We start from the raw sequence: 57,671 nt of genomic DNA, 5'->3' as shown, positions 1-57,671 counted from the left end.
GGGCGTGAGCCGGTTGAACGGGCGCAGCCGCGCGTCCCACCGCTGGGCCTCGTGGTCGGACAGCTCCAGGGTGGTGGCGATCGGCTGGACGCCGTTCTTCAGGCCGAACAGGATCTGCCCGAACGGCAGCACGTCGTGCATCTGCGTGGTCATCTGCCCACCAGTCCGGCGTCGGGCCCGACCGGCAGCCCGGCCATGGCGAACAGGGCGAGCAGCGGCGCCAGCACGCGCATCGGCCGCATGCCTGCCGGGAACGTGTTCTCCGAGACGGCGCCGCCGGTGGCGGACACGAAGTGCATGGTGCAGCGGCGGAAGTGGTGGTAGAGCTCCATCATGTCCGCCGCCCGGTTGCCGTGGAACAACGCGTACACGTCCCTGGTCTCGCTGAGCAGGTCGGTGGCCGACAGGCCGCCGCCGGGGTCGTGGCGCAGCCAGCGGTCGGCCGGGCTGACGTAGCGCAGGCGGTCCGACTTGGTCACCGCCACCGCGCACGGCAGGTCGACGCCGCCGCCGCGCAGCCGGTTCTTGGCCTCCTGCACGTACTCGTTGGTGGCGTTGGCGCCCAACGGGTTGGCCAGCGAGCCGTCGAACGCCAGGTCCTGCTGCTCGGCCGCCGAGTGCAGCACGTGCGCGGCGTCCTCGACGAACAGCACCGCGCCCGCGTTGACCAGGAACCGGGTGCTGCGGCTGTTGTACACCTGGTTGCGGTAGTCCTCGCCCGCGATGTCGAAGAACACCAGCGGCCGTTTCACCCCACCGCACTCCAGCACCAGCCACTGCAGGTACGTGCCGAGGTCGTTGCGGGTACCGGCGAGCCGGGTGCCGTGCTCGAACGGGTCGAGGAAGTCGCGCCGGAAGGTGTTGTTCTGGTGGACGTCCAGGGCCTTCGCGCGCAGTCCGCTCCCGGCGGAGCCGTTGAGCAGCTCCCGGATCATCGCCACCACGAGGTGGGTCTTGCCCGAGCGCGGTCTGCCGATCAGCGCGATCACCAGCGGGTCGGGGTAGTCGGCGTAGCCCACCGGCAGGTAGTGGTTGGGCGAGTCCGGGTCGGAGGTGTTGGGGCAGCGGATGTACCAGAGCCTGCGCACGTCCGCGAGCACGTCCGGGTTGCTGAACTCGGTCTGCTCCACCGGCTTGTACCGGCCCTCGCGGGAGTCGTACTCCAGCGGCTCGGTCTCGTCCCACGGGAACCGGTCGAGGCAGATCGGACAGGTGACCACGCGGGCGGCGGTCTCGGGGGGCGCGGCCATCACTTGCCTCCGATGAGGATCAGCAGGACCGCCACCGCGATCGCGAACACCGCCAGGGAGACGGCGATGACGACCCGGGCGGTCCGGTTGTCGGGCGGTGCGGGCGGCTCCGGCGGGGGCGGCGGCTGCTCGACCGGCTGCTTGCGCGCGTGGGCCAGGTCGAACGCGGCCCGACCGTCCAGAATGGACTGCGGCACCGCCGGACGCCGCGCCGACTGGCCCAACCGCTCCACCACGTCGCGCGGGTCCGGCCGCTCGCCCTCCCGGTGGAACACGTCGGCCAACGGGCGCAGCGCGGACAGGCCCGCGAGGTCGGGCCGGTCGGACTGGGCGCGGGTGCCGGTGTACACCTCGTAGAGCACCTTGCCCGCGTCGAGCACGTCCTGCTGGCCGCTGACGAACCCGCGCCGGTCCGGCCGCGGCTCGTCGAACAACGCCGAGTGCTCGAACACCACCACCTGGACCGCGGTGCCCTCCACGTACAGGGCGTCCAGGTCCAGCCGTTCCAGGCTCACACCCACCGCGGTGGCGTGCGCGACCGCGTCGAACAGGCCCGCGGTGAAGGCGGTGCGGTCGAGCAGGCCGCCGACCACGGCGCGGGCGGGCTTGCCCCGGTACTCGGCCACCAGCGCCCACGGATCGGCGCTGTCCATGTCGTAGCCGACCAGGCGCGGGAACGGGACCGGGTCGTCCGGGAAGGCGTGGGTGAGCCGGGCCAGCGCGCGGATCTCGTTGTCCAGCAGGGCGCGGGCCCGGTCGGTGGTCGCGCCGCGCGGGGTGCGCTGCACGTAGACGAGCCCGTCCGCGGTGCGCACCCGGTGGCTGCGCAGGCCGGAGCCGGGGTGCTCCAGCGCGGTGTCGACCTTCACCTCCCAGGTGAGGGTGTGGCCGGTCGGGGCCCGGCCGACCAGCTTGATCAGTCCCGACATGCCGGTCACGGGGCGCTCCCTCCTGTGGCGCCCTCGGCGCCTGCCTCGGTGTGCGTGGGGTGCCGGTGCGTGACGCGCCCGGGGACCAGCGGCATCAGCCGGAGCACGCCGGTCAGGTCGGCCCCGGTGGTGATCACGTCGACGCCGCTGCCCGGACCCAGCACGATGTCCTGCACCAGGCGCGGCGCGAACCGCAGCACCCGGGTTCGGGACCAGTCGAGGTTGATCGAGCGGGTGTCGCCGGTGCGGCACAGCTGCACCAGCTCCTCGCGGCCGTCGCCGCGCAGCACCCGGCGGCCCGCCTCGGAGCGCTGCCACAGCGAGCGGCTGAGCCGCTCCCGGCCGCCTTCGTCGTCGACCATCGGTGGCCGCGCGTGCACGCCGTGCGTGTCCAGGAAGCCGTGGTACGCGGTCAGGTCCCGGCTGGCGTTGGCGACCAGGTTGTCGGTGTCGGTGTCGAGCAGCGTGTCGCCGCCGATGTCGGTCAGGTAGTCCCGCAACGCGTGCCGGACCAGCGACACCAGGTCCGCGCGCAGCACCGCGGACAGTTCGGTGGCCGAGCCGTGCCTGCGCGGGGCGTCGCCCGCCCGGTCGTGGTAGAGGTCGGCCAGGTCGGCGGTGCCGGAGGCGAGCAGCAGGCAGGCGGCGGACAGCCGCCGGGTGTGGTGCAGGCCGCGCACGTGGCCGAGCACCCGGACGTCCACTATGGACTCGGCGCGGGTCACCGCCTGCCGGACCGCCGCCGGGCGCAGCTCGCTCACCCAGCGGGCCAGCACCGTCCGCCAGGCCAGCGGCACCGCGCCGAGCGCGAGCACCAGGCACACGGCCGCGAGCACGGCGGCGGCCGCGGGCGGCAGCGGGGACGCGGGCAGCAGCGTCGCCACGATCGTCCCGGCCGCCGCTGTCGCCGCCGCGGCGCCCAACGCCGACGCCGCCTCCGGTCTGCGTCCGGCCTTGTCCGGCAGGCGCACGGCCATCAACGCCAGCATCGCCAGCCACACGCCGGTCAGCACGCTGCTCGCGATCACGCTGCCGGTCAGCCAGCCCACCGCCGTCGTGGTCAGCGCCGCCGCCACGATCAACGGTATGGCGGGCAGGTCCCACAGCCGGGGCGGCGTGGGCGAGCGCAGCGACCGCAACCCCTGGCGGAGCCCGGAAAGCTCGGCGCGGGCCGTCTCACCGCTCTCGGGCACGCTCTCGTTGGACATCTGGCGCAGCCGCACCGACAGGTCACGCAGCGACCGCCCCGCGCGCAGCTCGTCGCCCAGCAGGTTGTCCAGGCCGGTGGCGATCGCGTGGTGCGCGGGCGGGTCGGCGGGTGGCACGCCCAACGCGACCAGCTGCGCCGACACGTCCCCGCCCCCGGCCTGCCGGTCGATCAACGCGAGCGCGTCGTCGGCCTGCGCGGCGTGCTCCTCGAACGCCCGCAGCGCCGGTCCCGGGTCGACGCGGGGGCCGCGCAGCAGCCCGAGCAGACCGGGGGCCATCATCGCCGCGGTCATCAACGACTCGGCCGCGTACCGGGCCCGTTGAGCGCTCATCGCCAGCGGGGAACCCGACACGACCGTGTCCCTGCCCGTCTCCGGGGCGGTGTTCCCGCGCGCGGACGCGGGCGGCGCGGGCCACGCGCGGTCGGTCAGGCTGTGGTCGACCAGCTCGGACAACGCCGTCGCGCGCAACGCCCGTAACTCCTCGGAACCCACCGACGGATGCACCACCTCCACCCCCGGGCTCACCGTCTGGTGCGGCACTTCCCGCACCGCCGCGCAGACCGCGTCGAACACCTCCGCCGCGCGCAACGCGGCCAGCAGGTCGTCCAGGCCGGGCGGCCCGTCGGTGACCGGACGCGGCCGGTCCGACCCGCCCGCCCAGCGGCTGCCCCACTCGTCGCCCACCCACACCGTCACCGCGTCCTGGCCCAGCGCCGCGGACTGCTCCAGCCGGGTGCCGCCGTCCGCGGCCAGCGGGCCGACCGCCACGCACACCACCGCGCCGACGTGGCCGAGCGACACCAGCCGCTGGTAGCGCTCGTGGTTGGCCAGCAGCGTGGCGGTGTTGTCCACCACCACGACTCGGCCCGCCAGGCCCGCCCGGTGCGCGGTGTCCCGGTTCAACCGGTCCAGGAAGGACAGGTCCTGGCCCGGCTCGCGGATGTCCAGCACCCGCACCGTGCCCGCCCCGCCCGATCCGCCGTACCGGTTCATCGCAGCGCCCACTCGTAGAGCTCCTCCAGGTTCTCCTGGTGGGCGTCCTCGGCGCCGCGGAAGCGCAGCTGCAGCGCGTCCCGGAAGGTCACCGTCCAGAACTCGTGCACCGCCTCCAGCTTGCGGCGGCCGGACGCCTTGTTCTCGGCCAGCAGCTTCGAGGTCTCCTCCACCTGGTGCGCGGCGAGATCCATCAGCGCGCGGAACACCGGCGCGGGCGGCGTCAGGTCGCCGCTGAGCCCGTTGGGCCGGGTGTCCATCAGCCGGTCGCCGAAGTCCTGCCGGATCTGCTCGCTGTCGGCCAGCACCCACCGCTCGTACTCGGAGATCAGGCTGGCCCAGCTGGACAGCCTGCCGTAGGCGACCAGGTCCAGCCGCATGCTGATCTCGGAGTCGCCGAGATAGACGTTGACCGCCTTGGGCGCGACCAGGTCGCCGGAGCACTCCAGGTAGCCGTTCCAGGCCGCGCACAGGATGTGGTGCAGGATCCGGGTCCGGTCCTCCTGGCTGGTGGCCAGGTAGCCGAACCGGTAGCCGGTGCGCTGCCGCCACTGTAGGAAGTCGTTCTTGCGGTTGTCGGCCACCGCGTCCGCCCAGTGCGCCAGGATCCGCCGCACCTCCGGCACCTCGGTGATGCCCATCGAGGACCGGAACAGCACCACCGCGATCGACTCGGCGTCGATCGGCCGGAACTCCGGGATGGTGTCCACGTCGCGCGGCAGGTTCACCTCCTGCCGCAGGAACTTCTCCAGTTCCGCGTCCCGCTTGCCCGCGGGCGACGGGTAGGACAGCAGGATCTTCAACCGGCCCCGGCCCGCGGGCGCGAACCCGCCGGGCACCAGGCCAGCCAGCTTCTCCCGGAACTGGGCCAGGTCGTCGTCGTTGACCGAGCCCCGGGTGCCGGTGCGGCCCGCGGCCGCGGCCAGCAGATCGTGCAGGCTCGCCAGCAGCGGCTGGTTCATGTCGTCGGTGTACCGGAACAGCCGCATGACCTCGGTCTTGACCAGCCCGCGCACCACGGCCACCGCGCGGCCGGGGCCCTCCACCACGCCGTGCTCCTGGAACTCGGCGAACGCGGCGTTCCAGCCGTTCACGCCGATGATCGCGTCGACCACCTGGGCGGGGGTCGCGGTGGCGTGCAACCGGTTCTGGTCGGCGTAGACCGACACCAGCCTGCGGAACACCGCGCTGTAGAAGGAGGGCAGCTGACCCTGCCGCGGCAGCAGGTAGGACACACCGACGCGGGGCTCGTAGAGCGCCTTGGAACGGCGGGTGAACCGGGCGTCCTCGGTGCGCGCGTGCTCCCGGAACCCCTCCAGCAGCGCCACGATCTCCTTCTCCACCGTGCGCAGCTTGCGGTCCCAGCGCGGCGCCTGTTCGTTCCACGCCGCGTGCCAGGCCCGCTGCGCGCGCCACGCGTACCACTCGTCCTGGCGGCGTACCGACGCGCGCACCACCGGGTCGGAGAAGCGGATCTTCTTGTACCACTTGGTCTTCCGCACGTCCGGCGCCGGACCGCCCACGGTCACGCCGGGCGGCGCGGCGGGCTCGCCGCGCCTGCTCTCCACCAGCTTCACGAACCCGGTGTTGCTGACCGGGTCGCTCAGGCCCGACTCGCCCATGAACACCCGGCCCAGCCGGAACACGCCGAGCTCGCCGATCATCATGGCGATCGCGCGCATCGGGTTGAACTGACCGGCCAGGTCCGGCACCGACCGGGCCAGCTCCTGCTCCTGGGTGGCCAGGCTGGCCTCCATGGTGCGCTTGCGGGTGTTGAGCATCGCCAGGATCGCGTCGCCGCCGTCCACCGCGTTCGGCGAGTTGATCGGCAGCGGCGCGCGCTGCAGCAGCGGGTCGATGTTGGCGTCCTGGAACGCGCGGAACACCAGCTCGCGGTTGTTCTCCCCGGCCATGCCGGTCGGGTTGGCCATCTCGGTGACCGCGTCCGCGAGCAGCCGGGAGCTGACGATGTCGGCCAGGTCCTCCACCGGCACGGTCATGGACGCGACCGCGCTGGTGGACACGCCGCGCTTGCCGATGCCGGTCGCCGCGGGCACGCCGCGGGTGCTGGCGCTGTTGATGAAACTGTCGGCGAACGACTGGAAGTTGCGGTCCAGGTAGACCCCGGACTCGGTCTCCGCGGGCATGTCCGTGCCGATCAGCGACAGCAGCAGCGACACCACCGAGCGGTGCAGGTCGTCGCGGTGCATGCCCGCGGACAGGCTGAACAGGAACGCCGTCTGCACGGTGGACGCGCGCAGCCGGATCTCCGCGCCGCTCGGGTAGCGCACCGACAGCGCGCCGTCGATGCCGCGCCGGTCCAGCGCCGTACCGGCCACCTGCGAGTTCTGGTCGTCCACCAGCCGGAACAGGTCCAGCAGCGCGCGCGCCGCGTTCAGCTCCGCGGCCCGTCCGCCGCCGAGCCCGTCCTGGAACGCCGAGGGCATCAGCACCAGCGGGAAGATCCGCGCCTTGTAGCCCTGGTCGTTGAGCACGTCGCCGACCAGGTGCAGGTAGTCGAAGAACAGGCCCGCGCCGGTGCCGCCCGCCACCGAGAACGCCACGAACACGTCCACCGAGTCGCGCAGCCGCCCGCCGAGCTGGGCCAGCTGGCCGCCCGAGTTGCTGATGCTGCCGACCGCCTTGAACAGCGAGTCCCGCGCCGGGGCCAGCCCGCCGCGGAAGGTCTCGAACAGCGCCGCCCGGCCCACCGTGGGCAGCTGCCCCGCGCCCTTGGCCAGCGGGCCCACCCGCGGCTCGTCCTGCGCGGGCGGGATCCACTCCTCCACCACCGGCGCCGCGCTCAGCCGCAGGCTGCGCGCCACCTCCGGGTAGGTGTCGTAGGGCGGGACCAGCTCGCGCACCATCGTGTAGGTGCGCTCGGCCGCGGGGAGGTACGCCCGGTCCGGCACGACCCGGCTCTCCACGTGGCCGAACTCGTCCTCGGCGAGGTCGGCGTACACGAACTGCAGGCAGCCAGGCAGCTGGTAGGGCAGCATCGACTCGCCCGGCATGCGGTCGCGCAGCGCGGCACCGTCCGGCCCGCACAGCTCCTCGCGGAGCCTGCGCTCCAGCTCGGCGCCGATGCGGCACCCGGTGCCGCCGAGACCGACGAAGAGCATCGGCTGATAGATCTGCATGGTCATCCTCCTGCCGGCGAACGCCCCACCGGCGGTGTCCGGGGTTTACAGGTACGGGTCGGACCGGCGCGGTCTCGGCGGCGGCGGACCGGCCGCCTCGTCCCACGACCCGTGGTCGCGCTGGTTGGGGAAGTGCGCGGTGGGCTCCCCGGCGGGCGGGGTGTCGAACTGGTCCGGCCGGTCGTAACCGGCGTACGGGTCGTCCGGCGGCGGCTCGGCCGGGGCGTAGTCCGGGTCCATGGTGACCACCACGGACAGCCCCTCGCCCACCTCCACCGGCTCGTCGAGCTGGGTGCTCACCGTCTCGCCGAAGGGCGTGCGCAGCCGCAGCCCGGCCCGCGAGCGGGTGAGCACGTACGCGGCCGGGTCGCCCGCGGTGGCCAGGTCCAGCCGCGGCACCGGGCCGTGACCGTCCACCGTGAACCGGAACTCCTTGGCCTGGCGCTCCTCGGTGGGCAGGTACACCCGGTGCTCGCCGCGCACCACGTGCACCCGCAGCCCGCGCACCTCCTGCGAACGCCTGCGCAGCACCAGCCACAGCGCCGCGGTGATGCCCGCGATGCCGAGCAGGGTCACCAGGATCGTGGTCAGCCACGGGAACGGCGGCGGCGGGTAGGCCACCTGGATGGTGAACGGCTTCTCGTGCACCACCGTGCTCGGGTTCGCGTCGTTCACGATCCGCACCACGCCGGTGAGGTAGCCCTCAGGGGTGTTCGCGCCGATGACCAGCGGGACGGTGAAGGTGCTCTGCCCCGGGTCGACGTCGTGCACCGCGTCCGCCGCCGGGATGGTCACCTGGGCGCCGCCTGCCGCGTTCACCTCCACCCGCAGACGCTTCCGCTGCCCGGTGTTGTTCGACACCGACACCGTGGCGTCCTGCGACCGTCCCGGCGCGACTGCCTCGCCCAGCCGCGGCAGCGTGGCCGTGGCCAGCAGCTTCGGCAGCTCCGGGGAGACCTCGACGGTCGCCACCGCGTCCGCCGCGCTGATCCCCAGGCCGGTCACCCGGCCGCGGAAGGTCATCACGCCGGTCACGTCGTCGGGCAGCGTCATCCGGCCGGTGTAGGTGCCGTCCGGGGCCGCGTCCGGGTCCTGGCCGTCGTCACGCAGCGGGATCTCCTGCGCGGGCAGGGACTTCCCGCTCGCCTCCGCGGTGAAGCTCAGGCCGCGCAACAGGTCCGGCTGGGCGATCGGCTTGCCGCCGCGCAGCAGCGCCTGCACCGACACCGTCACCGGCTGCCCCTTCGCGGGCGCGCGCGGGTCCACCAGGATGGTCGCCTGCGCGGCGCCCAGCCAGGTCACCGTGGTCAGCACCTCCTGCTGCGGCACCTCCGGCGGCGAGGTCGCGCGCACCGTCCAGGTGCCCGGCGTCGGATCGGTGATGCGCAGCACCTCGACGCCGCCGTTCTCGCCGCTCACCTCGAACCTGCCGCTGGGCAGCGAACCCGTCTTCGGCACCGGGGCACCGGTCGGGTCCAGGTAGTCCACGCGGACACGGCCATCCTGCTTCACGACGGTGATCGCGCCATCGGTCGCTATGGCCGGGATGCTGACCTGGGTCTCCACCGTCGACCCAGGCGACAGCGGCTGCACCACGATCGGCCCCTGGCCCGCGCACCGGGCGTTGGCGTAGGACTCCAGCATCGCCCGGCCCACGTCCGCCGAACCGGCCACGATCTTCGCGCTCGGCTTGGGCACGGTCGGCCCGCACGAGCCCTGGTAGCCGCCCTCGGCGAAGGCGCGCAACGCCGCCTCGTCGACCTTGCCGAACCCGAGCGGCCACACCTGCACCCCGCGCTGCCGGGCGGTGGCCAGCGAGGTCCGGATCACCTCCTGCGCGGCGGCGGTGATCTGCGCGGTGGTCTTGCCGGTGCCGTACTGCTGGCTGCCGGTGACGTCCAGCACGCCGTCGGTCAGCAGGAACACCAGCTTCGGCCCGTCGTCCGGCGAGCCCTGCCCGAGGTAGCCGAGCGCGGCGGCGAGCGCCTGCGCGTGGTCGGTGCCGTTGCCCTCGCCGTCGCTCCGCTTGCGCAGCCCGCCGACGCACTCGGCGAGGTGCTCGCGCTCGGCCGGACCGGTCACCACCACCTGCGGGCACACCGCGTCCACCGGCGACCGGGTGCCGTTGTCGCTGGCGAAGCCGACCACCGAGACGGTCGACCTGGTGGAGAACTCGCCTTGGGCGATGAGCCGCGCGGCGTTCTGCTCCCGGACCATGTCGTCCGCGCCGATACTGCCGGACTCGTCGACCAGAATGACGATCTGAGCAGGCTTCACTTCTATGTCCTGATTTTGTCCAGCGGCGGCGGAAGCTGTCGAGAAATCCGCGCGCGCGGGTTCGCCCGAATGGACCAGTAACGCCCCGACCATTGTGGACGCGGCCAGCGCCGCGGCTACCATCCGTGTACCGATCACTCGTTTGGCCTTGTGTTCCAAGGCGTCCTCCACCCACGCACGCGCATCCGGCTCGACCGGTCTAAACGCCTAGTCGGACGCTCCCCGACAGTCGTTACTCGTTTTCGCACCGACTCGGCAACCACCCGCATGGGTGGTCGGATTACCGCGAGCGGTATCCGGCGCCGATGCCGGATCGTGACACTGTGTACCGCCTGGCCGATGCAACACCATATATATAAGCGTCGATAGGAACCCCATGGCAACCTTTTCGTCGCGGCTGCCGACAGATATCCGAGCCATTCTCGCGACCGCGGCAGGTGACCAATTCGTGGTCGGTGGCGCCGACGGGACGCTGCGGCTGTACGAGACAAATTCCGGACAGCCCAAGGACTCCACGGACGCGCACCAGGGCGGGACGCTCGCACTGGCCGGTTCGGGTGAGACGGTCGTCAGCGCGGGCGCGGATGGTCGGGTCCGATCGTGGACCGTCCGCGCGGGCCTGCTCAGCCCCGTCACGCAGCTGTCGTTCCTGCCCTCCGGCCGCGCCGTCCGCGGTATCGCGTTGACCCAGGGGTGGGTCGCGAGCATCGGCGACGACGGGCGGCTGCGCGTGATGAGCCAGGAGTGGCAGCGGGTGGCCGACATCGACGCCGAGCTGCACGCGGTGGTCGCGGTGGACGGGCGTTCGCTGGCGCGGGCGTGCTCGGCGACGCGGCGACCGCCGCGCTCCGGTCGGTCCGGTCGGTCCACAGGGGACTGCGGTGGCGCTGGTGGCGGCGCGCCCTGGTCGGCCTGGTCACGGCCGGGGTCGGGGTGCTCGGGTTCCGGTTCCTCCGGGCCCAGCTGGGCGACGTGCTGCCGTGGGTGGTCACCGCGGTGTCGGCGGCCGCGTCCGTGGTGGTGACCGCGGTGACCTGAACCACCAGGCGACGGTCGCGGCGATGAAGCCGGTGGCCAGGTCGAGCAGGGGCGGGGCGGCGTCGTAGGCGGTGAGTTGGTCGCCGTGCGGGAGGCGGTGCAGGTGGGCGCGTCGTAGTCGGGTGGCTATCTCCTGGGAGGCGTGCGGGTGGGCGGTGGTGTCGTCGTGGCTGGTGACCACGAGGGTGGGTTGCCTTACCGAGGACAGGAGCGGCGCGCAGTCGGTGGTCATGACCGCGCCGTGGAGCCTGCCGTAGCGGTGGAGCAGTTCGGGCGTGGCGTACGGGTAGTAGAGGTGGTGTGCGATGTCCGGGCGGAGAGTGTCCACGGTCGTGACGAAGTCCCGTTGAACCGCCACCGCCCGTTCGCGGTTCTGCCCCGCCATCGACAACAACGCCACCAGCTCCCGCTGACGCTCGGTCCGCGGTGTCGCATAGCCCAGGTGGTAATCGCCGTGCCACAGGCTCAACGAACCGACCCGCGTCGACGCCGCCGCCCCGGCCAACGCGATCGCCGCCCCGCCGCACAGCCCGAGGACATGCGCGTCCCGCAGGTCGAACCAGTCCAGCACCGCCACCAGGTCGGCCGCCTGCGCGCCCAGGTCGTGCTCGAAATCCAGGCGCAGCCCGGACCCGAACATCCCCCGGCTCTCCCAGGTGACCACCCGGTACCGCCGCGCCAACTGCCGCACCCAGCGCGATACCAGCCCCACCGGCATCCCGCACGCGTTCACCAACGCCACCGCGGGCGCGCCCACGGGACCTTCGACGTAGCAACGCAACGGTGCTCCGTCCACGGCCTGCACGGTTATCGGTCTCGGCAGCAGCGTCAGCACGGCGTCGAACGCCCCCAACGGCAGCGGCGCGGTCAAGGGTGCCCGAGCCAGCCGCCGGGTGATCACCGTCTCGGCGACCCCCAGCTCCGCCGCGGGCACGACATGCACGCTCGGCACCCCCAGCAGCGCGGTCATCTCGTCCAGCACCGGCTGTGCCCGCTCGTCCAGCACCACCCGCACCGAGTCGCCCAACGCTCCCAACAACGGCGCCACATCGGCCACCGCCGTCGCGATCCGCGCGGCCACCTCACTCACCTCGGCCATCACCACGACAGCGAAACTACCGACCCCGCGGCACTCCTCGAACCCGCCGAACCGGCACATCCACGTCCTGGCGCACCTCCGGTGGCCCGCCCGGGGCATCGGCCGCGCAGCAGACGCGTCGATACCCCGGGACGAGCCACCGGCCGACCCGCCGCACCGTGGCCACCCGGGCGTGGGTGGCCACGGTCAGGGGCGGCGGGCGGGGACCGGGGTGGTCGGGTCGTGCCGGTCGAGCTTTCCGTTGCGGGTCAGCGGGAGTGCCTCGATCGGGACGTACTCGGCCGGGTGCAGGTGGCGGGGGAGCGCGGCCTCGACCCGCTCGGCGATCTCCCGGCGTAATCGGTGCCACCGCACCGCGTCGGTCGGGGTCTCCGGGAACGGGACCAGGTAGGCGATCAGGCGGATGTCGCCGTCGCCGTGGTCGCGGGTGGTCACCAGGCCTGCCATGACGCCGGGATGGGCGGCCAGGATCGACTCGACCTCGGCGGGCTCGACGCGGAAGCCGCGCACGGTCAGCTGGTCGTCGAGGCGGCCAAGGTAGGCGTACTCGCGGTCGGGCAGGCGGCGGACGCGGTCGCCGGTGCGGTAGGCGCGTTCGCCGGTGGGCAGGCGGATGAAGCGTTGCGCGGTAAGGGCCTGCCGGTTGTGGTAGTCGCGGGCGAGGCACGGCCCGCTGATGTACAGCTCGCCCTCGTCGGCGGGGTCGCCGTTGTCGTCCAGGACGTGGAACCGGGCGACCGGCAGCGGGACGCCGATCGGGCTCAGAGTCGGGGTGGCCAGGTCGGCCCGGGTGATGCGGCGGGCCGAGGCGTGCACGGTGACCTCGGTGATGCCGAACATGTTGACCACGAAGGGATCGGCGTCGCCGAAGCGCTCGAACCACGGCGCCAGCATGCCGACGTCCAGGCGCTCGCCGCCCAGCACCACGAGCCGCAGGGCGGGCAGCGGGACCGCGGCCGCGGTGGCGAACCGCCGGAACGCGGACGGGGTCTGGTTCAGCACGGTCACCCGCTCCTCGGCGACCAGCGCCGCGAACAGGGCCGGGGCGCGGGAAACCTCCTCGGGAACCACGACCAAGCGGCCGCCGTGCAGCAACGCGCCGAATATCTCCCACACCGAGAAATCGAACGTCGCCGAATGGAAGAGCGTCCACACATCGCGCTCGCTGAACCGGAACGGCCCGGCGGTCCGGTCGAACAGGCCGGTCACACTGCGGTGTTCGACCCGGACTCCGTTCGGCTGACCCGTTGACCCGGACGTGTGGATGACATAGGCGAGGTCACCGCCGCGCGCCTGCCTGGCCGGGACTTCCGGCCCTTGCCCCGGATCGTCGATGAGCACCCGCACCTGGTCGGCGTCCAACCGGCCCGCCGTCGCGCAGGTGGCCAGGACCACCGGCGCGCCGGAATCCTTGATGAGCCAACGCATTCGCTCGATCGGGGTGGTCGGCTCGACCGGCAGGTAGGCGGCGCCGGACTTGAGCACCCCGATGATGCCCACGACCAGGTCGATCCCGGCCTCGGCGAGCAGCGGCACGGCGGTGTCCCGGCCGACCCCGGTGCGGCGCAACGCGGCGGCGACCGCGTCCGCGCGCGCGTCGAGCTCCCGGTAGGTCACCTCGCCGCCGGGGTCGGTGACCGCGATCCGGTCCGGGTGGGCCGCGACCGCGGCGGCGAACCGGGCGGTCAGCGTCCCTCCGGGTGAACTCGCCTGTCCCGCAACGGTTCTCGGCGGGGGCACCGGCACCTCCAGCGGTGATCGGGACGCGGGGTGGGGCTGGCGGACCGGGTCCGCGCGGCGCGGGACCCGGCCATGGATCGACAGGAAGGCAGTCGTCAGGAACTCAGTCCTCGGGAAGGCAGTCCTCGATAGGCCTCCTGGGCCTCGGGTGTGCGGGATGCCGAGCCGTCCGACCGGTTTCCCCGGTGCCGGAACGACGTCGAGCGGCGTTCTGCCATGGTGCAATGGGTGTCGCTCTCCGTCAACCGCTGATCGCACTACGCTTTCGGGCGCGCTCGCGGGCCGCCGTGCGAAAGGAGCCGTGGACCCATGCTTAACCAGGTGCAGGAATTCGAGAGTTTCCGTTCCACCCAGCGCAGGCTGCCGGACCCGTTCCGCCGTACCGGGACCCCGCGCACGGTCGTGGTGATCCCCAGCATCACCCTCGACGACGCGGGCCTGGTGAAGATCCCCGGGGTGAGCCACTACGAGGAGCGGCTGCTGTTCACCCTGCAGTGGCTGCGCCACCCCGGTACCGAGATCGTCTACGTCACCAGCGAGGCCATCGCCCCCGAGGTGGTCGACTACGCGCTGGACCTGGTGCCCACCCTGCCGCGCGCGCACGCACGCAGGCGGCTGACCATGCTCGACTGCGCCAGCCGCGAGCCGGTCCCGCTCAGCGCCAAGATCCTGCGCAGGCCGGACCTGCTCGACCGGCTGCGCGCGGCCGTGCACGACCGCGACGACGCGGTGCTGGTGGCGTTCAACGGTTCGCCACTGGAGCGCACCCTCGCCGTCGAGCTCGGCATCCCGCTCTACGCCCCCGACCCGGACCAGTCCGTGCTCGGTTCCAAGACCGGCTCCCGACGGCTGTTCGCCGCCGCCGGGGTGCCGGTGGTGGAGGGCCTGGACGGCCTGCGCGACACCGACGACGTCGTCGCCGCGCTGGCCGAGCTGCGCGGCCGCGATCCCGCGCTGCGCGGCGCGATCGTCAAGCTCAACGAGAGTTTCGGCGCGGGCGGCAACGTGCTGTTCGAGTACGCGGGCGCCCCCGCCACCGGCCTGGTCGACTGGGTGCGCCGGGAGCTGCCCGGCCGCGCGGTGTTCGCGTCGCCACCGGACACCTGGGACAACTACCGAGGCCAGCTCGACACCATGGGCGGCGTGGTGGAACGGCATGTCGAGGCCGACGAGATCACCTCGCCGTCGGCGCAGATCCTGATGTCCCCGGACGGCACCGCCACCGTCTTCTCCACCCACGACCAGCTCCTGGAGGGCGAGCCAAGGCAGATCTTCGCGGGCTGCGCCTTCCCGGCCAGCGCCGCCTACCGCCTGGAGATCCAGGACCTGGCAGCCCAGGCCGGACAGGCCCTCGCCGCCCGCGGCATCGTCGGCATCTGCAGTGTCGACTTCGTCTCGGCCCGCACCGGCGACGACTGGCGCCACTACGCCCTGGAGATCAACCTCCGGATGGGCGGCGGCACGGCCCCGTTCTACCTGCTGCACGGCCTGGTGGAAGGCGGCTACGACCCCACGACCGGCCGGTACCTCGACCCGACCGGGGCTCCGCGCGGCTACGTCGCCACGGATCGCCTGTACCGCCCCGAATACCGCGCGCTGTCCCCCTCGGACGTCATCGACATCCTGATGGACTGCGGCCTGCACTACCGCCCCGGCCCACGCGCGGGCGCGGTCGCCTACATGCTGGGCGCCCTGGAGATCGGCCGCTTCGGCGTGGTGATGATCGACGCAGGCACCGCGGTCGCCGAGGCCAGGTACCGCACCTTCGTGGCGGCCCTGGACAACCGCGTCCGCGCCCTGCGCTGACCTGATCGAGATCCGGCTTTCCCGGCGTACCAACATGATCGACATGACTGCCTCCTGAGGCTCGACTGCTTCCGTTGTCAGTCTGGAGGGATCCGTCGATCCACGTCGAGCCGCTTCGACGAGCCTGTGGACAACTTCGGCGATTGTGGACAACTCGGCTGTGGACAACCGCCGACCCGAACGCGAAGGACCGGCTTGCCTTGTCGAGACAAGGCAAGCCGGTCCTGCACACGGGCACTGTCCTAGGGGAAGAGCGGACCGTTCGCGGCGCAGGTCGCGCGGGGCAACTTGCGGTCGAGCAGGTAGCCCTCGTACGCCGAGACGGCGCACTTCTGGTCCAACGCGGTGTGGCCGTAGGTGTCCACGGTCAGCAGACGCGAGTTGGGCATCAGACGGTGCAGGGCCTTGGCGCCGCTGATGGGCGTGTTCGGGTCGTGCGTGTTGCCGACGATCAGCATCGGGGACGCGGTCCAGGTCCACCACAGCCCGCGGAAGGCATTGGGCGCGGTGACCGGCCAACGCACGCAAGCCGAGCCGTCCCAGCTCCACAGTGGCCCGAACTCGCGCCCGGTGCGGCTGGCCCAGTCCACCGAGCGGGTGACCGCGTCCCGGTCGCCCGGGTTGACGCTGTCCGCGCAGGCGATGGCCGCGTTGGCCGGGGTCGCGCCGAACGTGTCCGGTTCGGGCGCCCCCGGGGCCGGGGTGTTCGGGGCCACATCCACGTCACCTGCGGAGATGGCCTGGTAGAGCTGCTCGATGCTGGCCATCATCTCCGGGTACTTGGCCGCGGTGGTCGACAGCTGCTGGAGCAGCGAGACCGCGAGCTGGTAGGTGAGCTGCCTGCCCTCGACCTCGATCGGCCCCTGCCGCAGCCGCGCCAGCACCGCGTCGTACTTCTGCCGGGCCGACCCGGCCGCCGCACACCGCGCGGGACCGACCCGGTCGCACTCGGCCAGCGCGCTGGTGATGGCCTCGCGGGTCGACTCGGCGCTGCCGACCCGCGCGCTGTACAGGTACTGCCGCTCGCGGCCGCCGGTCGTCCACGCCACCGGGTCGGCCACCCCGTCCACGATCATCGCGCGCACCCGGTTCGGGAACATGGCCGCGTAGGTGGCACCGAGCACGGACCCGTACGACGCGCCGTAGTAGTTCAGCCGGGCGTCCCCGACGGCCTGCCGCACCAGGTCCATGTCCTGCGCGACGTCCGCGGTGGACATGTACCTGAGCAGGTCGCCGCCATTGCGCGCGCACCGGTCGCGCAGGGACTGGTTGAACTCCTGCCACACCCGCGTCTCCTCGGCGGAGATCGGGAACGGCTGCTCAGGCCGCGGGGCCGCCGCGGGCTGCCCCGGTTTCGGATCGCAGTCGAGCGGCGTGCTGCCGCCGATGCCACGCGGGTCCATCGCGACGATGTCGTACCTGGCCCGGATGCGCTCGCCCAGCGCGGTGGCGAAGCTCCCGAGGTTCTCGGTCGCCGACAAGCCGGGCCCGCCCGGGTTGATGAACAGCGACCCGATCCGGTGCCGCTGGTCGCTCGCGGGTATCCGCGCCACCGCCAGGGTGATCTCGCGGCCGCGCGGGTCGCGGTGGTTCAACGGCACCTGGACCTGGGCGCACTGCTGTCCGCCGTCGGCCGGGCACGGTCTCCAGTCGAGCCCGCGCGCCTGGGCCTGCGCCGCGGCGACGCCGGGCAGCGCCCCCGCCGCGAACGTGGCCACGGCGAGCGCGGCCACGGTCCTCTTCCACATGTCTTCCCCTCTTCCTCGGGTGCGCCTCCGTTTCTAAGGGGTCGGGACCTCGCCGGGACTCCCACCAAGGTCTGGACCATTTGTCATCCCGTGGTCGCATGCGCGCCCACCCGGGGGTCCACAGTGGCCGATGGGGATACTGGTCGGGTGCCCGAGCGCTGCCCCTGTGGAACCGGCCTGCCCTACGACGACTGCTGCGGCCGCGCGCACGCGGGCACCCCGGCGCCCACCGCCGAGGCCCTGATGCGCTCCCGTTACAGCGCGTTCGCCCTCGGCGACGTCGACTACCTGCTGCGCAGCTGGCACCCGGACACCCGACCGGGGGAACTCGTGCTCGACCCCGACCAGCGCTGGGTCCGGCTGGAGATCGTCGAGACCACCGGCGGCGGCCTCCTGCACGCGAACGGCACGGTGGAGTTCAACGCCCACTACCGCCACAGTGCCCACGACGGCCACCGCGGGCACCCCGGCGTACTGCACGAACGCAGCCGGTTCACCCGCGATGGCGGTCGGTGGGTGTACCTGGACGGCCAGGTCGACTAGGAACTCGTCACGCTGTGTGACCGTTTCGCCCTTGACCCGCGCGGCACGAATGTTGTCCCTTGGTGAAGGAATCGCCCGCCAGGGGAGGCCGACCGCCCGGAGTCGGGTCAAGCTGTGGCCAAGCACACGGGAAGGCAGGCGCAATGGACGTCATCGTGGTCGGAGCAGGCACGGCGGGATCGGTCCTGACCAGGCGGCTGGTGGACGCCGGGGCCCGGGTCACGCTCCTGGAGGCCGGTGGCGAGGACACCAACCCGGCCATCCACGACCCGTCCCGGGCGGGCGAGCTGTGGCACGGCCCGGAGGACTGGGACCACTACACCGTCCCCCAGCCGCACGCCGCCGACCGCCGCCTGCACCTGCCCCGCGGCAAGGTCCTCGGCGGCTCGCACTCGCTCAACGCGATGATCTGGGTCCGCGGCGCCGCCTACGACTACGACGGCTGGGGCGTGCCCGGCTGGTCCTGGGCGGACGTGCTGCCGGTGTACGAGCGCATCGAGAAGGACCTGCTGCCGGTCGAGGCCAACGAGCCGCTGCACCCGATCCAGCAGTCCATCCTGGACGCGGCCCAGCAGATCGGCATCGAGCTCAACCCGAACTACAACGGCGACACGCTCGACGGCGTGTCGATCGAGCAGATCACTGCCCGTGATGGGCGTCGGGTGAACACGTGGATCGCGTACGTGAAGCCGGTGCTGGGCTCGCCCAACCTGACCGTGCACACGGGCGCGCTGGTCCACCGACTGCTGTTCGAGGGCACTCGCGTGGTCGGTGTGGCGGTGGAACGTGATGGCGTGGTGGAGAACCTGTACGCCGATCAGGTGGTCCTTGCCGCGGGTGCGCTGGCCTCGCCCGCGATCCTGCTGCGGAGCGGGGTCGGGCCCGCTGCCGATCTGGCCGCCGCGGGGATTGACGTTGTGCTGGACATGCCCGGGGTCGGGCAGAACCTGCACGACCACCTGCTGTCCCCGGTGATCTTCGCGACGGACCGGCGGGAGGTGGAGCCGCCTCGGTCCGGGCGGTCGGTGACGCAGACGCATCTGTTCTGGCGGAGTAAGCCGGGGTTGCCGGTGCCGGACACTCAGCCGATCCACTTCAGTGTGCCGATGTACGAACCGTGGATGACCGGGCCTGCCACTGGGTTCACGTTGATGGCGGGGATGATCTCGCCGCGTAGTCGTGGGTCGCTTCGGGTCGTCAGCGGGGATCCGCGCGATGAGCCGTTGATTGATCTGGCCGCTTTGGCTGACCCCGCCGACTTCGAGAGCCTGGTGGCCTCGGTGGAGCAGTGTCGGCGGTTGGGGGCGGCGCCTGCGTTGGCTGAGGAGTGGGGGGCTCGGGAGTTGTACCCGGAGCCTGGTGCATCGGTTGAGGATTATGTCCGGCGGACGGCTATTACCTATCACCACCAGGTGGGGACTTGTAAGATGGGGGATGATTCCCTGTCGGTGGTGGGGGCTGACCTGGTGGCGCATGGGTTGAGTGGGTTGCGGGTTGCTGATGCTTCGGTGATGCCGGTGGTTATTTCGGGGAATACCAATGCGCCTGCTGCGTTGATCGGGGAGCAGGCTGCTTCGTTCATGACGTCTTGATGGCTTGAGGGGCCCGGCTGTGCCGGGCCCCTCTTTGCTTTCCCGTCAGTCCGCCCGAGGGGATCGCACAAAGTCTTTCCGGAAGCCGCTACTTGGCCTTCTGTCGCGAAGACCGAGCAGCCTTGGCGGGCGCGCCGACATAATCGGCGAGATGCTGCCCGGTAAGCGTCGCGCGCGAGGCGACAAGGTCGGACGGAGTTCCCTCGAACACCACCCGCCCACCATCATGCCCAGCCCCGGGCCCCAGGTCGATGATCCAGTCCGCATGTGCCATGACCGCCTGGTGATGCTCGATGACGATCACCGACTTCCCGGCGTCCACCAGCCGATCCAGCAACCCGAGCAGATGGTCCACATCGGCCAGGTGCAGCCCGGTCGTTGGCTCGTCCAGCACATAGACCCCGCCCTTGTCGGCCATATGCGTGGCCAGCTTCAACCGCTGCCGCTCACCCCCGGACAACGTCGTCAGCGGCTGCCCGATCGTCAGATACCCCAGCCCCACATCGGCCAGCCGCCTCAGGATGGCGTGCGCGGCCGGAGTGTGTGCCTCACCGGCAGCGAAGAACTCCTCGGCCTCGCTCACCGGCATGGCAAGGACCTCGCTGATGTCGCGACCGCCCAGGTGATAGTCCAGCACCGAGGCATCGAACCGACGCCCCTCGCAGACATCGCAGGTGGTGGCCACACCGGCCATCATGGCGAGGTCGGTGTAGATGACGCCCGCGCCGTTGCACGCCGGGCAGGCGCCCTCGGAGTTGGCGCTGAAGAGGGCGGGTTTCACGTCGTTGGTCTTCGCGAAGGCCTTGCGGATGGGTTCCAGCAGGCCCGTGTAGGTGGCGGGGTTGCTGCGGCGCGAGCCTCGGATCGGGGTCTGGTCGACCGAGACGACACCGTCGCGGGTGGCGACCGAGCCGTGGATCAGGGAACTCTTGCCGGAGCCCGCGACGCCGGTGACCACGACCAGGATGCCCAGGGGGATGTCCACGCTGACGTTCTGCAGGTTGTGGGTCTTGGCGCCGCGCACCTCCATGGCCCCGGACGACGTCCGCACGGACGGCTTCAGGGAAGCGCGGTCGTCCAGGTGACGGCCGGTGAGGGTGCCCGCCGCGCGCAGGCCGTCGAGGGTGCCTTCGTACATCACCTCGCCGCCCTCGCTGCCCGCGCGGGGCCCCAGGTCGACGATGTGGTCGGCGATGGCGATGGTCTCCGGCTTGTGTTCGACCACCAGGACCGTGTTGCCCTTGTCGCGCAGGCGCAGCAGTAGTTCGTTCATGCGCTGGATGTCGTGCGGGTGCAGGCCGATCGTGGGCTCGTCGAACACATACGTGACGTCGGTGAGCGCCGAACCGAGGTGGCGGATCATCTTGGTGCGCTGTGCCTCGCCGCCGGACAGGGTGCCGGTGGCTCGGTCCAGGCTGAGGTAGCCGAGGCCGATCTCCACGAACGAGTCGAGCGCGTGGCCCAGCGCGGCCAGCAGCGGGGCCACCGACGGCTCGTTCAGGCCGCGCACCCACTCCGCCAGGTCGCTGATCTGCATCGCGCACGCCTCGGCGATGTTGATGCGCTTGATCTTGGACGAGCGGGCCAGCTCGGACAGCCGGGTACCGGCGCACTCCGGGCAGGTGGTGAACGTGACCGCGCGTTCCACGAAGGCGCGGATGTGCGGCTGCAGCGAGTCGACATCCTTGGACAGCATGGACTTCTGGATCTTGGGGACGAGCCCCTCGTAGGTCAGGTTGATGCCCTCGACCTTGATCTTCGTCGGTTCCTTGTACAGCAGGTCGTTGAGCTCCCGCTTGGTGAACCGGCGGATCGGCTTGTCCGCGTCGAAGAAGCCGCAGCCGTTGAAGATGCGGCCGAACCAACCGTCCATGCTGTACCCGGGGATGGTGATCGCACCCTCGTTCAGCGACTTGTTCTCGTCGTACAGCCGGGTCAGGTCGATGTCGTTCACCGCGCCCCGGCCCTCGCAGCGCGGGCACATGCCGCCGGTGATGCTGAAGCTGCGGCGCTCCTTGGTGGTGCGGCCCGCGCGCTCCACGGTGACCGCGCCCGCGCCGCTGATCGACGCCACATTGAACGAGAACGCCTGCGGGGAGCCGATCTGCGGCTTGCCCAGCCTGCTGAACAGGATCCGCAGCATCGCGCCGGTGTCGGTGGCGGTGCCCACGGTGGACCGCGGGTCGGAGCCGATCCGCTGCTGGTCGACGATGATCGCCGTGGTCAGGCCCGCCAGCACGTCCACATCGGGCCGCGCCAGCGTCGGCATGAAGCCCTGTACGAACGCGCTGTACGTCTCGTTGATCAACCGCTGCGACTCGGCCGCGATGGTGTCGAAGACCAGCGAGCTCTTGCCCGAGCCGGACACCCCGGTGAACACGGTCAGCTGGTGCTTCGGGATCTCGACGCTGACGTCCTTGAGGTTGTTCTCCCGCGCGCCCAGCACGCGGATGACCCGGTGCACGTCCACGTCCTGCGCGGCCTGTCGCGACTTGGCCCTGCTCATCCTGATCTCCATTTGCCCGCCGATCACCCGACCGGCTTCGAGGGTACTTCCGGTCCGCTCCGCCCCGCCCGGACTTGTCCACAGGCGGTCCGACGATCCACTCGCCACCCGATCCGGTTGTCCACCCGATCGAGCGACCGCCCCGCTCCCGTGCCCGCGGGAGCGGGGGCGCGGCCGGATCAAGCCTGGTCTTGGATGAGGCCCAGCACGTTGCCGTCGGGGTCGGTCACGGTGGCGACCAGGCGGCCGTTGCCGACGTCGCGGGGCTCGTCCTTGACGGTGCCGCCCGCCGCGGTGACCTCGGCGAGCCTGGCCTTGATGTCCGTGACGTGCCAGTGCGCGACGGGGGAGGTCATGCCGCTGTTGGGGACGAGGCCGATCTGCTGGCCCGCGACCTCGTAGCCGACGTAGTAGGGGCTGTCGGCCGTGGGCTCCACGCCGAGCAGCGCGGTGTAGACGGGCTTGGCCTTCTCGATGTCGGTGACGGGGTGCAGCACGGTCTGGATGCCCTGGTTGGTCATTGTCGCTCCCGGGTTGTCGTTCCTGTGCCCATGACAGTAGGAGCCGGGTACGGAACCGCGCTTCTCCAATCCTGATCGGTCCGCACCGGGGCGCCCGGGTGGCGAAAACGAGACCGGCCCCCTCGCCCGTGGTGGGCGAGAGGGCCGGGGTGCGGGGCTCGGTCAGAGCGCCGGGTCGTACTCCTCGGGGTGGACGGTGTTGCTGAGGAGACGGCCGTGCGCGCCGAAGGTGAAGTGGGTGGAGCCGTCGCCGGACTCGTTCAGGCCGAAGAGGACGCCGTGCGAGCGGAGGCGGTGGATGTCGCGGTGGTCGGCGACGGTCACCGAGGCGCAGTGGATGACCTTCTCGCGCCAGGTGAACACGTAGATGCCGGGGCGCAGCTGCCACACCGAGTTCTCGTCGGTGTCGGCCAGGCCCTTCTCCGGGCCCGCCAGGCACTGCCAGGTGTACCAGTGCGGGCTCAGGTACACGTGCTCGTAGGCGTGCTGCTCGCTGTACACCCACATCGCCCGGCGGCCGATGAGGGCGCGGGACGGGGCCGGGGCGTCGCCGAACACGTCCGCGTCGCGGAGGGTGGCGGGCTCGAAGCGCTGGGTGACACGCGGGGTGCCGTCCTCGCCGATGATGGTGGTGACCAGGAGGGCGCGGCCGTTGCGCAGGTCGAGGAACAGCGACAGCGCCTGGTTCGGACGCGACTCCGGGTGGAACTGGGTGTAGTAGAGGTCGTCGTCCACCAGGAAGGTCTCGCAGGCGTCGGAGCCGCCGTCCCACTCGACCCGGTTGCCCGCGAAGCGGGCGGTGAGCAGCGGGCCGTCCGGGCCCTCCAGCACCACCTCGCGCCCGTGCAGGTCGCCGACCGTGGGGGCCTTGTTCGCGTCGAAACCGGGGGCCAGGCCGTCCAGCGGCAGCCAGGTCGAGGTGTCCGACAGGGTCAACGCGGTCTCGGTCATGAGGCATTCCTTTCTGGGCGTGCCGGCAGTCTCGCGGGACGACGGTGCGCGGTGGAACGGGCGGCCCGGCGCCGTGCGGTTCCGGACAAGGACGGTGCGTTGGCTGCCAACACGGCGGCGCGCGCGCCAGCGCAGGATGACCTCATGCAGCTGTCGCTCACAGGCAAGAACGTGCTGGTCACCGGTGGTGCCTCGGGTATCGGGCTGGCGTGCGCGCGGGCGTTCGCGGCGGAGGGTGCCCGGGTGGTGGCACTGGACCGTTCGGTCGGCTCGACAGACATCCACGCCCTCCCCGCCATCCCCGCCATCCACACCGTGCGCGCGGACGTGACCGACGAGGCCGACCTTGGTGCCGCCGTGGCCGAGGCGGTGTCGCACCTCGGCGGTCTCGACGTGGTCGTGGGCTGCGCGGGCATCTCCGGCCCGGTCGGCACGCCGCTGGTGGAGACGTCGGCGGCGGACATCGCGGCGGTGCTCGCGGTGAACGTGACCGGGCAGCTGCTGCTGGCCAAGCTCACCTACCCGCACCTGTCCGACGGCGGCGCGATCGTCCTGCTGGCCAGCGACTCCGCGTTCGTGTCCGCGCCCGGCATGGTCCCGTACTGCGCGTCCAAGGGGGCGGTCGTGGCGCTGACCCGGGCGCTGGCGGTGGAGTTCGACCGCGTTCGGGTGAACTGCGTCTGTCCTTCCATTGTGGACACCCCGATGGCCCGCGGCGATCTCGGCGACGCCGCGCTCGACCAGGCGGACTTCCCGGTGCAGACGGCCGACGAGGTGGCCGGGCACGTGCTCTACCTGGCCTCGCCGCCGGCCCGCGCGGTCAACGGCCAGGCCCTGCTCACCGACTTCGGCTACTCGGCGCGATCGGGTTTCCCCGCCTGAGGTCACCATGTCAGGGGGTCGGCCCACCTGCCCGGCCACAGCAGCGCGGCGGTGAACGGCAACACCGCCACTGCCGCGCTCACCAGCCAGAACCGCGGCCCGCGCAGCCCGGACGAGTAGCGCACATACCGGTTCACCAGGGTGAACGCCGCGATCACCGCGCACGCCATGACCAGTCCCACGGTCACGTTGCCGCCCGCCGAACTGTCCGCCCCGGCGTCCGGCCGGACCCGGCCCGGGTCCGCGAACACCGTTCCGCGCAAGGTCAGCACGACGATGCCCAGCGGCAGGATCGCCAGGTAGCCGAGAATGGCGTTGATCAGCACCACCCTGCGCCACCTGCGCCGTTCCGGCTCCATCCGGACCCACCTCCGTCCCGTTGGCACAGTTACCACATCGTGACCGAACGGGCGAGTTGACCCCGAGCGACCACCTGTTGCCTGCCAGCGCCCGGCCCGAACGGCCCGGCTGGCCGACCCGGCGGCAGGCTCGCACGATGGGCCCATGTCGACTCCTCCCGAGGACGAGTGGCGCACCTACGACGAGTTCGCCGCGGGTATCGCCACCTACCGCCTGCCCCAAGCCGACCTGACCGGCCGTGAGCTCGTCGTCGCCCTCGACGACGGGCCGGTGCTCGATCTGCGGTTCGTGGACGCCACCCATGTCACCTGCAACGGCGTCCGGGACCCCTACGACGCCATCGCCGTGCGGGACGACGTCTTCTTCGTCAACCTGCCGCTGACCAGCGTCGAGGGCGAGGCGCTCACCCTGGTCTTCTCCACCACCACGCACCGCGCGCTCGGTGTGCTGTCGGTGATCGGCAAGGAGGCGGTGGAGGGCACCCCGCAGGTGCAGCAGACCTTCTGGACCGGCACCACCAACGGCGGCGAGCCCACCGGCGAGGCCCCCGGCCCGTCCCGCGACCTCATCGGCCGCCGCAACCTCTACCGCTACAGCCCCGACCACCTCTACGAGCACGTGTACGTGTCCTCGCAGCGGTACGCGTGGCAGTGCCTGGAGGGCGTGCAGCGCGGGCACGGCGACATGGACCTGTCGACGGTGTGGAAGTTCGCCGACGGTCTCTACCTGTTCTGCTTCCGCGAGTTCCGCATCGCCGTGGCCAGCGTCTGGCTGCACGACCTCGGGATCGCGCTGCGCACCACCGGTATCTTCCTCGGCCTCAACGGCGAGGGACAGTCCGAGCACTCCACCGCGGGCGGCCACGTGTACCCGCTCGGCTCGGTCACCTACCCCGACGTCCAGCCGGTCTAGCCGACCGGTCCGGCACAACCAAACCAGGAGACAACTTTGTCCAGTGTGGACATCGTGGCCGCGCACTACGCGGCCAGCGACCGCGGCGACCTTGCAGGCATGCTCGCCCCGATCACCGCGAACACGACCTGGACCGAGGCCGCGGGCTTCCCCTACGCCGGTACCTACACCGGTCCGGACGAGGTGCGCGCCAACGTGTTCGAGGCGATCGGCCGGGACTGGGACGGCTACACCTTCACCCTCGCCGAGCTGGTCGACGGCGGCCAGACCGTCGTCGGCCTCGGCGAGTACGCGGCCACCAACAAGAAGTCCGGCCGTGCGTTCACCGCGCGCGTCGCGCACGTGTGGAAGTTCGACGGCGACACCTGCGTGAGCTTCGAGCAGATCGTCGACTCCGCACCGGTCGTCGCCGCGATCGACTAGTCGATCCACCGGTGCCGTCGAAGTAGTTATCGAATCGGCATCGTTTCGCTCTTCCGAAACTGCTGTGGTTTCGGGAAAGTACCGGCCCGTCGGGGCCGAAGTCCGAAAAAAGCGAGTCGGAGCACCACGTGACGCGATATAGCTGATCACGTGAGGGTTTCCGACGAACGCGGCACGCGGCCGCTCCCGGGCATGCCCCTGTCCGGGAGCGGCCGCGCGTGTTTGCCGGGTGAGTCGCCCTCACCTGTGGGAGGCTGCACAGGTGACGCAGGTCGCACCCTGTGCGGGGCGAGACAACACGCGTGCCCGCAAAGTCAAGGCCGCTCGCCATACCCGCTCGTAGGGTTCCGTTCCACCTCACAGATCCCGTGCACTGCGCGCGAAAGCGACCGCAGCCGAGAAACCAGGACAGGGACCGCTATGAGAAAGATCATGCGTGGCGTGGCCGTGGCCGCCGCGGTCACACTCGCCGCCGCCGGGTGTGCGAAGGACGGCGACGGCGGCAGCGGCGGTGGCTCCACCGGCCCGATCGTCGTCGGCTCGGTCAACGCGCTCAGCGGCGCGGCGACCTTCCCCGAGTCGTCCGCCGCGGCCAAGGCGGTCTTCGACGCCGCCAACGCCGCGGGCGGCGTCAACGGGCGCCAGATCTCCTACAAGGCGCTCGACGACAAGGGCGACCCGGCGGCCGCGTCCGCCGCGGCCCGCGAGATCGTCGGCTCGGACAACGCCGTCGCGCTGGTCGGCTCGTCGAGCCTGATCGAGTGCGAGATCAACAACAAGTACTACGCGCAGGAGAAGATCCTGTCGATGTCCGGCATCGGCGTCGACCCGGCCTGCTTCAACAGCCCGAACATCTCCCCGGCCAACGTCGGTCCGTACCACGACATGACGCTGACCCTGCTCTACGGCTCCGAGGTCCTGCACCAGGACAACATCTGCGCGCTGCTGGAGATCGCGGGCAACACGCTGCCCTCCTACCAGGCCGCGATCGACGAGTGGACCAAGATCACCGGCAAGAAGCTCACCTACATGGACGCGACCGTCCCCTACGGCGGCTCGGACTACACGTCCTACATCGTCAAGGCGCGTGCCGCGGGCTGCAAGGCCATCACGGTCAACCCGGTCGAGCCGGACTCCATCGGCCAGTTGAAGGCCGCCGCCGCGCAGGGCTGGAACGACGTCACCTGGCTGCTGCTGACCTCGGTCTACAGCGAGAACTACGCCAAGGCCGTGAGCAACGCGGGCGCGGGCATCTACGTCCCGGCCGAGTTCTACCCGTTCACCGACGCCGACGCCGCGCAGAACAAGGAGTGGCGGGAGCTGATGACCAAGAACAACATCCCGCTGACCTCGTTCAGCCAGGGCGGCTACCTGGCCGCCAAGTACTTCCTGCAGGTCATCAAGGGCATCAAGGGTGACATCACGCGCGAGTCGGTGACCAAGGCGCTGCAGGAGATGCAGCCCATCTCCGACCCGATGGTGGGTACCCCGTACGTGTTCGGCAAGGCCGACAAGCACCACGACAACACCGCGGGCTGGCCGATCAAGCTGATGTCCGGCACGAACAAGTGGGAGCTGTCCGCGCAGGACTGGCTGCGCATCCCGAAGAACTAGTCCCACCAGGCAAGGCAAGGGGAACTCTCGATGCTGCAAGGAGCGTTGGCAGGTCTGGCCGCGGGCGGTTTGTTCGCGGTGCTGGCCGTCTGCCTGACTCTCATGTCGCGGCTGGTGCGGGTGGTCAACTTCGCACAGTCGGCGACCGGGATGTTCGGCTGCTACGTCGCGGTCTACCTGTCGATCCACATGGGACTCCCCACGTGGGCGGCGACGGTGGTGGGCATCGTGCTCGGCTCCGCGCTGAGCGCGCTGCTCGGGTGGATCATCTCCACCTGGCTGGCGGAGGCCGACATCGGCACCCGCTCGGCCGTCACCGTCGCCGTGCTCCTGCTGCTGATCTCCCTGTCGTTCATCCTGTTCGGCAACAAGCCGCAGCCGTTCCACGCGCTGCTGGACGGTCCGGCGTTCACGGTGAGCGGCGTGACGGTCAGCCAGGTGACCGTGGTGACGGTGGTGCTGTCCATCGTCATCGCGATCGGCTGTCGCGCGGTGCTCAGCAAGACCTCGTTCGGTCTGGAGCTGCGCGCGCTGTCCGAGCGGCCCACCACCGCCGAGCTGATGGGCATCCCGGCCAAGCGGCTCAGCGTGGCGGTCTGGGCGGCGACCGGCCTGCTCAGCACGCTGGTGATCTCGATCGTGGCGCCGTCGCAGTCCAACGACGCCACCTCGCTGGCCATGCTGGTCGTGCCCGCCTCGGCGGCCGCCCTGCTTGGCGGCTTCCGCAGGCTCGACCTCGCCGTCATCGGCGGTCTGGTGCTCGGCATGGCGCAGGGTGCCGTGGCCCAGGTCGACAGCCTCTCCGTGGTCCGCTACTTCCTGCCGTTCCTCGTCATCGTCGGGCTGCTGCTGTGGTCGCAGCGCAAGGAGGTATGGGATGCCGCGCGCTGAGAACAGCCCGCTGACCCGCTTCGGTGTCCCGCTGGTCCTCGCCGTGGCCGCGGTCGCGGTCGGCTACCAGCTCAGTGTCGGTCTCGACGGGTACTTCGTGTTCCTCGGGATCACCGCGATCGTGGCCGGGATCGCCCTGCTCGGGCTGGGCGTGGTCTCCGGCAGCGCGGGCATGATCTCGCTGTGCCAGCTGACCTTCGCCGCGGTCGGCGCCTGGGTCGTGTCGTACCTGAACAAGATCGAGGCCCCCGGTGGCCTGCTGCTGTGGCTGCTGTGCGGCGGTTTGGCCGCGGGCGTGGCGGGCATCCTGGTCGGGCTGCCCGCGCTGCGGCTGCGCGGCATCAACCTGGCCGTGGTCACCCTCGGCCTGGCCGCCGCCGCCGACCTGACGCTGATCCAGATCCAGTTCCCCGGCACGGTCGACGGCATCTCCATCGAGCGCCCGGAGATGTTCTCCACCGACCGCGAGTACTTCTGGCTCGCCTCCATCGTGCTGACCGTGTGCTGCCTGGCCGTCTACTTCGTGCGGCGCAGCCGCTGGGGCAGCGGGTGGCAGGCGGTGGCGTTCTCCGAGCGCGGCACGGCGGCGGCGGGCGCGAGCGTGCGCACCTCCAAGCTGACCGCGTTCGCGGTGAGCGCCGCGCTCGGCGGTGTCGCGGGCGGTCTGCTCGCGGGCCAGGTCAGCCAGGTCTACCCGCCGAGCTTCTCGGCCATGCAGTCGCTCGCGCTGTACGTGCTGGCGATCATGTCCGGCGCGCACCTGATCGACATGGCCATCTTCGGCGCCATCCTCTGGGTCGCGGTGCCGGAGCTGCTCAAGCGCTGGGGCGTGCCGCAGGACTGGGGCTTCGTCATCTTCGGCCTGCTCGGCACGCACGCGCTCACCACCGGTGGCAACCTCGGTACGGCTGTTCGGGAGCTGTGGCGCAGGCGGGCGAAGTCCGCCAGAGGTACAGCCGGTATCGAACTGACCGCGCCGCCGGACGAGTCGATCGAGCTGCCGCCACTCGGCGAGCCGGTGCTGGTGGTGCGCGACCTGAGCGTGAGCTTCGGCGAGGTGAAGGCACTGTCCGGAGTGGACCTGGAGGTGCCCGCGAACGGCGTGCTCGGCGTGATCGGCCCCAACGGCGCGGGCAAGTCGACCCTGGTCGACATCATCTCCGGGTTCCTCCCGCAGGCCACCGGCACGGTGGAGCTGGACGGCGGCACGCTCAACGGCCTGTCGCCGACCAGGCGCGCCCGCGCGGGCCTGCGCCGCACCTTCCAGCAGGACCGCGTCCCCGCCGGTCTGTCCGTCGGCGCGTACGTCCGCTTCGTCGCCCGGCGACGGCTCGGCGCGGCCGAGATCGACGACGCGCTGTCGTTCTTCGGCTGCCCGCCCGCCCGCACCCCGCTGCGCCGGGTCGACGTCGGCGCCCGCCGCTTGGTCGAGATCGTCGGCCACCTGCTGGCCCGGCCCAAGGTGCTGCTGCTCGACGAGCCTGCCGCCGGTCTCCCGCACGAGGAGCACGTCGCGCTCGGCCTGCGGCTGCGCCAGGTCCCGGCCCGCTTCGGCGTGTCGGTGCTGCTCATCGAGCACGACCTGGACCTGGTCCGCTCGGTCTGCGACCGGATCACGGTGCTGGACTTCGGCCAGGTGCTGGCCAGCGGCCCGCAGGCCGAGGTGCTGGCCAACCCGGAGGTCCTCAAGGCCTACATGGGCGAAACGGAGATGCTGTGAGCGCCTTGCGAGTCCAGGACGTCGCCGTCACCCGGGGCGCGGGCCCGGTCATCCGGGACGTCGCGTTCACCCTCGAACCGGGCCGGATCACCGCGCTGGTCGGCCCCAACGGCGCCGGGAAGACCAGCCTGCTTGAGGCCATCTCCGGCATCGTCCCGACGGCGTCCGGCTCGGTGCACATCGGCGACCGGGAGATCACCAAGCAGTCCCGGGTCGCGCGCGCCAAGCAGGGGCTGGCGCACATCGAACAGGGACGCGCGGTGTTCCCCGGCCTGACCGTGCTGGAGAACCTGAAGCTGACCGCCCGCACCTGGCCGCGCGTGGAGGAGGTGCTGGCGCTGTTCCCCGAGCTGGAGAAGCGCCGCAACTCCCCGACCGCGCTGCTCAGCGGCGGCGAACAGCAGATGGTGGTGCTGGCGCGCGCGTTCGCGGCGCGGCCGAAGTTCCTGCTCATCGACGAGATGTCGCTGGGACTCGCGCCGGTCGTGTTCACCCGCCTGCTGCCGATGGTGACCCGCTTCGCCGAGGAGGGCGCGGCGATCCTGCTGGTGGAGCAGTTCACCCACCTGGCACTCGGGGTCGCGCAGAACGCACTGGTCGTCTCCTCCGGCCGGGTCACCTTCCAGGGCGACGCCAAGGAGCTGCTGGACTCGCCGGAGACGCTGCACTCCGCGTACCTGGGCGAGTAACGAGGGACCGACCGAACGGGCCGGTGGCGTCGCGGGGGCGCCACCGGCCCGTTCCCTTGTCCCGGCGAGCGAATCCGGGAGTCCCTTGTCGGATCCTGGTCCCATGGACGCGGAACGGGCGGGCATCCCTGTCGGATGCCCGCCCGCTCCCGTCCTGTGTGGCGCGGGACTCAGCTCAGCTGAGGGTCACCGCCACGTCGTCCACGACGAAGGACGTCTGCGCCCCGGCGTCCTCCACACCGGTGAACTTCAGCTGGAAGGTCTGGCCCGCCAGCCCGGACAGGTCGACGGTGCGCAGCTGGTAGCCGTTGCCCGCGTCGACGTTGGAGTACGAGGCCAGGGACTGGCCGCCGCCGGTCACCGACAGCTTGTCGTAGACCGTGCCGCCCACCTCGGCGGTGTCGATGTGCAGGTAGTAGCTCAGCGTGGCCCGGCAGCCCGCCGGGATCGTCACCGACTGCGCGACGCTGTCGGTGTGCGTCGAGCCCCAGCCGTTCAGCCACGCGTCGTACGAGCCTGCGTGGGCGGGCTCGCCCTGGCCCGCGTACTGGCCGATGACGCCCGAGGTCTGGGTCCACGAGGTGGCACCGGACTCGAAGCCGCCGTTGGCGACCTTCTGGCCGCTGCAGCCGCCCGGGGGAGTGGTGGTCGGGGTGGTGCTGGTGGTCGTCGGGCTGGTCGGCGGCGTGGTGGTGCCACCGCCGGTGCAGGTCGGCTCACCCGACTGCGCCGGGACGCTGACCGCGGTCCACGCGGCCTTCACCGTGTTGAACGCGGTGCAGTCGTTGGGGTACAGGTTCTTGGCCGCCTGCAGCGTCCAGACCCGGTACTTCAGGTACGAGCTGGCCGAGGTCTTCATCAGCATCGCGTTGTACATGATCTTGATGGCGGTCTGGATGCCCAGCCCGGACACCGAGGAGTTGTTGCAGGTCGGGCTGCTCGGCTTGCCGCCGCCCGGGTTGCTGCCCTCGGCGACCAGGTAGAACCAGTGGTTGCCGGGACCGGCCGCCGCGTGCACCTCGGCGCTCGGGACGCTGCTGGAGTAGCAGTTCGGGTCGCCGTTGACCAGCGACGGGTTGTACATGTTGCGGATCGGGCCGCTGCCGACCAGGTTGACCTCCTCGCCCACGGTGTAGTCGGGGGTGTCGTAGGGGGCCGACTCGTTGGCGAAGGCCTCGGTGGCCGCGCCGAAGGTGTCCGCGACGAACTCCTGGGTGTTGCCCTGCGAGATCGCGCCCGGGGTGTGGTCGTCGATGCCGTGGCCCATCTCGTGGCCCAGCACGTCCAGCGAGCCGATCCAGCCGCCCGCGTTGTTGTGGCCGACCTGCACCTGCGAGCCGTCGTAGTAGGCGTTGACCTGGCTCAGGCCGACCCGGATCGGCCACGCGCCGCCGTTGCCGTCCATGCCGTTGCGGCCCAGCCACTGGCTGAGCATCTTCTTCTCGGTCTGCGCGGTGAACATCGAGTCAACGCAGCCGGTCTCCTTGGAGCTGGCCTGGCCGTTGCCCCACGAGTCGGTGCTCTTGCTCAGCGGCGAGCTCGGGCTGTTGACGTCCGCGCAGTACAGGTTGGTGATGTTCGGGTCGCGCATCGTGTAGGTGCTGCCCGAGTGCGTGGTGTCGATGGACACCGTGCCGCTGTAGGCGGAGTTGCCGCTGCCCTTGGTGACGTGCTCCTGGCTGTGCAGCACCTTGCCGTCCAGCGCGTCGGTGTAGACCGACAGCCTGCTGTACTCGCCCGCGGTGGAGGTGCCGTTGACGGTCGTCTCCCACGCCAGCCGCGGCGTGCCGAGCGACACCACGACGAGCCTGCTGCCCTCGACGGCGTTGACCGCCTTGAGCTGCTTGCGCGCGGTCGCCTCCGCCTGCGCCTGGGTGAGCTTCGCGGTGGTGGCCACGCCCTGGATGGTCTGCTCCTGGGCGACCGAGGTGTACTTCACCGCGCCCGCGTTGTCGGTGACGACGACGAAGTCGCCGCCGACCACCGGCAGGCCCTTGTAGGTGCGGTCGTAGGACACGTACTGCGTGCCCGCCGACCCGTAGACGCCGCGCTGCACGAACGCGTCGTCGGCCGAGGCGTGCAGGGCCGCGGGCCGGGTGGCGACCAGGGCGGAGGCCGCCTGCAGGGCGGTGGTCTGCGCCTGGGCCTGGGTGGCGACGGCGGGCGACTGGTGCGCGCCGGGGGCGGCGATCGCGGTGCCGATCACCACCAGGCTGGACACCACCGCGCCGCTCACGGCGAGCAGGCGATGAGTGGACTTCATGATTGCTGGCTCCTTTCCCGCGCGCGCCGCGCCCGACCGGGCGCGGCGAAACGAGCGGAAAATGCAGGGTGGGAAACGCAGAAGGTGAATCGAATCCGAATGGCGTACACGGCCGAGCCTCTTGCTCCCTCGCGGCTCTCCCGTCTTCGCGTTGCCATCGGATCGGACGTTCAGACGTTAACTCCGGGCCAGGTGCCGGGGAACATCGAGATATTCACACCGCGCAAGTGTTAATCCACCAATTCGGGCACCGGTCGCGGAAAAGGGCAAGTGGACTGTCCGATTGCTCCGAACCGCCCGACTCCGGGGGGTGCCAGGCAACGCCCTGTTATGGGCATCATGAATGGCTCCACCGGATGGCCGCACGGCCGGTCACCGGTTGTGCGCGGGCCCCCGAGCGGGAAGGCTCGCGCCATGGGCACCTCCCCGGACGCGCGCGAGCACGAGCGGGCCGCGCGGCTGCTGGCCGGGCTCCCGTTGGTGCTGTGGGCGGCCGACGCCGGGACCGGGCGGGTCACCGGCGTGTCCGACCAGGCCGAGGCGCTGCTGGGCTACCCGGCCGCGCGCTGGCTGGAACCGGGCTTCTGGGCGTCCGTGGTGCATCCCGACGACCTCGCCGCGAGCCTGCGCGCGCGGTCCGGCGACGACGATCACGAGCTGGACATCCGCGTGGTCGCCGCGGACGGCCGGGTGCTGTGGCTGCACGACGCGGTGCACGTGGTCCGCGCCGACGACGGCAGCCCCCGCTCGCTGCGCGGCGTGCTGGTCGACGTCACCGCCCGCCGCGCCGCCGAGGAGCGCGAACGGTTCCTGGGCGCGCTCGAACGCGAGCTGCAACCGCTGGCCGACGCCGAGGAGATCATGGCGCTGGCCGCGCGCAGGCTCGGCGAGCACCTCGACGCCGACCGCTGCGCCTACGCCCGCGCCGAGCCGGACGAGGACCATTTCGTGATGAGCGGCGACCACGCCACCGGCCTGCCGCCGCTGCCGGGCCGGTTCGCCATGTCCGCGTTCGGCGCGGGCGCGCGCGCCGCGATGCGCGCGGGCGAGCCGTGGGTGGTGGTGGACGCGTTCGACGACCCACGGCTGGACGACCTGGCCGCCTACCGGGTCACCGGCATCCGCGCGGTGATCTGCGTCCCGTTGTCGAAGTCCGGCCGGTTCGTCGCGGCCATGGCGGTGCACCAGGCGACCGTGCGGCACTGGACACCGGCGGAGGTCGAGATCGTCGGCGTGGTGGGCAACCGTTGTTGGGAATCGCTGCAACGCGCGCACGCCGCGCGGGCATTGCGGGAAAGCGAACAACGATATCGGACATTGGTGCAACGCGCGACCGACGGAATCTGGATAACCGACGACCGGCTGCGCTATGTCGAGGTGAATCCGGCGGCCTGCGCACTGTTCGGATATACCCGGGAGGAGTTGCTCGGGCGCACCGCGGACGAGTTCGTCGCACCGGAGGAACTGCCGCGGTTCGCCGCACTGAACAAACGACTGGCCGCCGGAGACGTGGTCACCGAGGTGTGGAACATCCGGCGCGGCGACGGCGGGGTGGTCGACCTTGAGCTGAGCCTGCAGGCGACCCCCACCGGCGTCCAGGCGATCGGGCGGGACGTGACCGCCCGCGTGCGCGCCGACGAGGAACGTGAGCTGCTGCTGCGGCGTGAGCACGAGATCGCCACCGCCCTACAGCGCAGCCTGCTCCCGCGCGAGCTACCGCAACTGCCGCGCCTGTCCACCGCCGCCCGCTACCTCCCGGCCTCGAAGCACACGCGCGCGGGCGGGGACTGGTATGAGGTGTTGCCGCTGACGGACACGGTCGTCGCGCTGTCGGTGGGCGATGTCGTCGGCAAAGGGCCCAACGCGGCCGCGGTCATGGGGCAGTTGCGCAGCGCGCTCGCGGGCTACCTGCTCGACGGCCACACCCCCGCGGGTGCGTTGGAACGGTTGGACGCGTTCACGTTCCGCACCAACGGCGCAGTGGGCAGTACCTGCGCGTGCCTCACCTTCGACTGGACCACCGGCGCGCTGACGTGGTCACTGGCAGGCCACCCGCCGCCGCTGTTGTTGACCGCCGACGGACCGCGTTACGTCACCGGCGGCGCCGGGGCCGTGCTGGGCGTGCCCGGCCGCGCCCGCTACGAGGACTGCACCGCGATCCTGCACCCCGGCGACTCCGTCGTCCTCTACACCGACGGGCTCGTGGAACGCCCCGGCGTCGTGATCGACGAGGGGCTCGACCGCTTGGCCGAGACCACCCGCGGCGCGGGCGACCTCGCCCCGGACGCGCTCGCGGGCCGCGTCATCACCGCCCTGCGCGACGCCGACGGCTACGGCGACGACGTGGCCCTGGTCGTCGCCCGGTTCATCCCGCCGCCGCTGTCCTACCGCCGCCTGCCCGCCACCCCGGCCGAGCTGGGCCTGCTGCGGGTGTCCGTGGACGCCTGGGCCACCGAGGCCGGCCTGTCCCGCGAGCTGCGCAACGACCTGCACCTCGCGCTCGGCGAGGCCGCGGCCAACGCCGTCGAGCATGCCTACCCGCACGGCGGCGGCGACTTCGACGTCCTGGTCGCGCACACCGGCAACGGCGGACTGGAGGTGCAGGTCCGCGACCGTGGGCGGTGGCGCCCGGAACCGGCGGACAACAGCCACCGCGGCCGGGGCGTGAACATGATCCGCGCGCTGGCCGAGGCGGTCGCCTACCACCGGTCCGCCACGGGTACCACGGTCGACTTCCGCATCCCCGCGCCGGTGCCGCTGCCACCCGCCCCGATCGCACGGGCGCTGCGCGGCCCCGTCCGGATCATCCGGCTCACCGGCACCATCGACATGGCGGGCGCGGCGACCCTGCGGGAGACGCTGCTGGCGCAGGTGGCGCGGGAACGGATCGCGATCGACCTGACCGCCGCGGACTACCTGAGCAGCTCCGGGGTGGCCATGCTGCTCGACGTGGCCGCCGCCCGCCCGGACCTGCCGCTGACGGTCACCGCCGCCGAGGGCAGCGCGCCCGCGCGGATCCTCACGCTGTCCGGGTTCGGGGATGCGCTGGAGATTCGGATCGTGCGGGCCTGACCCGGGCAACCCACACTGCCGCGATCAGCCCCAACGCCGCGAAACCGGCCAACAGCAAGGGAATCCGGACTGGGGAGTCCGGGTCCACCGCCGCCCCCATGATGCCCGGGTACACCACGTTGCCCGCCATGCAGCTCATCAGCACGATCGAGTTCGCGAACCCGCCACGGGTGGTCGAACCCGCCACCCACGCCAGGATCGTCGGGATGATCGGCGCCAGCCCCAGCCCGGTCACGATGTAACCGGCGACCGCGAGCGAGGGCTGCGTGGCGAGCAGGAGACCGAGCACCGCCGTCGCGAAACCGGTGAGGATGAGCCGGGTCGGATGGGTCACCACCAGCGGCAGCACGATCCGGCCGACCGCCAGCCCCGCCCAGAACAACGACGCCCAGCGCGCGGCGGCGTCCGGGTCCGTTCCGATCCAGGTCAGGTGCGTGCTGATCCACGCGCCCGCCGAGGTCTCCAGTCCCGCGTAGAGGAACGTGACCACCGCGAACGGCAGCGCCAGCTGGAGCGCCGACACCGTGCCGCCGCCGTCGTGCTCGGGGAGACTGGTGGCACTGCCCATGACCGGTAGGCACAACGCGATCAGGGCGGCGATCGACAACAGGGTCCACCGCACGTCCACCGGCGCAGTGACGGCTACCAGCATCGGCCCGAGGATCGCGCCCACCCCGTACGCCGCGTTGAGCAGGTTCACCATCAACACGCCCCGAGGCCCGCGCGCGAACGACGTGTTCAAGTGCAGACCGAGACCGCCGTACCCGGCACCCGCGACAACCGCGCCGATCAACACCACCGGCCAACTCGGCGCCAACCCCGCGCACACGAGACCACCGGCGTACACACTGACCAACGCGGCCACCGTCAGACGCGGCGGCAGTACCCTCTCCGCCAGCCCGCACCCCAGGATCGCCACCAGCGCCCCCAGGTTGTACGCGCTGATCACCGACCCGCCGCCGGTCTCGCCGAGGTCGAACCGCGCGCGCAGGAACGGCAGCGCCGCACCCCAGCCGCCCGCGACCAAGCCGAACGCGACGAACAGCCCGAATGCCGCGATGACGGGCAGCAGCGGTCTTCGCACCCGGGCCTCCTGGCGGTTTTGTCTCACAAGTGGATAAAATCGGGTCCGCCCCCACGGTAAGTGAAGGAGCGGCCCGTGGATAGACCCGTACGGCCGACTGCGGTCGCCCGCCTCCTGCGCCTCATGCACGAGTCCGGACCGATGAACCGCGCCACCGCGACCACCCGGCTCGGGCTCACCCGCACGGCGGTCGGCGAGGCCGCCGCCTGGCTCACCGAACGTGGCGTGCTCAGCACCGAGCAGGGCCCGCCCGCAGGCCGGGGCAGACCGTCACCGCTACTCGCGCTCGCCCCGCGCGGCCCGGTCGTGATCGCCGCCCACCTGCGGCCCCGGCGCGTCGACATCGCCGTGGTCGGACTCGGCGCGCGCGTCGTGAGCCGGACGAGCCACCGCGTGGGCGCCGCGCCACAGGCCGCCCTCACAGACGTGGCCACACACATCGCGGCAGCCGTCGACGCCACCGGACGGCCGTGCGTGGGCGTCGCGGTCGGGCTCGCGGGCATGACCAGACCGGGCGGCGTCGTCCGCAACGCCGTGCACTTCGGCTGGGACCGCGTCCCCGCCGAACAGATCCTCCGCGAACACCTGCCCCCCGACCTGCCCGTCCGCCTGGAGAACGACTCCGGCCTCACCGCCCTCGCCGAGTACCGCCGGGGCGCCGGACGACACCCCGGCACGGTGCTCGTGCTCGCCTGCGAGCACACCGGCATCGGCGGCGCCCTGATCACCGACGGCACCACCCACCACGTCCTGGAGGCCGGCCACCTGTCCATCGACCCGCACGGCCTCGACTGCCCCTGCGGCCAACGCGGCTGCCTGGAGATGTACGCCGACGCCCGCGCCGTGCTCCGCGAGGCCGCCGCGACCGACCTCGCCGACGTGTTCGCCCGCGCCGAACTGGGCGACCCACGCGCCCGGTACGCCGTCGACACCGCCGCCGACCACCTCGGCTCCGGCCTGGCCAGCCTGGTCAACATCGTCGTCCCGGCCCGCGTCGTCCTCGCGGGCGTCCTCGGCGACCTGCACCGCCTGGCGGCCCAGCGCGTACACGCCCACCTGGCCAGGTCCGTGGTCGCCCGCACCGACGACACCGAGGTCGTCGCGGGCGCGGCCGCCGACTCGGTACTGGTCGGCGCCGCCGAGCTCGCCTTCGACCCCTACCTGGCCCACCCGCGCACCCCCGGAGGAACCCCATGACCACGGCCGTGCTGTTCGACCTCGACGGCGTCATCATCGACTCGCGCGCCGCCATCGAGGCCTCCTGGGCGGAGGTGCTGGCCAGGTACGCGGGGCGGGAACTGACCGAGCGCGACATCCACGAGCACGTCCACGGCCGCCTCGGCGACCACACCGTCGCCGCCCTCTTCCCGGACCACACCGCCGACAAGCGCGCCGCGATCTGGGTGGAAGCAGGCGAGATCGAGGCCCGCACAGACTTCACGTTCATCCCCGGCGCGCGCGCCATGCTGGACGCGTTGGTGGAGCGGGGCATCCCTGTCGCTCTCGTGACCGGGAGCGGCGCGGAGAAGGTCGCGCGCGTGAAGTCGTTACTGGACAACCCTTTCACGCGTACGGTGACGCGCGAGGACGTGACCAAGGGCAAACCCCACCCCGAGCCGTACCTGAAGGCGTGCGAGCTACTGGGTGTGCCGCCCGAGCACGCGGTCGTCTTCGAGGACTCCCACAGCGGCGTACGCGCGGCAGTGGCGGCGGGAGCCCGATGTGTGGGTATCGGGGATCCGGACTTGATCCGCGAAGGCGCACTGCACACCGTCCCCGACTTCACCCACCTGACTTTGTCCACCGCCGATGGCACCCACCACCTCTCCGGCCTCCCCAGCCCGCTGCGCCTCTAGACCGGCGTGGCTGCGATCATGCGGTCGAGTAGGTCGCGGGCGGTGGTGAGCTCCTCGATGGACGCGGTGATCCGGTCGCGTTCGCGGTTCATGTACGGCACCAACTCCGGACACCCCGGCGCCAACACATCCGCCGCGGGAACCATGCACGGCAACATCTCCGCGATCAACGCCGTGGACAACCCCGCCGCCAACAACAACCGCACATGCCGCACACGCTCGACATCCGCCGCGGTGAACACCCGATAACCACCCGCGGTCCGCGCGGGCTGCAACAACCCCTGCTCCTCGTAGTACCGCAACGCCCGCTCACTGACCCCGGTACGCCGCGCCAACTCCCCGATCCGCATGTGTCCTCCCTCACGGCCTGTCGCCTTCGCCTTGACCCTCACGCCGACGTGAATGTTTACCGTGCCCCCATGACAACCACCACGATCCTCGGCCTCGGCCCGATGGGCCAGGCGATCGCGACGGCATTCCTGGCCGCCGACCAGCCCACGACGGTATGGAACCGCACCCCCGGCAAGGGAGAGGACGTCGTCGCCCGCGGCGCCACCCGCGCCCCGACCGTCACGGAAGCGGTATCAGCCAGCGACCTGGTAATCACCAGCGTTCTCGACTACGCCGCGGTGCACTCCATCCTGGAACCCGCGACCGCCGCGCTGGCAGGCCGAACCCTGGTCAACCTCACCTCGGACACCCCCGACCGCGCCCGCGCCATGGCAACCTGGGCAGCCGCCCACGACGTCGCCTACCTCGACGGCACCATCCTGAGTCCGACCCCCACCATCGGCGGCCCCGACGCGGTCATCCTGCTCAGCGGCCAGGAAGACCTCTACCGCGCCCAGGAACCGGTGCTGTCCTGCCTGGGCAAACCCACCTACCTGGGCCCCGACCCGGGCCGCGCCGCCGCCTACGACGTCGCCCTCCTCGACCTGTTCTGGACCTCGATCGCGGGCCTCGTACACGCCTTCGCCCTGGCCCGCGCCGAAGGCATCACCCCAGCCGACCTGGCCCCGTTCGCCACCGGCATCGGCTCCCTGCTGGCCCCCACCACGGCCAACCTCGTCCACAACCTCACCCGGGGCACCCACCCCAGCGACATCTCGTCGATCACCTCGGCCGCCACCGGCATCTCCCACGTCCTCGACGCCGCCCGATCCCACGACCTCGACACGACGATCCTGGCGGGCGCCGCAGCACTGACATCCCGAGCCATCACCGCCGGAGCCGCCACCGACGGCATCACCCGCCTGGTCGACTTCGTGTCAGAAAACGTTGCCACATAAGCAAAATCCCCCCAGTGGAGCGTCGACGGTTGAGATCGAATGACCGGTGGTACGTCCTGCGCACAACCTGCACCGCATTGCGAAACCGGAGTTCGCCATGCCCATGACCACCCAAACCGCCACCCACCCCACCCCGACCCGCCACACCCGCCCGATCGACGAGGCCGAATACAACGACCTCTGCGAGTGCCGCTGCACCCGCCTCCCCGGCACCCACACCGCAGGCCAATGCGCCACGACTCCATAGTGGACAATCGAGCGGCGAACCCGCCGCAGACTTTCCCCGGCCTGCGATCCCACGCGGTTCTCGCCCCGGAGCCCTGGCCCACGATCGCATCGGGCGCGTGTCGCGGACCACGCTGGACACGCAGTGGGCCCGCACGCGATGGGCTTTCGATCACCTGAGCCCGTCCCGGATTCCCTCCGGGCAGGCGGATCGGCGGGGCCCCATGGGCGCGCGCAGGCGGGCGCGAGGCGGCACACCCGCGTCGACACCTGATCCGCCGGTGCCCGCTCCAGCGGGCCTTCTCGAAGCCACTCTCTGCCGCTGAGCCAGTCCGCCAAGCGCCGGATGCGCTATGCCGACTCGCCGCCTGGCTGCTCACCTGGCCTGACTGGCCGTTTGGCCTGGTTGGCCGTCTGCCTGGCCTGACTTGACTGGCTACCTGCCCTGGCTGCCTACCTGGCTTGACCGGCCACCTGCCTGGCGTTTGCTTCCCGCTCGCCCCCACCTCTTTACTCGCAACGAACGACACGCCCGGGAAAGTTCCCTGTCCACAGCGCCTGATGGGGTGAACCGCTCGTCACTCTTCGGGTTCGGCAGGGGCAGGGGGCGGTGTGAGGGTGACGGCGGCGGCTTGGCGGACTTCCTGGACGGTGGCGGGGGCGTCGAGCGGGAACAGGCCGTCCAGGCCGCGTTCCAGCCGGGACGAGCGGATGGCGGACTTGACGGCCAGGAAGACCGTGGTGGCCAGGGTCATGGGGGCCTCGCCGATCTCCTTTGTGGACAGGGAGTCGTCCGGGAGAGCGGCGAGGTCGCGGGGGAACAGGTGGGTGTTGAGGCGGAGTGGGATCGTGGGGACGGCGGGTGGCTGGTAGCGCCAGGTGTTCGTGGTGTTGAGGCGGCCGGTCTCGGGGCCGTCCGGTTGGTGCACCAGCTGTTCGGTCAGGACGTGGCCGATGCCCTGCACGAACCCGCCCTCCACCTGGCCGATGTCCAGGGCCGGGTTGAGGCTCCAGCCGACGTCGAAGACGAGGTCGGAGCGGAGGACCTTGGTCTCGCCGGTGAGGATGTCGACCTCGACGACGGAGCACGCGGCCGAGTAGGTGAAGTCGTGGAACGTGTCCACGCGGCTGTCGACCCGGGCGTCCCTGGCGACGGTGATGCCGGGGATGTCGTGCTGGTCGGCCATGGGTTTGACGGTGGGCGCGGGCAGCGGGATCTCGCCGCCCGGGATCCGGGCCGTGTGCGAGACCGTGAGGTCCTCGCGCAGCCGGTGGGCGACCTGGACCAGGTTCTGCCAGATCAGCCGGTGGGTGTCGCCGGGGCCGGGGACGCTGGTGGCCCAGCCGTGTTCGGGGTGGTTCCAGAAGTCGATCTGTTGGCGGGCGCACCACTCCGGACCGTTGTCCTTGAGCATGCGGTTGCCGAACTCGGTCAGGCGCGCGCGGAGCCGTTCGCAGGCCTGTTTCACCGCCTCGACGCTGTGGTGGGTGCCGGTGCTGAGACTGGTGCTCGGGCCGTTGACGTGGATCAGGTCGAACGGGATGCCCAGCACGTACGACGCCACCTGCTCGACCCGCGTCGTCAGGCCCTGGCCCGACTCGACGCCGCCGTGGTGGATGACCACGCTGCCGTCGCCCGCGTAGGCGATGACGTGGGCGGTCGACTGGTCGGCCTGGGTCAGTCCGGTGCCGTGCTTGACCGGCATCATCGCGATGCCGCGCTTGCGCCACCGGTTGGTGCGGTTGAACGCGTCGACGGCGATCTTCTGCCGGTCGTAGTCGCACTTCTCCCGCAGGTAGGTCCACACCTCGCGCAGGTAGCAGTGCGTCAGGGCCTGGCCGTACGGGGTCACGTCGCCGCGGTGGTAGAGGTTGCGTTCGCGGACGTCGGCCGGGTCGATGCCCGCGGCGAACGCGGCGTCGTCGATCGCGGTCTCCAGGATGATCCGGCCCTGGATGTCGCCGGACGCGGTGCCCGGTGTCTTGTTGGTGCGGCAGATGTCGACCTGGGTCCGCGAGTTGGGCACCAGGTAGGCGTTGTCGGCGTGGAGCTGTACACGGTCGGCGGCCACGAACGAACAGTCGTAGAACGCGCCGCCGTCGCCCCACAGGCGGGCGTCCAGGCCGTGGATCAGACCGGTGGTCGCGTCGATGGCGATCTGGTACTGGCCGTGGAAGGCGTGCCGCTTGCCGAGCATCGCGGTGTCGCCGTCGCGCGGCAGCACCAGGCGCAGCGGGCGGCGGACCGCGTGCGCGGCGACCACGGCCGGGCCGACCACGAACCGGGCCTGCTCGGTCGCGCCGCCCACGCGCGGCACGTCGACCTCGATGCGGTGGTACTCCACACCCAGCGCCATCGCCGCCGTCTGGTGCGCCGCCATCGGGTCCACCGTGGACGGGACGATCCGCCACCGGTCGCCGTCCAGCGGTTCCACCACGCAGGCCTGCGTCTCCAGGGAGAAATGGGCCTGCCCGCCGGTGGTCTGCGCGCCGGACACCACCACGCAGTTGACGCCCGACACCACCGCGGACGACTTCGTGATCTCCCGGTCCGACGGCTCCCGATCCCGCACCCACCGCAGATCGCTACCGGGACGCGTGATCTGCCAGATGTGCGCGGTGAACTCGGCCGACTCCGGATGGTCCGGGAACACGCTGCCGACCTCCAGCGCGTGCTCCAGCGTCAGTACCGGCTTGTCGTACGGCGCTTCCCACTCCACCGGCCGATACGCGATGCAGAACTGGGTGACGTAGTCGGCGATCTGCTGCGCCGACTCCGCCGACTCCGCGACCACCACCGCGATCGCCTGCCCGACATGGCTGACCCGCCGCGCGGCGAGCAACGGCTGATCGCCGCCCATGCCCTGCAGGTTGATCCCCTGCGGTGGTACGTGCTCGTGCGTCACCAGCTCCACGAACCCGGGACAGCGCCCGGCCAGGTGCCTCGACAGCGTCGAGCGGTCCGCCGGTTCCTCGGCACCCGACGCGACGAAGTGGTAGTCGGCCAGCGCACGCAGGCTGCGCACGAACGCGGCGTGCGCGGTGGTGGGTGGCACCGGCGTCTCGTGTGTGTACCGGACCGCGCCGGTGGCCTCGTAGAACGCGCCCAGCTTCAGGTACGGCTGCGACACGGGAGCCTTCCACGGCTGCACCTCGTAGGTCTGGCTGCCGCTGCTGACCGGCCACCGCCCCCACGCGCCCACCCCGGCCGACCGGATCCCCGGCGGCACCGCCTCCGGCTCGGCGGTCAGCAGCGCGTTCACGATCGCCTTGTACAGGAATGATTCCGCCAGCCGGACCCGGTAGTCGTCGGTGACGCCCTCCCAGGGCACCTCCGCCATCCGCTCCAGCCACCGGTCGAGTTCCGCGCGGACCTCCTCCTCCAGGACGGCAGCGGGCTTGTCGAACCCGTCCAGATCCAGCGCCGACCCACGCAACGCCGCCTCCGTGGCCCGCGCGTGCCACGGATAGGGAGCGATGCCGCCGAACACGACCGCCGTGTCCACCACCGTGGTCCCGTCCAGCTGCACCACCGTGGTCGCGTTGACCAGCGAATGCGCGTTGACCTCCCGCAGCGCCACCTTCTGCGCGAACACCTTCACCGTCGGCGGCAGTACCGGCAGGTGGTAGGTGCGCAGCACCAGCCCCTCCAGCAGCACCGGGTCGTCGACCACCCGGTCGACCAGCTCGCCGATCGGCAGCCGGGCGGACTCCTCGCCCAGCAACGGCTGCCACACGGTGATCTCCGCGCCGATCGCCACCAGCGCGGTCATCAGGTCGGACGGGAACGGTTCGTCCCGCCGGATGTGCTGCAGCACCAGCATCGTGTTGCCCGCCAGCGTGGCGGAGTTGCGGACGAGAGCGCCCGCCGTGCGCCGCGCCATCAGCAGCAGCGCGCCGACCGCCGTGTCCTCCGCCTGGTCGAGCCCGGTCAGGACGGAGATCAGCTCGCGGTAGGTGGTGGCCGCGCCCACATCGATCCACTCCGCGCCCGTCTCGACGCCGACCAGCTCGGGCACGGCCTGGATGTCGACCAGCACCTCCGCCGCGCGCACCTCCGTCGGGTACACGCCGTAGGAGGTGTTGCCGTGCACCAGGCGCACCTGACGGCCCTGGTACTCGCGCAGGATGGCGCCGACGTCGGCGAGGGCGGTCGGCCGCAGCCACACCTTGCCCTCGGTGAAGATCTCCACCGGGGATGGCGGCACCCGGGCCGCGGCGGGCGGCCCCAGGTCGGGCAGCGGGCCGGGCACGACCGCCGCCAGCGCCTGCTCGCCGACGCAGGCCTGCCGCTCCTGCTCGTCGATCTCCGCCCAGTCGCCCGCGAAGGTCTTCATCCCGGTGAGGATCGACCGGTAGCCGGTGCAGCGGCAGAGGTTGCCGTCGAAGGCGTCCTCGATCGCGCGCTTGCTCGGCTCCGGGTCGTCCTCCAGCAGGCCGCACATGGTCATCACGAACCCGGGCGCGCAGTACCCGCACCGGGTGCCGTTGTTCATGGCCAGCCGGTAGGCGACCGGGTTCATCCCGGGCGGCGGGTCCTCCGGCGCGCCCGCGGCGAGCGCGACGTCCTCGGCCGCCGCCTGCCGGGCCGCCGCCGACGCCCGCGCGGCGGCGATCTCCGACGGCGTGGCGTGCGCGGCCGGGGCGCCGCCGCGCGCACAGGCGCTGTGGTGCACCAGGTGTTCCGGGGCGGGCCGCGTGGGCGTGCCGGTGCCCTCGATCGTGGTGACCGCCATCCCGTCCAGCGCGCACACCGGGCGCAGGCAGGCGTTGACCGTCCGGTGCACGGCCCGTTCGGCCTGAGCGTCCCAACTGGACAGCAGCACCGCGCAGGCGCCGCAGCCGCCCTGCCCGCAGGCCGGTTTGGCGCCGGTGAGCGCCACGCCGGGGGCGCGCAGATAGTCGATGAGCAGCAGGTCGGGCGACGGGTCGGTGATGGTCACCGGCCTGCCGTTGAGGTGGAAGGTCACGCTGTCGGTCACGAAAGCCAAGGTAGGTCCGCGCCGGATCTTGTGCCACGACCTTCTTGTGCCGCAACGGTTGTACGGGTACGGGACGTGACAGGTTGGATGATCGGTAGCCCGGCGGGGCGACGGTGATCGGGAGGATGTGCTCACGGACGATCAGCTCGCGCGGGAATCACCCGGCCTGAAGGCCCCGCGCGGTACCGATCGTAGGAATCACACCGTCACCCCTTCGTGGCCGGAAACGATCACCGGAACAGGTCGGCGTGCTCCCGCGCCCACTCCTCGACCGTCCGCGCGGGCTTGCCCAGCACGTCCGGCACCGTCGGCTCCGGCACCTCCGGCGTGTCCACCGCGCCTGCCCACAGGTTGAGCAGCCAGTCCGAGACCGCGGCCGGGAACTGGTCGGGCAGCGACGCCCGCCACTGCTCCGGCGTCAGCTCCTCGAACCGTACCTCCCGGCCGATACCGCGCCCGATCGCCGCCGCCTGCTCGGGCCTGCTGAGCGGTTCCGGCCCGGTCAGCCGCAGTGTCCTGCCGACAAGCTCATCGGTCAGCAACGCCTGCACCGCGACCTCCGCGATGTCCCGCTGGTGGACCGGTGCCAGGGTCAACGCGGCGTAGGGAGCGCGGGCAACACCCTCGGTGCGGATCGACTCGCCCCACTCCGACAGGTTGGCCGTGAACATGCCGGGCCGCAGATGCGTCCACTCCAGCCCGGACTCCTCGGCCGCGACCTCCACATCCCGGTGGCGCTTACCGCCCCAGTCACTCGGATCGGCAGCGGAAAGCGAGGACAGGACGACGACCCGCCGCACACCGGCCTGCCGCGCCAGGTCCAAGACCACGCGCGTGTCCCCTGCCGGGAACATGTACATCCGGTCGATTCCGGCAAACAACGCGGCATCCGGCTGCGTGAGATCCCCCGCGACGACGTCGACACCGTCAGGCAACCCTGCCTGCTCCGGCCGCCGCGTCAACGCCCGTACATCAACCCCCGCAGACACGAGACCTTCGACGACATGCCGACCCACCGTGCCGGTTGCGCCGGTGACGAGAACACGCATGACTGATTCCCTTCAGACGATGTAGCCCCAGAGTGGCCCCCAGACAGGGCAGACCCCTGTACCCGAAGCTATACACCCAACGGAATTTACGCACAGGGGTTTGTGTCACTTCCGCGCGCGCGGCGTGCGCATCATCGGCGGGGATATGGTTTCCGCGTCCCCGGCCCGGTAGAGCGATGCGGGCCTGCCACCCGCCGATGTCCGTTTACGTCCGGTACTCACCACGAACCCGTCAGCATCGGTGACCTTCCGGTGGAAGTTGGGCCTGTCCAGCTCCACCCCCCACACCGCCTCGTACACCTCGCGCAGGTCGCCGATGGTGAACTCCGCGTCGCAGAACGCCGTCGCGACCGTGCTGAACTGCAGCTTCTCCCGCGCCCGCTCCACCGCGTCGGCCAGGATCCGCTTGTGGTCGAACGCCAACCGGGCCCGCGGCGCGAGCAACCGCGCCACCGTCACCCACCGCGCCTCCCGCGCGTCCGATCCCGCTGTCGGCACCGGCAGGTTCGGCGCGATCGCCAGGTAGGAACAGGTGATTACCCGCCGCACCCGCGGATCGCGGTCCGGATCGGAGTACACACCGACCTGCTCCAGGTGCAGGGAGCCCGGATCCATGCCGGTCTCCTCCCGCAGCTCGCGGGCGGCGGTCCGGTCGAGGGTCTCGTCCCCGCGCAGGAACCCGCCGGGCAGCGCGAGCTGCCCGGCGAACGGCTCGTTGTCCCGCTCCACCACCAACACGTGCAACTGCCCGGACCGGATGGTGAGGACCACCAGGTCGGCGGTGATATGCGTCAGCAGTCGACTCCGGTGCGCTGGGCTCACGTGGGCGAGAGTATCCCTGATTGTCGATCTGACACCTACGGTCTGGCCTCGGTCAGTTCGCGTTGCCGGAGGACCGGCCCGTCGGGGTGAACGCCTGCGCCGCCGGGTCGGTGTGCGCCCATTCCCGGGACCGTCGCCGTCGCCGCTGCTTCTCCCGGTCGATCCAGTCGCGACCGTCGGCCGCCACGGACTCCAGGATGTGCAGCGCCCCGGTGACCCCGGCGGTGTCGAGCGCCAGCCGCTGCAGGTATTCCGCGTTCTCGGCGACAGATCCGGACTGCTCGCCGAACTCCTCCCGGAACACCGCCACGTCCACACCGCTGACCAGGGTCAGCCGGAACTCCCGACCGCGCAGGCCCCTGGTCACGGCCGCCAGCTCCACCACGTCCGAGGTGAGACCGGAGTCCGGTTGCGGCGGTTCGGCGCTCGCCGGGTCGTCGGCGCGCACGCCCTGTTCCGCGATCCGCGCGGAGGCCACCTTGTCGTAGTGGAAGACGCTGCGCTCCTCGTTGCGGCACACGCCGTTGAGGAAGTTCAGTCGCACCTGGACGAACCGGACCCCGCTGTCGGTCAGCAGGAAGATCATGACCTCGTACATGGTGTACCGCTCCGGGCCGTAGATCACGCGGGCCCGGCGCGCCTTCGGCGCTCCCTTGGCCACGACCACGCTGTTGAACAGGTCACGACTGCTCAGCCCGTAGCGCTGCACGGCGGTCGCGCGCAGGTAGGCACGGTCGAGTTCGAGCCACTGCGCCATCTCCTCGTCAGTGGGTCGCTGCTCCAGGAACGCCACCCACCGCCGGAACTCGCGTTCCTCCTGTTCGAAGAGACGGACTTCGCGCTGCTTCTCGTCCAGGTCGCGCTGTCTGGCCACCCGTATCGTGGTTGTGTCCCGCACTGCGAAGAACGCACCGGCCGCGAGCACGATCCCACCCAGTGCGGCAAGCGCGCCACTCACCATCAACCCGATCACGCTGATCGCGCCCACCGCGATACCCGCGCGGAACAGTGTGATCGTACGAGGCGGTGTCGCCAGCGTGACCTGGTACGCGAACAGCTTGCCCTCGCGCCACTGCGCGCCGACCTGGCGGGCGTGCCAGCGGATCAACCAGTTGATCTCCGCCGGGGTGACGCGGGAGTTCCCGTAGCGGTCGACGAACCGCCGCTTGAGCGTGTTGCGGATGCCCGCCGTGTCCGTCGGCCAGTCGCCAACGGCGTTCGGCAGCAGGTCCGGGAACCGCCGCTGCACGTCCCGGAAGCGCTTGTCGACCAGGTCGTGCACGCCCTCGACGAAGTCGGTGCGCACCCAGTGCCCCGGCGACACCGGGCGCAGCGGCTCGGCGAACCCGTACTCGCGGTCCATGTCCCGCCGCCGTCGGGCTGACAACGCCAGGTCGTATCCGGTCCGCACGATCACCGCCAACGCCACCGAGACCAGGATGAGCGAAGCCAGCGAGAGCGCGAGGTTCCGCGCACCCGACAACGCGATCACGATCCCGACCAACACCGCGACACCGCCGAGCGCGGCCCGTGTCCGGGTCTCTCGCGGCACCAGGATGCGAGCGGGCTCACCCGCGCGCGGGGGAGCGGGCACGGCCTCGAAGAACATCCACGCGCGACCGCGCCGGTCGCCGGACATCCGCTCGGCGGCGACCCGCTGGATCTCCTCCGCCGCCAGGTGGTCCTGCACCACGCCGCCCAGCAGCAGCTCCAGGTGCGTGGTGATCTCGGTCTTGCGCTCGCCGGGGAGCCTGCCGAAGGTGGCGGGCAGCGCCGCGACGAACCGGTCGTCCCGCTCGCGGTCGAGACCCTGCGTGAAGGCCCCGTCGAGCAGCAGCGCCACCACGTCGAGGGCGTCGCGCCACTGGTCCGGCGTGGACTCGCGGGCCTGGCGCAGGCACGTGGTGTAGGCGTCGTGCACCTTGTCGTCGAGTTCGTTCATGGAGCGTCCGCTGAGCAGTGCCAGCGCGTAGTAGTAGTGGGTCTTGGTATTCCCGTATCCCTCGCGGACCAGATCGGCCAGGATCTGTTCCGCGAACCGGGCGGAGCTGCGGCCGCGCAGGTGGTTGACCGCCACCTCCAACCGCCGCTCGGGGGGGTCGGTCGGGTTGATGTAGTAGGTGTTGTCGTGGCTGTGGACCGTGGCATCACCGTTGACAACGCCGAACTGCGCTTCGACGTGGGCGTTGTCGGTGGCCGTGTTCTCCACGTTCATCGGTCGCCGCCCCCGTTCGTGATCGTGACGCCGCCGCTGACCACGCCGAACTGTTGCCCGACCCGGCTGTTGCCGCTCGCGGTGTTGTGCACCACCGGGTGCTTCTCGGTGGCGGCTTGTGTGTCCGCGTCTGCGTCGTCCGACGGATCCTCCACTGCCGCGGCCACCGCGACGGCGAAGGCGGCGGCGTTGCGGGCGGCCACGTCCTGCCAGCCCTTGCCGTCGGTCGCGCGCTTGTCGCCGCCCGCGTGGTCGCTGATGCCGCGCACGACCAGGGCCGCGACCTCGTTGAGGTGTACGGACTGGGCGAACCCGGCGCTCTCCATCTCGACCGCCACCGCGTCGTTGTAGTGCTGGCGCAGGTGCCGGGCGTGTTCGGAGTCGCGGGCGTCCAGCACGACGTCGCCCGACACGATGGGCGCGAAGTGGACCGCGGGCTCGCCCTGGAGGCCCGCGCGCCACTCGGTGCCGCGGGCGAGGCCGCGGGCCGCCTGTTCGGGACCGTGCGCGGCGTCGAACGCGCGGGGCCGCGAGGAGAAGCCCTCCGTGTCGGAGCGGCCGCCGTACGCGGCGTACACGCGCGTGGCCACGACGACGTCGCCCAGTTCCATCCAGTCGCGCAGGCCGCCCGCGATGCCCACGAACATGACCGCGGCGGGGCGCAGGTGGGTGATGATCCGCTCGGTGAGCGTGGCCGCGCTCAGGTTGCCCATGCCGCCCACGGTCACCGCGACCCGGCGCCCTGGTCGGCCGGTCAGGGTGCCCACCTCGAACACCGTGCCCTTCGGGTGGGTGTCGGTCCGCACGTCCACGAGGTGTTCGCGGACCGCCTGGTACTCGCTCTGCAACGCCGTCAGTATCGCGATCATGGTCGCCCCCTGTGCCGGGTCATGGATCCGCCCTCTCAGGTCGGAGGAGTGTCGGCGCGGCACCCGGGCAGGTCCCCCGCGGGCGCCGTGCGGTTGCCGACGGTAGCGGGGCGGTTCTCTTAGTGTCAATCTGACTATTAGAGGTTTTCCCTTGTGGGCAGCCAAATGTCGAGTGGACAAAAACGCGACAAGGGCCGCCATCCGAGTGGATGGCGGCCCTTGTGGGTGACGGGATCAGAACGGGTAGGCGGGCAGATCCCCGCGCAGCGTGACCCACTGGGTCTCGGTGAACGCCTCGATGTTGGCCTGCGGGCCGCCGTGCCGGGAGCCGGTGCCGGACGAACCGACGCCGCCGAAGGGGGCGGTCGCCTCGTCGTTGACGGTCTGGTCGTTGATGTGCACGAGACCGGTGGGGATGCGCTCGGCGAGCGCGAGTCCCGCGTAGACATCACGGGTGAGGATCCCCAGAGAGAGGCCGTACTCGGTATCGGCGGCCAGCGCCGCGACCTCGTCCAGCGAGGAGAACGGGGTCACCGGGGCGACCGGGCCGAAGATCTCGTCCTGGTAGGCGGGGGCGGTCACCGGCACGTCGCCCAGCACGGTGGGTCGGTAGAACAGGTCCTCGTAGGTGCCGCCGGTGCGGATCGTCGCGCCGCCCTCCACACTGGCCGTCACCAGGCCGTGCACGCGGTCGCGCTGGCCCGCGTCGATCAGCGGGCCGAGCGCGACCTGGTCCCGGAACGGGTCGCCGACCGGCAGGTTCGCCACCTTCTCCGCCAGCACCGCCGTGTACTCCTCGGCGATCGACTCGTGCACCAGGTGCCTGCTGGTGGCCATGCAGATCTGGCCGGAGTGGGTGAACGTGCCCCACGCACCGACCGAGGCGGCGCCCACGACGTCCACATCGGGCAGGACGATCAGCGCCGAGTTGCCGCCCAGCTCCAGGTGGGCGCGCTTGAGGTGCTGACCCGCCAGCGAGCCCACCGCGCGACCCGCGCGTGTGGAGCCGGTGAACGCGATGATCCGCACCGCCGGGTCGGTCACCAGCGCCTCGCCCACGTCCGCGCCGCCGGGCAGCACCTGGAGCAGGCCCTCGGGCAGGCCCGCCTCCGCGAAGATCCGGGCGAACATCATGCCGCCGGACACCGCCGTGCGCGGGTCCGGCTTCAGCAGCACCGCGTTGCCCAGGGCCAGCGCGGGCGCGACGGCCCGGATGGCCAGGATGGTCGGCACGTTGAACGGCGCGATCACGCCGACCACCCCGGCCGGGACGCGCCGCGCGAACGACAGCCGGGGCGCCCCGGTGCGCAGCAGCTCCCCGTACGGGTGCGACGGCAGCGCGGACGCCTCGTAGCACTCCTGGGCGCTGGTGCCGACCTGGAAGTCGCCGAACGGCCGGATCGCGCCCGACTCGCGCGCGAGCCAGTCCTTGATCTCCTCGGCGTGCTCGGTCAGCAGGTCGCCCGCCCGCCGCAGCACCGCCGCGCGCTGCTCGTGCGGGGCCGTCGCCCAGGCCCGCTGGGCCGCGCCCGCCCGCTCGGCCGCCGCCCGCACGTCCGCGGGCGTGGCCCGGCCGACCTCGCCGAGCTGCTGCCCGGTGGCGGGCTCGACGGCCTGGTATCCGCCGCCACCCCCGTCGGTCCAGGACCCGGTCCAGATCTTGCCGTGCCACGCGCCGTCGGCGAGTAGTGCCATCTTCCGTCTCCTTCGTCCGGCGAAGAGCACCCACGAGCCTGCCCCGTCGCGCCGCCCTCGACCACCCGATAGGCCGTGACCAGCGGAAACATCGCGGGTGACGAGAGGGTACGCGGCCAGGGGGCGGAGGCCGGGTCAGGGTTCGATCCGCCTGCGGGCGGAAGGGGCGGTCAACCGGCGGGACGACGCGCGGCACTCCTCGGCCAGGACAGCATGGCCTCGTCCAGCACAACGGGAACGAGGGGATATGTCCACTTTGTATGCACGGGTCGCCGGGCTGACGCTGGTGACCGCGCTCGCCGCGGCCACGCCCGCGGTGGCCAGTACCGGCGGCAAGCTGCCGATCACGGTCCCCGGCCTGAGCGGTCGGTACGCGGTCGGCACCACCGACGTCCACCTGGTCGACCGCGGCCGGTTAGATCCGTGGAAGAAGGACCGTCAGCGCGAGGTGATGCTGACCATCAGCTACCCGTCCGACGGGTCGTCCCGCGGTCCGCGCGCGCCCTGGATGACCGCGGGTACCGGCCCGATCGTCGACCAGGGTGCGGCGGACGCGTTCGGTATCCCGGCGGGCAGCGCTGACTGGGGCGGGGCGCTCCGACAGGCCCGCACCGACGCGCGCGCGTACGGCCGTTGGCCGGTGGTGCTGTTCTCGCCGGGCTTCGGCGGACCGCGCGAGTTGAACTCCTCGATGGTGGACGACCTGGCCTCGCGCGGGTACGTCGTGGTCTCGATGTCGCACACGTTCGAGTCCGCGTTCGTCATGTTCCCCGGCGGCCGGGTCGAGACCGGCGTGGCCACCGGCAGCGACCCGGTGACGGCCAAGACCGCCCTCGACGCCCGCGTCGCGGACTCGCGGTTCGTCCTCGACCAGCTCCGCCGCCTCTCCCGCGGCGATAACCCGGACGCCGAGCACCACCCGCTGCCGCGCGGCCTGTCGTCGGCGCTCGACCTCGACCACGTCGGCATGTTCGGTCATTCCTACGGCGGCTTCACCTCGGCCGAGACCATGTACGTGGACCGGCGGGTCGACGCAGGCATCGACCTGGACGGGTCACTGGGTACCCCTGACGTGCCCGGACAGGCTACTCAGTACGGGCTGGACCGTCCGTTCATGTTGGCTGGCTCGGATCTGAAGGACCCGGAGACCGGTCAGGTCACCCCGCACACCCACCAGACCTCTCTCGACCCGAGCTGGGGCACGTTCTGGAAGAACCAGCGCGGGTGGAAGCGTGATCTCCACCTGGCCGGGTCGGAGCACTACGGCTATACCGACCTGCAGTTCGCCGTTCCCCAGCTGGCCTCGGTACTGCCGCCGGGCGCGCGCGAGCAGCTGATCGGCACGATCGACCCGACCCGGTCGGTTGTCGCGCAGCACGACTACATCGGTGCGTTCTTCGACCTGCACCTGAAGAACTGCGACCGCGGACTGTTCTACCGCGACTCACCGCGCTACCCGGACGCCCACCTGATTCCCTGATCACGACACCGAGTGCCCCCGCCTACGCGCCAGGCGGGGGCACTCGTCGTGTCAGCGCAGCAGGCGGTCGAACGCACCCAGCTCGTAGCGGGCGACGTCCTTGCCGAGCCGCACACCCACCTCGTCGGCCAGACGAGTGTGGATACCGGACCAAACTCGCGCATTGACGGTGTCTCGGGTGATCTCGGTCCACGCGCGGTAGGTGAAGGTCAGCCCGGGGGCAGTGGGGCTTGTCTGGGTGAACGGCGCGGTCTTCGGTCCGGTCAACGCGGTGAGCACCTGTTCGGCGAAACCCGCGTAGGTGGCGTGGCCACTGGGGTAGTCGGGGTGCGCGGGGGTGACGTGCAGCGGCGTCCAGTCGGTCTCGCCCGCCGCGCGGATCGCGGTCACCGGGCGCCAGAGCCAGTACGCGAACTTGGCGTCCGAGGTCGCGATCTGGGTGTCCACCGCGATCACGTTGAACTCGGCCACCAGCCGGACGCGGTCGGCGAGCGACCCGCGCGAGTGCTGGAGCGCGGCGCGCAGCGGGGTGAGGAAGCCGGTCTGCGAACCCTGGTACCAGAACGACGCGACATCGGTCTGCGCCTGCGTGCGGACCGTGCTGGTGGCCGACCCGTACGCCTCGACCTCGGCCAGGTCGGCCCGGTAGCGCGCGGAGTCGAGGGCGGGCGGGGCCGGTGGCCGGAACTGGTCGGCCCGGTGCAGCAGATACGGCTTCGCGGTCCGGTTACCGGACTGGATCGGCGCCGAGTACGCGGGCGGGGTCGGCTGCCAGACGCCGGGTGCCGGGTTCGGGACCACGACCGGAGCGTTCACCTGGGCCGGTTCAAGTCCGTCGTCGGTCCTCTCCGCCAACGCCCGACGTGCCTGCGCGCTCCCTTCGGCGATCCCGCGAGACTTGTCGCGCCCGTCAGGTATCCGGGCCAGTGTGTTCGCCAGTGCCGAGTCGAGTTCGGCCTTCCGCGCGGGAGTGTTGGCGACGAGGCCGACAAGGCTGTCGTGCACGGCGGTGGCCAACGCGGCGTCGGCGAAGTTCACCGCACGGTCCCGCCGCACTGCCCGGGTCGCGGCCAGCCAGCCGATGGCCCACGTGCGGTTGTTGGTGATCTGGGTCGGGGACGGTTCCGCCGCCACCGCCCGGACCGTGACGTCGTACCACTCCAGGACGGTGTCCGTCCTGCTCGCGGACGCGAGCGCGGGAGTGCTCACGGCAAGGGATACAGCTCCGAGGGCAGTAACTCCGAGGACGGCTAGAGCGGCGCGATATCGCATGGGATCTCCGAGTTCACCGAGGACGAAACCCCTGCTATCAACCACCCGGGGCCGGACAGTGTCCACCGCGCCCACATGCTGATAGCACTATCTCCGGCGCAGGTCGATGTGCTCTGGAGACGGGGATCGGGTGGGCGCCCCCAGACGCCCACCCGATCATCGGGTCATCCGCTTGTTCGTGTCCGCCGGGTTCGCGCCGGTGCCAGCAACGCGCGCAATGCGCGGGTGGTGCCGGTGTCCGTGAGCGCGTACCGCACGCGGCGGCCTTCCGTGCTAGGGGCGACGAGGCCGCACGTGCGGAGCAGGGTGAGGTGGTTGGACACGTTGGAGCGGGTCAGTCCCAGTTTGTCTGCCAACCCGGCCGGGTACGGGGTGCCGTCGAGGAGGGCCACCAGGATCCGGCATCGGGTCGGGTCGGCGAGGGCCCGGCCGAGCAGGGCCAGGGTTGCCTCGCGAGTATCGGCGTGCGGTGTGTGTTGCCACGATTTCACGGTGTGATGTCACTGTGCAGGCGCTGCTGTATCGTTGCGACCACTCAGTGTCACCATTCGCGGTCATCCGACAGGGACGAGAACTCCGCACGGAACCCCGGTGTGTTCGACATGATTGACCTTCCTCGCTGACCGAATGGCGCTTGCGAGGTCGAGTCTTCGCCCGCTATCTGGGGCGAATCTGGTGTCGTTCTGGGATGGTTGAACCATGGGGGACCACGACGAGGTGGAGTTCCGCGTGCTCGGGGACCTGGAGGCGCGGATCGGGGGTGCGAGCGCCGATCTCGGTCACTCGCGGCAACGCAGCGTGTTGGCGGCGTTGTTGTCCGAGGTGAACTCGCCGGTGCCGGTGGACCGGTTGGTCGACCGGGTCTGGGCGGATCACCCGCCGCGACAGGCGCGTGACACCCTGTATGGGTATCTCTATCGGTTGCGCCGCGCGTTGTCCAGTAGCCAGGCGAGCGAGCAGGTGCGGATCGAGCGCAAGTCCGGCGGTTACGTGTTGCGGGTCGACGAGACCACGGTCGACCTGTTCCGGTTCCGCGACCTGGTCCGTAGCGCGCGCTCGGCGCCGGACGACCGCGCGTCCGGGTTGCTGGAGGAAGCGCTGGCGCTGTGGCGGGGAGAGCCCTACTCGGGGCTGGACCTGCCGTGGGTGGATGAGCAGCGGCTCGCGCTGGAGCGCGAACGGCTCGCGGCCGAGCTGGACCGTAACGACATCGGCCTGCGCCTGGGCGACCACCACGCCCTGCTGCCCGCGATCACCGCGCTGGCCATGGCGCACCCGCTGGACGAGCGCGCCGCCGCGCAGTACGTGCTGGCGTTGTACCGCTGCGGTAGACAGGCGGACGCGCTGGAGCACTACCAGCGTGTCCGCCTCCGCCTGGTCGACGAGCTCGGCACGGACCCCGGCTCCGAGCTTCGCGACGCCTACCAGCGCGTCCTCGCCGGGGACGCGGTGCCCAGCAGGCCGGTCGGCGACGCCCCGGTGCCCCGCCAGCTGCCCGCGCCGCCGACCCCGTTCGTGGGCAGGCGCGCCGACCTGGACCGGCTCGATGGGATCCTGGCCGACCAGCGCGCGGGCGACTCGGTGCCGATCGCCGTGGTCGGCGGTATCGGAGGTATCGGCAAGACCTGGCTGGCGCTGCAATGGGCACACCGCGAGCTGGACCGCTTCCCGGACGGTCAGCTCTACGTGGACCTGCGCGGTTTCGACCCCACTTGCGACCCGGTATCCCCCTCGACCGCGGTCCGCGGGTTCCTCGACGCGTTGGGCGTCGCACCGGACGCGGTGCCCGCGGACCTGGACGCGCGCACCGGCCTCTACCGCAGTCTCGTGGCGGACAAGCGGATGCTGGTGGTGCTCGACAACGCACGCGATTCGGCGCAGATACTGCCATTGCTGCCGGGCAGTGCCGCGAGCACCGTCCTGGTCACCAGCCGCCACCAGCTCACCGGCCTGACCGCCGCGCACGCCGCCGCCTCGATGCACCTGGACTGCCTGTCCGACGACGACGCACGCGAACTACTCGGCAGGCGGCTCGACCCGCAACGGATCGCGGGCGAGCCGGACGCGGCGGCGGAGCTGCTCGCCTACTGCGGCGGTCTGCCACTCGCGTTGACGATCGCGACCGTGCAGGTCGCAGGCGCGCCCGACTACCGGCTCGCGGACCTCGTGGAGGAGCTTCGGGACAGCCCTTCCCGGCTCGACGCGTTGGACGGCGGCGAATTGAACGCCAGCCTGCGCGGGGTGTTCGCGGCGTCCTACGGCGCGTTGTCACCGGCCGCCGCCGAGGCGTTCCGGCTGTTGGGTCCGGCTCCCGGGCCGGACATAAGCCTGCCCGGCGCCGCGAACCTGTTGCGCCTGCCCGGGACCCGGGCGCGCGTGGTGCTGCGTGAGCTGCGGCGGGCGCACTTGGTGCAGCAAGGGTGCCCCAACCGGTTCCGTATGCACGACCTGGTTCGGCTCTACGCCGCCGACCGCGCGCGGCCGGAACAGGGGGAGAAGAGTCGACGGTTGGTCGACTTCTACGCGCATTCGGCGCACCGGGCGGATCAGTTGCTGAACCCGCATCGGCCGCCGGTCAGTCCTGGGGAACCGCCTGCCGGGTGTGAGCCGATGGTGTTCGACGGTCGCGGTGACGCGATGGCCTGGTTCGATGTGGAGCACGC

The 57,671-nt window shown here is 71.4% G+C and carries 42 protein-coding genes (2 of these 42 cut by a window edge); 18 read left to right on the top strand and 24 right to left on the bottom strand.

Features of this window, described 5'->3' with window-relative positions:
- The 6 genes in view from C503_RS0114595 to C503_RS0114570 are tightly spaced (at most 45 nt apart) and all read right to left on the bottom strand, a layout consistent with a single transcriptional unit that may run on beyond the window.
- Positions 1–153 carry the 5' portion of a hypothetical protein gene (locus tag C503_RS0114595; protein WP_026316315.1) on the bottom strand. It extends 1,236 nt beyond the left edge of the window, so the window shows 153 of its 1,389 coding nt (coding positions 1–153); it begins with the start codon at positions 151–153; its stop codon lies beyond the left edge, outside the window.
- On the bottom strand, positions 150–1,250 hold the full coding sequence (locus C503_RS0114590) for a TRAFAC clade GTPase domain-containing protein (protein ID WP_018682955.1): 1,101 nt from the start codon (positions 1,248–1,250) through the stop codon (positions 150–152). Before C503_RS0114590 ends, C503_RS0114595 begins: the two co-directional genes overlap by 4 nt.
- Positions 1,250–2,188 (bottom strand): hypothetical protein, encoded by a 939-nt coding sequence (locus tag C503_RS0114585; protein WP_018682954.1) that lies wholly within the window; start codon positions 2,186–2,188, stop codon positions 1,250–1,252. The genes C503_RS0114590 and C503_RS0114585 overlap by 1 nt, the downstream gene beginning before the upstream one ends.
- Complete coding sequence (locus C503_RS0114580; RefSeq protein WP_018682953.1) at positions 2,185–4,395, bottom strand: MFS transporter; 2,211 nt, start codon at positions 4,393–4,395, stop codon at positions 2,185–2,187. Before C503_RS0114580 ends, C503_RS0114585 begins: the two co-directional genes overlap by 4 nt.
- The gene (locus C503_RS0114575) at positions 4,380–7,523 is read right to left on the bottom strand and encodes a tubulin-like doman-containing protein (protein ID WP_033400629.1); all 3,144 of its coding nucleotides are present in this window, start codon (positions 7,521–7,523) and stop codon (positions 4,380–4,382) included. Before C503_RS0114575 ends, C503_RS0114580 begins: the two co-directional genes overlap by 16 nt.
- 45 nt (positions 7,524–7,568) lie before the next feature.
- The gene (locus C503_RS0114570; protein ID WP_018682951.1) at positions 7,569–9,800 is read right to left on the bottom strand and encodes a VWA domain-containing protein; all 2,232 of its coding nucleotides are present in this window, start codon (positions 9,798–9,800) and stop codon (positions 7,569–7,571) included.
- A 376-nt stretch (positions 9,801–10,176) separates the two neighbouring features.
- Between C503_RS0114570 and C503_RS45925 the strand changes: the two genes are divergently transcribed.
- A complete protein-coding gene (locus tag C503_RS45925; protein ID WP_156893217.1) occupies positions 10,177–10,824 on the top strand; it encodes a WD40 repeat domain-containing protein in 648 nt (215 codons plus the stop codon).
- Here C503_RS45925 and C503_RS39370 read toward each other — a convergent pair.
- Entirely contained in the window at positions 10,789–11,937 is a 1,149-nt protein-coding gene (locus tag C503_RS39370; RefSeq protein ID WP_211222393.1) for an alpha/beta fold hydrolase, read from the bottom strand. The two genes, C503_RS45925 and C503_RS39370, sit on opposite strands and share 36 nt — an antisense overlap.
- 186 nt (positions 11,938–12,123) lie before the next feature.
- Positions 12,124–13,677 carry an amino acid adenylation domain-containing protein gene (locus C503_RS39365; protein ID WP_018682948.1) on the bottom strand — a complete coding sequence of 518 codons (1,554 nt, stop codon included), beginning with the start codon at positions 13,675–13,677 and terminating at the stop codon, positions 12,124–12,126.
- A 309-nt stretch (positions 13,678–13,986) separates the two neighbouring features.
- On the opposite strand from C503_RS39365, the gene C503_RS0114550 reads away from it, so the two are divergent.
- A complete protein-coding gene (locus tag C503_RS0114550) occupies positions 13,987–15,483 on the top strand; it encodes a hypothetical protein (RefSeq protein WP_018682947.1) in 1,497 nt (498 codons plus the stop codon).
- Positions 15,484–15,725: 242 nt separating this feature from the next.
- On the opposite strand, the gene C503_RS0114545 is transcribed toward C503_RS0114550, so the two are convergent.
- Complete coding sequence (locus tag C503_RS0114545; protein ID WP_018682946.1) at positions 15,726–17,231, bottom strand: alpha/beta hydrolase; 1,506 nt, start codon at positions 17,229–17,231, stop codon at positions 15,726–15,728.
- Positions 17,232–17,378: 147 nt separating this feature from the next.
- Here C503_RS0114545 and C503_RS0114540 point away from each other — a divergent pair, with 147 nt between their 5' ends.
- Both C503_RS0114540 and C503_RS0114535 read left to right on the top strand, forming a co-directional pair.
- Positions 17,379–17,774 carry a YchJ family protein gene (locus tag C503_RS0114540; protein WP_018682945.1) on the top strand — a complete coding sequence of 132 codons (396 nt, stop codon included), beginning with the start codon at positions 17,379–17,381 and terminating at the stop codon, positions 17,772–17,774.
- Between the two features lie 143 nt (positions 17,775–17,917).
- Positions 17,918–19,366 (top strand): GMC family oxidoreductase, encoded by a 1,449-nt coding sequence (locus C503_RS0114535; protein WP_018682944.1) that lies wholly within the window; start codon positions 17,918–17,920, stop codon positions 19,364–19,366.
- Positions 19,367–19,454: 88 nt separating this feature from the next.
- Here the strand turns inward: C503_RS0114535 and C503_RS0114530 are convergent, their stop codons facing one another.
- From C503_RS0114530 to C503_RS0114520, 3 genes are all read right to left on the bottom strand, one after another.
- Entirely contained in the window at positions 19,455–21,872 is a 2,418-nt protein-coding gene (locus tag C503_RS0114530) for an ATP-binding cassette domain-containing protein (RefSeq protein WP_051114827.1), read from the bottom strand.
- A gap of 179 nt (positions 21,873–22,051) precedes the next feature.
- Positions 22,052–22,393, bottom strand: coding sequence for a VOC family protein (locus tag C503_RS0114525; RefSeq protein WP_018682942.1), 342 nt, complete (start codon positions 22,391–22,393; stop codon positions 22,052–22,054).
- Between the two features lie 162 nt (positions 22,394–22,555).
- Positions 22,556–23,344 carry a molybdenum cofactor biosynthesis F family protein gene (locus C503_RS0114520; protein WP_018682941.1) on the bottom strand — a complete coding sequence of 263 codons (789 nt, stop codon included), beginning with the start codon at positions 23,342–23,344 and terminating at the stop codon, positions 22,556–22,558.
- Between the two features lie 144 nt (positions 23,345–23,488).
- On the opposite strand from C503_RS0114520, the gene C503_RS0114515 reads away from it, so the two are divergent.
- Entirely contained in the window at positions 23,489–24,226 is a 738-nt protein-coding gene (locus tag C503_RS0114515) for an SDR family NAD(P)-dependent oxidoreductase (protein ID WP_018682940.1), read from the top strand.
- A gap of 2 nt (positions 24,227–24,228) precedes the next feature.
- On the opposite strand, the gene C503_RS0114510 is transcribed toward C503_RS0114515, so the two are convergent.
- On the bottom strand, positions 24,229–24,585 hold the full coding sequence (locus tag C503_RS0114510) for a hypothetical protein (RefSeq protein WP_018682939.1): 357 nt from the start codon (positions 24,583–24,585) through the stop codon (positions 24,229–24,231).
- 145 nt (positions 24,586–24,730) lie between these two features.
- Here C503_RS0114510 and C503_RS0114505 point away from each other — a divergent pair, with 145 nt between their 5' ends.
- The 6 genes from C503_RS0114505 (at position 24,731) to C503_RS0114480 (ending at position 30,835) form a co-directional block, all read left to right on the top strand.
- Positions 24,731–25,498 (top strand): MoaF C-terminal domain-containing protein, encoded by a 768-nt coding sequence (locus C503_RS0114505; protein ID WP_018682938.1) that lies wholly within the window; start codon positions 24,731–24,733, stop codon positions 25,496–25,498.
- A 36-nt stretch (positions 25,499–25,534) separates the two neighbouring features.
- A complete protein-coding gene (locus C503_RS0114500) occupies positions 25,535–25,921 on the top strand; it encodes a nuclear transport factor 2 family protein (protein WP_026316314.1) in 387 nt (128 codons plus the stop codon).
- A gap of 420 nt (positions 25,922–26,341) precedes the next feature.
- A complete protein-coding gene (locus C503_RS0114495) occupies positions 26,342–27,535 on the top strand; it encodes an ABC transporter substrate-binding protein (RefSeq protein ID WP_018682936.1) in 1,194 nt (397 codons plus the stop codon).
- A 30-nt stretch (positions 27,536–27,565) separates the two neighbouring features.
- Entirely contained in the window at positions 27,566–28,426 is an 861-nt protein-coding gene (locus C503_RS0114490; RefSeq protein ID WP_018682935.1) for a branched-chain amino acid ABC transporter permease, read from the top strand.
- Entirely contained in the window at positions 28,413–30,146 is a 1,734-nt protein-coding gene (locus tag C503_RS0114485; protein WP_018682934.1) for a branched-chain amino acid ABC transporter ATP-binding protein/permease, read from the top strand. Before C503_RS0114490 ends, C503_RS0114485 begins: the two co-directional genes overlap by 14 nt.
- Entirely contained in the window at positions 30,143–30,835 is a 693-nt protein-coding gene (locus tag C503_RS0114480) for an ABC transporter ATP-binding protein (protein ID WP_018682933.1), read from the top strand. The genes C503_RS0114485 and C503_RS0114480 overlap by 4 nt, the downstream gene beginning before the upstream one ends.
- A gap of 175 nt (positions 30,836–31,010) precedes the next feature.
- Here C503_RS0114480 and C503_RS0114475 read toward each other — a convergent pair whose 3' ends face one another.
- A complete protein-coding gene (locus C503_RS0114475; protein ID WP_018682932.1) occupies positions 31,011–33,098 on the bottom strand; it encodes a M4 family metallopeptidase in 2,088 nt (695 codons plus the stop codon).
- Between the two features lie 414 nt (positions 33,099–33,512).
- On the opposite strand from C503_RS0114475, the gene C503_RS0114470 reads away from it, so the two are divergent.
- Positions 33,513–36,170 (top strand): SpoIIE family protein phosphatase, encoded by a 2,658-nt coding sequence (locus C503_RS0114470; RefSeq protein WP_018682931.1) that lies wholly within the window; start codon positions 33,513–33,515, stop codon positions 36,168–36,170.
- On the opposite strand, the gene C503_RS39360 is transcribed toward C503_RS0114470, so the two are convergent.
- Positions 36,118–37,254 (bottom strand): MFS transporter, encoded by a 1,137-nt coding sequence (locus C503_RS39360; protein WP_018682930.1) that lies wholly within the window; start codon positions 37,252–37,254, stop codon positions 36,118–36,120. The two genes, C503_RS0114470 and C503_RS39360, sit on opposite strands and share 53 nt — an antisense overlap.
- 75 nt (positions 37,255–37,329) lie before the next feature.
- Here C503_RS39360 and C503_RS39355 point away from each other — a divergent pair, with 75 nt between their 5' ends.
- A complete protein-coding gene (locus C503_RS39355) occupies positions 37,330–38,451 on the top strand; it encodes an ROK family transcriptional regulator (protein ID WP_156893214.1) in 1,122 nt (373 codons plus the stop codon).
- Positions 38,448–39,110, top strand: coding sequence for an HAD family hydrolase (locus C503_RS0114455; RefSeq protein WP_018682928.1), 663 nt, complete (start codon positions 38,448–38,450; stop codon positions 39,108–39,110). The genes C503_RS39355 and C503_RS0114455 overlap by 4 nt, the downstream gene beginning before the upstream one ends.
- Here the strand turns inward: C503_RS0114455 and C503_RS0114450 are convergent.
- Positions 39,107–39,460, bottom strand: coding sequence for a MerR family transcriptional regulator (locus C503_RS0114450; protein ID WP_018682927.1), 354 nt, complete (start codon positions 39,458–39,460; stop codon positions 39,107–39,109). The two genes, C503_RS0114455 and C503_RS0114450, sit on opposite strands and share 4 nt — an antisense overlap.
- Positions 39,461–39,529: 69 nt before the next feature.
- Between C503_RS0114450 and C503_RS0114445 the strand changes: the two genes are divergently transcribed.
- Both C503_RS0114445 and C503_RS39350 read left to right on the top strand, forming a co-directional pair.
- On the top strand, positions 39,530–40,399 hold the full coding sequence (locus C503_RS0114445; protein ID WP_018682926.1) for an NAD(P)-dependent oxidoreductase: 870 nt from the start codon (positions 39,530–39,532) through the stop codon (positions 40,397–40,399).
- Between the two features lie 103 nt (positions 40,400–40,502).
- Positions 40,503–40,646: a hypothetical protein gene (locus C503_RS39350; protein ID WP_156893213.1), complete on the top strand. Its 144-nt coding sequence runs from the start codon at positions 40,503–40,505 to the stop codon at positions 40,644–40,646.
- A gap of 556 nt (positions 40,647–41,202) precedes the next feature.
- Here C503_RS39350 and C503_RS39345 read toward each other — a convergent pair.
- From C503_RS39345 to C503_RS0114415, 6 genes are all read right to left on the bottom strand, one after another.
- Positions 41,203–45,606, bottom strand: coding sequence for a molybdopterin cofactor-binding domain-containing protein (locus C503_RS39345; protein ID WP_018682924.1), 4,404 nt, complete (start codon positions 45,604–45,606; stop codon positions 41,203–41,205).
- 230 nt (positions 45,607–45,836) lie between these two features.
- Positions 45,837–46,655, bottom strand: coding sequence for an NAD(P)H-binding protein (locus C503_RS0114435; protein ID WP_026316313.1), 819 nt, complete (start codon positions 46,653–46,655; stop codon positions 45,837–45,839).
- 105 nt (positions 46,656–46,760) lie between these two features.
- Positions 46,761–47,477: an NUDIX hydrolase gene (locus C503_RS0114430; RefSeq protein WP_018682922.1), complete on the bottom strand. Its 717-nt coding sequence runs from the start codon at positions 47,475–47,477 to the stop codon at positions 46,761–46,763.
- A gap of 52 nt (positions 47,478–47,529) precedes the next feature.
- Entirely contained in the window at positions 47,530–49,692 is a 2,163-nt protein-coding gene (locus tag C503_RS39340) for a hypothetical protein (protein WP_018682921.1), read from the bottom strand.
- Positions 49,689–50,561, bottom strand: a complete 873-nt coding sequence (locus C503_RS39335) for a 5'-methylthioadenosine/S-adenosylhomocysteine nucleosidase family protein (RefSeq protein ID WP_018682920.1) — start codon at positions 50,559–50,561, stop codon at positions 49,689–49,691. Before C503_RS39335 ends, C503_RS39340 begins: the two co-directional genes overlap by 4 nt.
- A 234-nt stretch (positions 50,562–50,795) precedes the next feature.
- The gene (locus tag C503_RS0114415; protein WP_018682919.1) at positions 50,796–52,256 is read right to left on the bottom strand and encodes a benzaldehyde dehydrogenase; all 1,461 of its coding nucleotides are present in this window, start codon (positions 52,254–52,256) and stop codon (positions 50,796–50,798) included.
- Between the two features lie 247 nt (positions 52,257–52,503).
- Between C503_RS0114415 and C503_RS0114410 the strand changes: the two genes are divergently transcribed.
- On the top strand, positions 52,504–53,736 hold the full coding sequence (locus C503_RS0114410) for an alpha/beta hydrolase family protein (RefSeq protein ID WP_018682918.1): 1,233 nt from the start codon (positions 52,504–52,506) through the stop codon (positions 53,734–53,736).
- Positions 53,737–53,787: 51 nt separating this feature from the next.
- Here the strand turns inward: C503_RS0114410 and C503_RS0114405 are convergent, their stop codons facing one another.
- Positions 53,788–54,945 carry a vanadium-dependent haloperoxidase gene (locus C503_RS0114405; protein WP_018682917.1) on the bottom strand — a complete coding sequence of 386 codons (1,158 nt, stop codon included), beginning with the start codon at positions 54,943–54,945 and terminating at the stop codon, positions 53,788–53,790.
- Positions 54,946–55,172: 227 nt separating this feature from the next.
- Positions 55,173–55,499, bottom strand: coding sequence for an ArsR/SmtB family transcription factor (locus C503_RS0114400; protein WP_018682916.1), 327 nt, complete (start codon positions 55,497–55,499; stop codon positions 55,173–55,175).
- Between the two features lie 208 nt (positions 55,500–55,707).
- Here C503_RS0114400 and C503_RS0114395 point away from each other — a divergent pair, with 208 nt between their 5' ends.
- Positions 55,708–57,671: the 5' portion of an AfsR/SARP family transcriptional regulator gene (locus C503_RS0114395; RefSeq protein ID WP_018682915.1), read on the top strand. Its footprint extends 802 nt past the window's final position; 1,964 of the gene's 2,766 nt are visible here — the first part of the coding sequence; its start codon is at positions 55,708–55,710; the stop codon falls past the right edge of the window.

It is taken from the genome of Actinokineospora enzanensis DSM 44649, assembly GCF_000374445.1.
GTDB classification, from domain to species: Bacteria; Actinomycetota; Actinomycetes; order Mycobacteriales; family Pseudonocardiaceae; genus Actinokineospora; species Actinokineospora enzanensis.
Note: the sequence above shows the minus strand (reverse complement) of the source record. Positions and strands in the feature narration are given on the sequence as shown.

What these genes read in the sequence shown, in the direction of transcription:
- C503_RS0114590 (WP_018682955.1), bottom strand. Translation starts at nt 1,250, where the DNA reads ATGGCCGCGCCCCCCGAGACCGCCGCCCGCGTGGTCACCTGTCCGATC.
- C503_RS0114575 (WP_033400629.1), bottom strand. Translation starts at nt 7,523, where the DNA reads ATGCAGATCTATCAGCCGATGCTCTTCGTCGGTCTCGGCGGCACCGGG.
- C503_RS45925 (WP_156893217.1), top strand. Translation starts at nt 10,177, where the DNA reads ATGGCAACCTTTTCGTCGCGGCTGCCGACAGATATCCGAGCCATTCTC.
- C503_RS39370 (WP_211222393.1), bottom strand. Translation starts at nt 11,937, where the DNA reads ATGGCCGAGGTGAGTGAGGTGGCCGCGCGGATCGCGACGGCGGTGGCC.
- C503_RS0114550 (WP_018682947.1), top strand. Translation starts at nt 13,987, where the DNA reads ATGCTTAACCAGGTGCAGGAATTCGAGAGTTTCCGTTCCACCCAGCGC.
- C503_RS0114545 (WP_018682946.1), bottom strand. Translation starts at nt 17,231, where the DNA reads ATGTGGAAGAGGACCGTGGCCGCGCTCGCCGTGGCCACGTTCGCGGCG.
- C503_RS0114535 (WP_018682944.1), top strand. Translation starts at nt 17,918, where the DNA reads ATGGACGTCATCGTGGTCGGAGCAGGCACGGCGGGATCGGTCCTGACC.
- C503_RS0114530 (WP_051114827.1), bottom strand. Translation starts at nt 21,872, where the DNA reads ATGAGCAGGGCCAAGTCGCGACAGGCCGCGCAGGACGTGGACGTGCAC.
- C503_RS0114525 (WP_018682942.1), bottom strand. Translation starts at nt 22,393, where the DNA reads ATGACCAACCAGGGCATCCAGACCGTGCTGCACCCCGTCACCGACATC.
- C503_RS0114520 (WP_018682941.1), bottom strand. Translation starts at nt 23,344, where the DNA reads ATGACCGAGACCGCGTTGACCCTGTCGGACACCTCGACCTGGCTGCCG.
- C503_RS0114515 (WP_018682940.1), top strand. Translation starts at nt 23,489, where the DNA reads ATGCAGCTGTCGCTCACAGGCAAGAACGTGCTGGTCACCGGTGGTGCC.
- C503_RS0114510 (WP_018682939.1), bottom strand. Translation starts at nt 24,585, where the DNA reads ATGGAGCCGGAACGGCGCAGGTGGCGCAGGGTGGTGCTGATCAACGCC.
- C503_RS0114505 (WP_018682938.1), top strand. Translation starts at nt 24,731, where the DNA reads ATGTCGACTCCTCCCGAGGACGAGTGGCGCACCTACGACGAGTTCGCC.
- C503_RS0114495 (WP_018682936.1), top strand. Translation starts at nt 26,342, where the DNA reads ATGAGAAAGATCATGCGTGGCGTGGCCGTGGCCGCCGCGGTCACACTC.
- C503_RS0114490 (WP_018682935.1), top strand. Translation starts at nt 27,566, where the DNA reads ATGCTGCAAGGAGCGTTGGCAGGTCTGGCCGCGGGCGGTTTGTTCGCG.
- C503_RS0114485 (WP_018682934.1), top strand. Translation starts at nt 28,413, where the DNA reads ATGCCGCGCGCTGAGAACAGCCCGCTGACCCGCTTCGGTGTCCCGCTG.
- C503_RS0114475 (WP_018682932.1), bottom strand. Translation starts at nt 33,098, where the DNA reads ATGAAGTCCACTCATCGCCTGCTCGCCGTGAGCGGCGCGGTGGTGTCC.
- C503_RS0114470 (WP_018682931.1), top strand. Translation starts at nt 33,513, where the DNA reads ATGGGCACCTCCCCGGACGCGCGCGAGCACGAGCGGGCCGCGCGGCTG.
- C503_RS0114455 (WP_018682928.1), top strand. Translation starts at nt 38,448, where the DNA reads ATGACCACGGCCGTGCTGTTCGACCTCGACGGCGTCATCATCGACTCG.
- C503_RS0114450 (WP_018682927.1), bottom strand. Translation starts at nt 39,460, where the DNA reads ATGCGGATCGGGGAGTTGGCGCGGCGTACCGGGGTCAGTGAGCGGGCG.
- C503_RS0114445 (WP_018682926.1), top strand. Translation starts at nt 39,530, where the DNA reads ATGACAACCACCACGATCCTCGGCCTCGGCCCGATGGGCCAGGCGATC.
- C503_RS39350 (WP_156893213.1), top strand. Translation starts at nt 40,503, where the DNA reads ATGACCACCCAAACCGCCACCCACCCCACCCCGACCCGCCACACCCGC.
- C503_RS0114435 (WP_026316313.1), bottom strand. Translation starts at nt 46,655, where the DNA reads ATGCGTGTTCTCGTCACCGGCGCAACCGGCACGGTGGGTCGGCATGTC.
- C503_RS39340 (WP_018682921.1), bottom strand. Translation starts at nt 49,692, where the DNA reads ATGAACGTGGAGAACACGGCCACCGACAACGCCCACGTCGAAGCGCAG.
- C503_RS39335 (WP_018682920.1), bottom strand. Translation starts at nt 50,561, where the DNA reads ATGATCGCGATACTGACGGCGTTGCAGAGCGAGTACCAGGCGGTCCGC.
- C503_RS0114415 (WP_018682919.1), bottom strand. Translation starts at nt 52,256, where the DNA reads ATGGCACTACTCGCCGACGGCGCGTGGCACGGCAAGATCTGGACCGGG.
- C503_RS0114410 (WP_018682918.1), top strand. Translation starts at nt 52,504, where the DNA reads ATGTCCACTTTGTATGCACGGGTCGCCGGGCTGACGCTGGTGACCGCG.